General features: G+C 62.9%; 51 protein-coding genes and 2 tRNA genes (2 of these 53 cut by a window edge). 22 read left to right on the top strand and 31 right to left on the bottom strand.

Features of this window, described 5'->3' with window-relative positions:
• Positions 1–2,795, top strand: partial view of a cobaltochelatase subunit CobN gene (cobN, locus tag BRA49_RS08005; protein ID WP_292384999.1) — the 3' portion only. The gene continues 907 nt to the left of window position 1, outside the view; the window shows 2,795 of its 3,702 coding nt (coding positions 908–3,702); the start codon falls outside the window, past its left edge; its stop codon occupies positions 2,793–2,795.
• Positions 2,796–2,930: 135 nt separating this feature from the next.
• On the opposite strand, the gene BRA49_RS08000 is transcribed toward cobN, so the two are convergent.
• From BRA49_RS08000 to BRA49_RS07975, 6 genes are all read right to left on the bottom strand, one after another.
• Positions 2,931–4,103, bottom strand: a complete 1,173-nt coding sequence (locus BRA49_RS08000) for a PGF-CTERM sorting domain-containing protein (RefSeq protein WP_292384997.1) — start codon at positions 4,101–4,103, stop codon at positions 2,931–2,933.
• A 2-nt stretch (positions 4,104–4,105) separates the two neighbouring features.
• On the bottom strand, positions 4,106–4,744 hold the full coding sequence (locus BRA49_RS07995; RefSeq protein WP_292384996.1) for a Yip1 family protein: 639 nt from the start codon (positions 4,742–4,744) through the stop codon (positions 4,106–4,108).
• Between the two features lie 86 nt (positions 4,745–4,830).
• Positions 4,831–5,316, bottom strand: coding sequence for a hypothetical protein (locus tag BRA49_RS07990; RefSeq protein ID WP_292384994.1), 486 nt, complete (start codon positions 5,314–5,316; stop codon positions 4,831–4,833).
• Between the two features lie 2 nt (positions 5,317–5,318).
• Positions 5,319–6,359, bottom strand: a complete 1,041-nt coding sequence (locus tag BRA49_RS07985; RefSeq protein ID WP_292384993.1) for a hypothetical protein — start codon at positions 6,357–6,359, stop codon at positions 5,319–5,321.
• Positions 6,352–7,185: a radical SAM protein gene (locus BRA49_RS07980; RefSeq protein ID WP_292384991.1), complete on the bottom strand. Its 834-nt coding sequence runs from the start codon at positions 7,183–7,185 to the stop codon at positions 6,352–6,354. The genes BRA49_RS07985 and BRA49_RS07980 overlap by 8 nt, the downstream gene beginning before the upstream one ends.
• 406 nt (positions 7,186–7,591) lie before the next feature.
• A complete protein-coding gene (locus BRA49_RS07975) occupies positions 7,592–7,810 on the bottom strand; it encodes a hypothetical protein (RefSeq protein ID WP_292384989.1) in 219 nt (72 codons plus the stop codon).
• An 848-nt stretch (positions 7,811–8,658) separates the two neighbouring features.
• On the opposite strand from BRA49_RS07975, the gene BRA49_RS07970 reads away from it, so the two are divergent.
• Entirely contained in the window at positions 8,659–8,991 is a 333-nt protein-coding gene (locus BRA49_RS07970) for a hypothetical protein (RefSeq protein WP_292384987.1), read from the top strand.
• Between the two features lie 106 nt (positions 8,992–9,097).
• The gene (locus BRA49_RS07965; protein ID WP_292384985.1) at positions 9,098–11,113 is read left to right on the top strand and encodes a magnesium chelatase subunit D family protein; all 2,016 of its coding nucleotides are present in this window, start codon (positions 9,098–9,100) and stop codon (positions 11,111–11,113) included.
• Positions 11,114–11,120: 7 nt separating this feature from the next.
• On the opposite strand, the gene purB is transcribed toward BRA49_RS07965, so the two are convergent.
• The gene (gene purB, locus BRA49_RS07960) at positions 11,121–12,461 is read right to left on the bottom strand and encodes an adenylosuccinate lyase (protein WP_292384983.1); all 1,341 of its coding nucleotides are present in this window, start codon (positions 12,459–12,461) and stop codon (positions 11,121–11,123) included.
• Positions 12,462–12,742: 281 nt separating this feature from the next.
• On the opposite strand from purB, the gene BRA49_RS07955 reads away from it, so the two are divergent.
• From BRA49_RS07955 to BRA49_RS07945, 3 genes are all read left to right on the top strand, one after another.
• Positions 12,743–14,149: a PAS domain-containing protein gene (locus BRA49_RS07955; RefSeq protein ID WP_221058089.1), complete on the top strand. Its 1,407-nt coding sequence runs from the start codon at positions 12,743–12,745 to the stop codon at positions 14,147–14,149.
• A gap of 455 nt (positions 14,150–14,604) precedes the next feature.
• Entirely contained in the window at positions 14,605–15,597 is a 993-nt protein-coding gene (locus tag BRA49_RS07950) for a TIGR03557 family F420-dependent LLM class oxidoreductase (protein WP_221058090.1), read from the top strand.
• 40 nt (positions 15,598–15,637) lie between these two features.
• Positions 15,638–16,027 carry a cupin domain-containing protein gene (locus tag BRA49_RS07945; RefSeq protein ID WP_221058091.1) on the top strand — a complete coding sequence of 130 codons (390 nt, stop codon included), beginning with the start codon at positions 15,638–15,640 and terminating at the stop codon, positions 16,025–16,027.
• A 522-nt stretch (positions 16,028–16,549) separates the two neighbouring features.
• Here BRA49_RS07945 and BRA49_RS07940 read toward each other — a convergent pair.
• The 9 genes from BRA49_RS07940 to BRA49_RS07900 all read right to left on the bottom strand — a co-directional run bounded on the left by BRA49_RS07940 (position 16,550) and on the right by BRA49_RS07900 (position 27,283).
• The gene (locus tag BRA49_RS07940) at positions 16,550–17,305 is read right to left on the bottom strand and encodes an AAA family ATPase (RefSeq protein WP_292384978.1); all 756 of its coding nucleotides are present in this window, start codon (positions 17,303–17,305) and stop codon (positions 16,550–16,552) included.
• Positions 17,302–18,336 (bottom strand): hypothetical protein, encoded by a 1,035-nt coding sequence (locus tag BRA49_RS07935; protein WP_292384976.1) that lies wholly within the window; start codon positions 18,334–18,336, stop codon positions 17,302–17,304. The genes BRA49_RS07940 and BRA49_RS07935 overlap by 4 nt, the downstream gene beginning before the upstream one ends.
• Complete coding sequence (locus BRA49_RS07930) at positions 18,324–20,258, bottom strand: ASKHA domain-containing protein (RefSeq protein ID WP_292384974.1); 1,935 nt, start codon at positions 20,256–20,258, stop codon at positions 18,324–18,326. Before BRA49_RS07930 ends, BRA49_RS07935 begins: the two co-directional genes overlap by 13 nt.
• Positions 20,246–21,580 carry an acetyl-CoA decarbonylase/synthase complex subunit gamma gene (acsC, locus tag BRA49_RS07925; RefSeq protein ID WP_292384972.1) on the bottom strand — a complete coding sequence of 445 codons (1,335 nt, stop codon included), beginning with the start codon at positions 21,578–21,580 and terminating at the stop codon, positions 20,246–20,248. The genes BRA49_RS07930 and acsC overlap by 13 nt, the downstream gene beginning before the upstream one ends.
• A 3-nt stretch (positions 21,581–21,583) precedes the next feature.
• Positions 21,584–22,495, bottom strand: a complete 912-nt coding sequence (locus tag BRA49_RS07920; RefSeq protein WP_292384971.1) for an acetyl-CoA decarbonylase/synthase complex subunit delta — start codon at positions 22,493–22,495, stop codon at positions 21,584–21,586.
• A gap of 12 nt (positions 22,496–22,507) precedes the next feature.
• Entirely contained in the window at positions 22,508–24,544 is a 2,037-nt protein-coding gene (gene acsB, locus BRA49_RS07915; RefSeq protein ID WP_292384969.1) for an acetyl-CoA decarbonylase/synthase complex subunit alpha/beta, read from the bottom strand.
• Positions 24,545–24,676: 132 nt separating this feature from the next.
• Positions 24,677–25,900 carry a magnesium/cobalt transporter CorA gene (gene corA, locus BRA49_RS07910; protein WP_292384968.1) on the bottom strand — a complete coding sequence of 408 codons (1,224 nt, stop codon included), beginning with the start codon at positions 25,898–25,900 and terminating at the stop codon, positions 24,677–24,679.
• Positions 25,901–25,929: 29 nt separating this feature from the next.
• Positions 25,930–26,970 (bottom strand): magnesium/cobalt transporter CorA, encoded by a 1,041-nt coding sequence (gene corA, locus BRA49_RS07905; protein WP_292384966.1) that lies wholly within the window; start codon positions 26,968–26,970, stop codon positions 25,930–25,932.
• A gap of 61 nt (positions 26,971–27,031) precedes the next feature.
• Entirely contained in the window at positions 27,032–27,283 is a 252-nt protein-coding gene (locus BRA49_RS07900; protein WP_292384964.1) for a DUF5654 family protein, read from the bottom strand.
• Positions 27,284–27,558: 275 nt separating this feature from the next.
• Between BRA49_RS07900 and BRA49_RS07895 the strand changes: the two genes are divergently transcribed.
• The 5 genes from BRA49_RS07895 to BRA49_RS07875 all read left to right on the top strand — a co-directional run bounded on the left by BRA49_RS07895 (position 27,559) and on the right by BRA49_RS07875 (position 33,047).
• Positions 27,559–29,571 carry an ATP-dependent DNA helicase gene (locus tag BRA49_RS07895; RefSeq protein WP_292385258.1) on the top strand — a complete coding sequence of 671 codons (2,013 nt, stop codon included), beginning with the start codon at positions 27,559–27,561 and terminating at the stop codon, positions 29,569–29,571.
• Positions 29,559–30,029 (top strand): methylated-DNA--[protein]-cysteine S-methyltransferase, encoded by a 471-nt coding sequence (locus tag BRA49_RS07890; RefSeq protein ID WP_292384962.1) that lies wholly within the window; start codon positions 29,559–29,561, stop codon positions 30,027–30,029. The genes BRA49_RS07895 and BRA49_RS07890 overlap by 13 nt, the downstream gene beginning before the upstream one ends.
• A 21-nt stretch (positions 30,030–30,050) precedes the next feature.
• Positions 30,051–30,962 carry a ketopantoate reductase family protein gene (locus BRA49_RS07885; RefSeq protein WP_292384961.1) on the top strand — a complete coding sequence of 304 codons (912 nt, stop codon included), beginning with the start codon at positions 30,051–30,053 and terminating at the stop codon, positions 30,960–30,962.
• A 16-nt stretch (positions 30,963–30,978) separates the two neighbouring features.
• Positions 30,979–31,614: a molybdenum cofactor guanylyltransferase gene (mobA, locus tag BRA49_RS07880; protein WP_292384959.1), complete on the top strand. Its 636-nt coding sequence runs from the start codon at positions 30,979–30,981 to the stop codon at positions 31,612–31,614.
• A 416-nt stretch (positions 31,615–32,030) separates the two neighbouring features.
• Positions 32,031–33,047, top strand: coding sequence for a WD40 repeat domain-containing protein (locus tag BRA49_RS07875; RefSeq protein WP_394339113.1), 1,017 nt, complete (start codon positions 32,031–32,033; stop codon positions 33,045–33,047).
• 18 nt (positions 33,048–33,065) lie between these two features.
• Here BRA49_RS07875 and BRA49_RS07870 read toward each other — a convergent pair whose 3' ends face one another.
• Both BRA49_RS07870 and BRA49_RS07865 read right to left on the bottom strand, forming a co-directional pair.
• Positions 33,066–33,830 carry a dihydroorotate dehydrogenase electron transfer subunit gene (locus BRA49_RS07870; protein ID WP_292384955.1) on the bottom strand — a complete coding sequence of 255 codons (765 nt, stop codon included), beginning with the start codon at positions 33,828–33,830 and terminating at the stop codon, positions 33,066–33,068.
• Positions 33,823–34,710, bottom strand: coding sequence for a dihydroorotate dehydrogenase (locus BRA49_RS07865; RefSeq protein ID WP_292384953.1), 888 nt, complete (start codon positions 34,708–34,710; stop codon positions 33,823–33,825). Before BRA49_RS07865 ends, BRA49_RS07870 begins: the two co-directional genes overlap by 8 nt.
• Before the next feature lie 204 nt (positions 34,711–34,914).
• On the opposite strand from BRA49_RS07865, the gene BRA49_RS07860 reads away from it, so the two are divergent.
• Positions 34,915–35,781: a malate dehydrogenase gene (locus BRA49_RS07860; RefSeq protein ID WP_292384951.1), complete on the top strand. Its 867-nt coding sequence runs from the start codon at positions 34,915–34,917 to the stop codon at positions 35,779–35,781.
• Positions 35,782–35,800: 19 nt separating this feature from the next.
• Positions 35,801–38,224, top strand: coding sequence for a DNA-directed DNA polymerase (locus BRA49_RS07855; RefSeq protein WP_292385256.1), 2,424 nt, complete (start codon positions 35,801–35,803; stop codon positions 38,222–38,224).
• A gap of 22 nt (positions 38,225–38,246) precedes the next feature.
• Here the strand turns inward: BRA49_RS07855 and BRA49_RS07850 are convergent, their stop codons facing one another.
• Positions 38,247–38,660: a hypothetical protein gene (locus BRA49_RS07850; RefSeq protein ID WP_292384949.1), complete on the bottom strand. Its 414-nt coding sequence runs from the start codon at positions 38,658–38,660 to the stop codon at positions 38,247–38,249.
• 230 nt (positions 38,661–38,890) lie between these two features.
• Here BRA49_RS07850 and BRA49_RS07845 point away from each other — a divergent pair, with 230 nt between their 5' ends.
• On the top strand, positions 38,891–39,523 hold the full coding sequence (locus BRA49_RS07845; RefSeq protein WP_292384948.1) for a hypothetical protein: 633 nt from the start codon (positions 38,891–38,893) through the stop codon (positions 39,521–39,523).
• Between the two features lie 170 nt (positions 39,524–39,693).
• Positions 39,694–40,677, top strand: a complete 984-nt coding sequence (locus BRA49_RS07840; RefSeq protein ID WP_292384946.1) for a hypothetical protein — start codon at positions 39,694–39,696, stop codon at positions 40,675–40,677.
• A gap of 37 nt (positions 40,678–40,714) precedes the next feature.
• Here the strand turns inward: BRA49_RS07840 and BRA49_RS07835 are convergent, their stop codons facing one another.
• From BRA49_RS07835 to iorA, 3 genes are all read right to left on the bottom strand, one after another.
• Complete coding sequence (locus BRA49_RS07835; RefSeq protein WP_292384944.1) at positions 40,715–42,235, bottom strand: methyltransferase domain-containing protein; 1,521 nt, start codon at positions 42,233–42,235, stop codon at positions 40,715–40,717.
• A gap of 73 nt (positions 42,236–42,308) precedes the next feature.
• Positions 42,309–42,905 carry an indolepyruvate oxidoreductase subunit beta gene (locus BRA49_RS07830; protein ID WP_292384942.1) on the bottom strand — a complete coding sequence of 199 codons (597 nt, stop codon included), beginning with the start codon at positions 42,903–42,905 and terminating at the stop codon, positions 42,309–42,311.
• Complete coding sequence (iorA, locus tag BRA49_RS07825; RefSeq protein ID WP_292384939.1) at positions 42,902–44,671, bottom strand: indolepyruvate ferredoxin oxidoreductase subunit alpha; 1,770 nt, start codon at positions 44,669–44,671, stop codon at positions 42,902–42,904. The genes BRA49_RS07830 and iorA overlap by 4 nt, the downstream gene beginning before the upstream one ends.
• A 105-nt stretch (positions 44,672–44,776) precedes the next feature.
• Between iorA and BRA49_RS07820 the strand changes: the two genes are divergently transcribed.
• Positions 44,777–44,849 (top strand) — tRNA-Ile (locus tag BRA49_RS07820).
• Between the two features lie 231 nt (positions 44,850–45,080).
• Positions 45,081–45,153, top strand: a tRNA-Ile gene (locus BRA49_RS07815).
• Between the two features lie 40 nt (positions 45,154–45,193).
• On the opposite strand, the gene BRA49_RS07810 is transcribed toward BRA49_RS07815, so the two are convergent.
• A complete protein-coding gene (locus BRA49_RS07810) occupies positions 45,194–46,477 on the bottom strand; it encodes a uracil-xanthine permease family protein (protein ID WP_292384938.1) in 1,284 nt (427 codons plus the stop codon).
• A 245-nt stretch (positions 46,478–46,722) separates the two neighbouring features.
• Here BRA49_RS07810 and BRA49_RS07805 point away from each other — a divergent pair, with 245 nt between their 5' ends.
• Complete coding sequence (locus tag BRA49_RS07805; RefSeq protein WP_292384936.1) at positions 46,723–47,655, top strand: ABC transporter ATP-binding protein; 933 nt, start codon at positions 46,723–46,725, stop codon at positions 47,653–47,655.
• The gene (locus BRA49_RS07800; protein WP_292384934.1) at positions 47,652–48,353 is read left to right on the top strand and encodes an ABC transporter permease subunit; all 702 of its coding nucleotides are present in this window, start codon (positions 47,652–47,654) and stop codon (positions 48,351–48,353) included. The genes BRA49_RS07805 and BRA49_RS07800 overlap by 4 nt, the downstream gene beginning before the upstream one ends.
• A gap of 462 nt (positions 48,354–48,815) precedes the next feature.
• On the opposite strand, the gene BRA49_RS07795 is transcribed toward BRA49_RS07800, so the two are convergent.
• Together BRA49_RS07795 and serS are read right to left on the bottom strand one after the other, a co-directional pair.
• The gene (locus BRA49_RS07795; RefSeq protein ID WP_292384932.1) at positions 48,816–49,031 is read right to left on the bottom strand and encodes a hypothetical protein; all 216 of its coding nucleotides are present in this window, start codon (positions 49,029–49,031) and stop codon (positions 48,816–48,818) included.
• A 144-nt stretch (positions 49,032–49,175) separates the two neighbouring features.
• Positions 49,176–50,453, bottom strand: coding sequence for a serine--tRNA ligase (serS, locus tag BRA49_RS07790; RefSeq protein WP_292384930.1), 1,278 nt, complete (start codon positions 50,451–50,453; stop codon positions 49,176–49,178).
• A 158-nt stretch (positions 50,454–50,611) separates the two neighbouring features.
• Between serS and BRA49_RS07785 the strand changes: the two genes are divergently transcribed.
• Positions 50,612–51,064 (top strand): hypothetical protein, encoded by a 453-nt coding sequence (locus tag BRA49_RS07785; protein WP_292384929.1) that lies wholly within the window; start codon positions 50,612–50,614, stop codon positions 51,062–51,064.
• Positions 51,065–51,190: 126 nt separating this feature from the next.
• Here BRA49_RS07785 and BRA49_RS07780 read toward each other — a convergent pair whose 3' ends face one another.
• The 6 genes from BRA49_RS07780 to BRA49_RS07755 all read right to left on the bottom strand — a co-directional run bounded on the left by BRA49_RS07780 (position 51,191) and on the right by BRA49_RS07755 (position 56,035).
• Complete coding sequence (locus BRA49_RS07780) at positions 51,191–51,715, bottom strand: hypothetical protein (protein ID WP_292384927.1); 525 nt, start codon at positions 51,713–51,715, stop codon at positions 51,191–51,193.
• Positions 51,716–51,765: 50 nt separating this feature from the next.
• Positions 51,766–52,575, bottom strand: coding sequence for a metal ABC transporter permease (locus BRA49_RS07775; RefSeq protein WP_292384925.1), 810 nt, complete (start codon positions 52,573–52,575; stop codon positions 51,766–51,768).
• Between the two features lie 4 nt (positions 52,576–52,579).
• Positions 52,580–53,347: a metal ABC transporter ATP-binding protein gene (locus BRA49_RS07770; RefSeq protein ID WP_292384923.1), complete on the bottom strand. Its 768-nt coding sequence runs from the start codon at positions 53,345–53,347 to the stop codon at positions 52,580–52,582.
• A complete protein-coding gene (locus tag BRA49_RS07765; protein ID WP_292384921.1) occupies positions 53,344–54,246 on the bottom strand; it encodes a metal ABC transporter solute-binding protein, Zn/Mn family in 903 nt (300 codons plus the stop codon). Before BRA49_RS07765 ends, BRA49_RS07770 begins: the two co-directional genes overlap by 4 nt.
• 66 nt (positions 54,247–54,312) lie before the next feature.
• Complete coding sequence (locus BRA49_RS07760) at positions 54,313–54,753, bottom strand: metal-dependent transcriptional regulator (protein ID WP_292384919.1); 441 nt, start codon at positions 54,751–54,753, stop codon at positions 54,313–54,315.
• Positions 54,754–54,796: 43 nt separating this feature from the next.
• Positions 54,797–56,035, bottom strand: coding sequence for a MiaB/RimO family radical SAM methylthiotransferase (locus tag BRA49_RS07755; RefSeq protein WP_292384917.1), 1,239 nt, complete (start codon positions 56,033–56,035; stop codon positions 54,797–54,799).
• A gap of 147 nt (positions 56,036–56,182) precedes the next feature.
• On the opposite strand from BRA49_RS07755, the gene nadX reads away from it, so the two are divergent.
• Together nadX and nadA are read left to right on the top strand one after the other, a co-directional pair.
• On the top strand, positions 56,183–56,941 hold the full coding sequence (nadX, locus tag BRA49_RS07750) for an aspartate dehydrogenase (protein ID WP_292384915.1): 759 nt from the start codon (positions 56,183–56,185) through the stop codon (positions 56,939–56,941).
• Positions 56,942–56,943: 2 nt separating this feature from the next.
• A protein-coding gene (gene nadA, locus BRA49_RS07745; protein WP_292384913.1) for a quinolinate synthase NadA crosses the window boundary here: on the top strand, positions 56,944–57,111 show its 5' portion. Its footprint extends 729 nt past the window's final position; the window shows 168 of its 897 coding nt (coding positions 1–168); the start codon lies at positions 56,944–56,946; its stop codon lies beyond the right edge, outside the window.

The raw sequence follows: 57,111 nt of genomic DNA, 5'->3' as shown, positions 1-57,111 counted from the left end.
CCGCGGAGAGCCGCGACCAGGCGGGCACGGAGGGCGAGCGGCACGTTCCCATCGCCGAGCGGGTGGAGAAGTTCGTAGGCAGGGTCAAGAAGTGGGTCGATCTTGCGTCCAGACCCGCCGCAGAGAGGCGGGTGGCTTTTATCCTCCACAACAAGCCCTGTGCCTCGGTCGAGGCGTCGGTCGGGGCCGGGGCGCACCTCGACACGCTGGAGAGCGTCGCAAGAATCCTCGAAGCGATGCGCGACCGGGGATATGCGGTCGAATGCCCGGAGAGTGGAAAAGCCCTGATCGAGACTATCATGGATCGGAAAGCCATCAGCGACTTCCGCTGGACGTCGGTTGCGGAGATCGTCTCCCGTGGCGGCGCCCTTGCGCTGGTGGAACCCGGGGAGTATGCCGCCTGGTTCGAGACGCTCCCTCCCGATGTCCGGACCCGTATCTGTGAGGCGTGGGGCCGGCCGCCGGGCGAGGAGATGGACGGTGTCCCGCCGGCGATGGTTCACGAGGGAAGGATCGTCGTCACCGGGGTGCGTTACGGGAACGCGATCGTCTGCGTCCAGCCCAAGCGCGGGTGCGCCGGCCCGCGGTGCGACGGAGAGGTCTGTCGGATCCTCCACGACCCGGGCGTTCCGCCGACCCACCAATACCTTGCGACCTACCGCTACATCGAGGAGACGTTCGGTGCGGACGTGATCGTCCATGTCGGCACGCACGGGAATTTCGAATTCCTGCCCGGCAAATCGGTCGCCCCTTCGGATGCCTGTTTTCCCGATATCGCCATCGGGACCGTGCCCCACCTCTACATCTACAATGCCGACAACCCGCCGGAGGGAACGCTCGCCAAGCGGCGGAGCTATGCGACCCTCGTCGACCACATGCAGACGGTGATGGTCGCGAGCGACCTCTATGCGGGGTTGAAGGAACTCGAAGAGCAGATCGCGGACTATCGCCGGGCAAAAGACGTCGACCGGGCAAGGGCGCACGCGCTCGAACACACCATCGCCGAACTCCTGGAGCAGACCGGCATCGCCGACGAGATCGGGCTTCGCGCCCTGCGCGAACACGGATCTTCGTTCGAGGATGTGGTCGATGCCGCCCATACCGCTGTAACCCGGATCGCCGATACCCGGATCCCCGAGGGGATGCACATCTTCGGGGAGGTGCCGGAGGGCGAGCGCCGGGTGGAGTTCGTCCATGCCATCATGCGGTATACCGGCGAGGTGAGGGGCGCGGTGCTCCGGATGATGGGGCACGACGCTTCCGTTACGGACGATGCCCTGCTGCGGGACGCCGAAGCCGCGGCAAAGAGCCTGATTGCCGCGTTCCTGGAGGGAGATCTCCCCGACCGGGCGGTGGAACGGGCGCTCTCCGGCCTTCTCGTCCGGCGCGATCCGGAAGCACTCGAAACGATCCGGGCCGGCGTCCTCGATCTTGCAGCGCGGATAGACGACTCCGACGAGATCGGGAGCCTGCTCTCGGGTTGCGCGGGGGGCTATATCGCGCCGGGTCCCTCCGGGCTGATCACGCGAGGTAAACCCGAGGTGCTCCCCACCGGGCGGAACTTCTACTCGCTTGACCCCTTCCGGGTTCCCACCCACGCCGCGTGGCGGATCGGGATGCGGCTTGCGGATAGCGTCGTTGCGAAGTACGTCGGCGAGCACGGGCGGATCCCTGAGAATATCGGTATGTACTGGATGGCATCCGATGTTATGTGGGCCGACGGCGAGCAGCTTGCGCAGATCTTCTCCCTCATCGGGGTCGAGCCAATCTGGACGGACGGCAGGGTCAGGTCCTACCACGTGATTCCGCTTGAACAACTCGGACGCCCGAGGATCGACGTCACCGTCAGGATGAGCGGGATCCTTCGTGACTGCTTCTACACCTGTATCGAACTCCTGGACGACGCTATCCGGGAGGTCGCCATACTGGACGAGCCGCCCGAGATGAACTTCGTGCGGAAGCACGCCCTCCAGGGGAGCGGGACGGCCCGTATCTTCGGGAGCGGGCCGGGCACCTATGGCAACGGCGTCAGCCTGGCGGTTTATGCATCGGCCTGGAAGGAGGATGCGGACCTTGCGGAGGTCTTTGTCCGGTGGAACAGTTATGCCTACGGACGGAGCAACTTCGGTGAAGTGTCCCGTGAGACCTTCTCCGCACAACTTGCCACCATCGACCTCACCTTCAACAAGACGGTGACCGACGAGTACGACCTTCTTGGGTGCTGCTGCTACTTCGGGGCGCACGGCGGGCTGACCGGAGCCGCGAGGGCTCTCTCGAAGCAGGACGTGTCCGCCTATTACGGCGATACGCGCGACCGGGATCGCGTGGAGGTCAGGACGCTTGCCGAGGAGGTACGGCGGGTCGTCAGGGCGAAACTCCTCAACCCGAAGTGGATCGAGGGGATGAAGCGGCACGGCTACAAGGGTGCCGGGGACATCTCCCGGCAGGTGGGCACTGTCTATGGGTGGGAGGCGACGACGCAGGAGGTGGACGACCGTATCTTCGACGATATCACCCGCACGTTTGTCCTCGACCCGGAGATGAGGCAGTTCTTCGCGGACGAGAACCCCTGGGCGCTCGAGGAGATCGGGAGGCGGCTGCTTGAGGGGCACAAACGCGGCCTCTGGGATGCCGACCCGGACGTCCTCAAGGGGCTGCAGGCGGCGTATCTGGAGATTGAAGGCTGGATCGAAGATCGGATGGGCGATGCCGGCGGCGACGTCCAGGGCGGCGCGGTCCGCGTGGTGACTGTGAATGATGCAAAGGCGCTGCAGGGAGCGCGGAGGAAGGGGTGAGCGGCGTGAAGATGGCGGATGGCGATAAGCGACGTTTCGGCAGAAACGGAGCTCGAGCGTCGTCAGATGCGCAGCCCGTTAACGCGTCGCGCTCCGCCGGTAAATCGTCTTCATGCGGCACGTTCCCGCTCCCCCTCATTCCTGTTTTCGCAGTCCGAGCAGACGTACCACGAGGAGCAGTGCCACAGCCGCAAAAATCGCCTCAAATCCCGGAGACGCAGGTGCCGCCGGATCTTCGAGCCGGATTGCATACAGGTCGTTTAGGTCGCTCACGACGATCGTCGTGCCGTCGGGAGACCACTGCTGCATCATGTATGCCGAATTGTCAGTATCGAGGGGTGCGAGGCCGGAGCCGTCGCTCTCCATCACCCAGAGCGTCTGGTTCCGCGATTCCGACCGGAAGGCGATCCTGGCACCGTCCGGAGACCAGACCGGTGATCTGTCCCAGTTTCCGGTTGTCAATTGCTCCGAACCCGATCCGTCGCTATTGATAACCCAGAGAGAGAACTCCGGCCACGTCTCCGGCGGTGCCGCGACGACGTAGGCGATCCTGGTACTGTCCGGGGACCAGGCATATTCGGACACATTCCCCTCGCTGAACGTCACCTGTGCCTTGCCCGTTCCGTCGCTCTGCATGACCCAGATCTCCCGGTTTCCCGACCCGTCCGAGAGGTATGCAATCCTGTCCCCGTGCGGCTGCCACAGGGGCAGGCGCGCATCTCCATCGGTCATCAGCGGTTTTTTGTTGCCGCCGTCCGCGTCCATGATCCAGATATTCGCTTCCGTGCGGATGGCCGAGAGGTTCACCGCAGGCGACCCTTCCTGGATGGCCGCATTCTCAAAGAGGCAGGAGGTATAGACTATCCGCCTCCCATCGCTGCTCCAGTCCGCCCCGTAGCCGGAGAGCCCCGGACTGGGGGTGATGCGGCCGCCTTCGGTCAGGCGCACCCTCCCGGTCCCGTCAGGGTTCATCGTCCAGAGGTCGAGCCCTCCTCCGTCATCGGAGAGGAAGAGGAGTTTCTTCCCGTCCGGCGACCAGGGATCGAATTCGGTGAAGAGATTCCACGAACGGTCGTCCGTCACCGATACCGGGTTTTGGCCGTCGCGCTCCATCACCCGGATGCCGGCATGGACTCCGTCGGATGAGACGAAGGCGATCCTGGCACCGTCCGGCGACCAGAAAGGATACGCATCGAATGCCGAATCGTTTGTCAGTTGAACAACGGGTGCAGCCGCTGCCGGGAGAATGCACGCGATCAGCAGCAGGACGATACAGATCGTTTTCAGGGTCATACTGGATTTTGTCATATTCACAATCCTGTATACAGTCCGGCTACTGATGCCAGTTTCCATAGAAGCCATACGATCTTCGCACCGATCGTCAGCCCCACGGGAACGAAGACCGTCACCAGTGCCTGACGAGCAGAGAGACTTCGTGCGTGACGCATACCTGCGGTCCAGAGGAATCCGCACCAGAGGAGAACAGGAATCGCAATTCCTGCATCGATCAGCGCTACGGTGGTTGCATGCGCTGCCACGCGAGCGGGAATGAAATGGTCCTGCACCGGCAGGGAGACGAACTGGAAGAGGACCAGGTGGAGGAGGCCGCCGATGATCAGGGGCGCGCATCCGTATCCCACATAGACCAGCGTCCGGAGAAACGTGCCCCGGCCTCTATACAGGTATGATACCCCGTAGAAGACTGCCGAGTAAGATATCCATGCCAGGAACGGTGAGAGAGCCGTTGCAGCCAGGCCCACGTATACGATCGGGTACGCGGACGGGTCGGCGAGCTCCAGCGTTCGGGTGTACGCGGTGATTGTATCGTAATTGCCGCCGATCTCAACCAGGAATAGGCCGCAGACGATCAGGAACGGAGTTTTCAGGTTGACGGGCCTGGTTGAACGTTCTGCAAAAAATTTATCAGGAGAAAGGCAGAGCAGTTTCAACTGTCGGAAAAATGAGGTTATCCGGGGGGAAGCGATTTCCTGCAGAGGGGGCATATATTCACCGGTTTTTATAATTTTGGAGTGTTTCAAGGGTAGATCCTACAATAACAGGTCACCTGGTCCGTAATGCGCTGGGGGAGGAGAATCGGGGGGAACTCCAGTACTTGTATGTAGTCGCATGTTGTGTCCAGTGTTACTGAAACATCATAGTAACTTGCAGTGTCACTGATGTCGTCAAAAGCATCTGTTTGGGATTTGCTACACTGGTTATCGAAAGTATGTGATATATGCGGATAATCGAATGGAGGAATCCCTATTAACGGCCAGCTCACTGTAATGTTTATTTCTATATTACACGAAGTAAGGATTTGATTAGGATCGCTAGAGATGCCAATGCATGCCCCGGCATTCCAGTACACTTCAATATAACGTCTTCCACTCAGTCTTTCAAATAATGTTGCCTCAATCATTAATACAGCATTTTTATGCTCGATTGGATTTGAATTTTCACTACATTCTCCAATTGGCACATTCGCCCAGTCACCCCAATTGCTCCAACCACCGCCTCCCATATTCACACCTCCAATAGTCCGTCCCGCATCAGGTATTGGGGGAGTACCCATCCGTTGCAGTAAACAACGCTATCCTCATGCCGGACAATATCCGCCCCCGGATATGCCTGATAGAGCCAGAACCTATTCTGATTATTTCTGTAAGAGAATCCATTGCCCGCTAGAGGCGCACCAACAGGTTTTTTCCGTATGTTTTCGTAAACTCGTCTGAAGTTTCTGCCGGATTGAAACTCAGTTTCAGGCTGATTATAGGGAGGATAAACTGATGGCTGGTAACAGATGACAGATGCACCTTTCGGTTTAATGGGCAACCTTAAGGATCTGTTGCTGCATTCCCCGATGATCGCCAGATCGTAATTCTCTTCCTCAAGTCTTTGGATGAATCGAACATAGTCATACCCGTACCACCTGAGAGCTGGGAAAACATCCCAGAACTCTCCGGGAAAAGCGCCCACGGCAATCGCATTCCTATTACTCTGCGGAAGCGTCATCCTCGGTTCAAACGTATCGAATACCAACGCTTCCGGAAGATGTAAAACACGTTTTTCGTCCAGACAGGGGCTGTCCAGAGGCTCGGGTACACCGGTAACCACTTCCAGGACATTCTTCTCCTGAAGATTTCTGTTACGAGCCTCTTCCCAGAACGTAATAATGTCGGGATCAGGAGCATAAGATCTAATGAGATTGCTGACGCACTCCGTCCATTTGCCAAGCCAATCGTAGGGAATGATCTCGTTATAATTTGAGAAAAGATCGAGGTATGCTGCCCCGATGGGAGAATAAGCCGTTGAAATCCCAATGATATAAACATCGAACCCTCTTGGCAACCATCGTTCAAGTGCACTTCGACTTTTTACCGCTTCAAGCGGGAGGCTATACTGGTAGCATCCCTCCTTCAAGTACAACCCGACATCCGATTGGCCTTTGATTCTTTGTAAACATGCCACCTTTTTGCCCTGCGCTCTATAATAGCGTTCAAGTGCCAGCAAAAGCGCAATTTTTCCCTGATCGCAATACGAAGCCATTACATACACTTCACTCATACTTCAACCTCCGGCAACAGGTTTCAAACTGGTTTCTGCACCTCTCGCGCCCGATGGCATCCCGGAGCAGCACATCATCGATTTTTTGTGGGAATCGCCCGAGAACACGCTGATTTCGTGAACAGTCCCAATACGTACCATCCGGAAGGACGGAAAGCCCCAGTATCCCTGCAATACAGCCCTTTTCCAGGCAGGTCATGGGACAGAGGACCCCCTTCTGCTCCACCCGTTCCTTGACCCGCTGCCTCTCCGACAGCCAGTCTGAATACGACAAGGGATCTAACCCATTTTCGTGAATCGGGTGATAGAGATTGAAGTTGAGCAGGTAAGACCCTGTTTCGATACAGAGATTTATGATATGATCGATGCACTTCAGGTTCTGTTTGTTGGCGGTAAATGAGATGCTGTGGCGAATGTTGTTCTCGTCCAGTAGCCGCAGCGCTCTCACCGCTTTCTCATAACTTCCTTCACCACGGATGAAATCGTGAACGCGATTGTCTCCGTCGATGCTGATCTGAATTCCGTCATTTCTTCGGAACAGACCAATGTATTGTGGGACAAGGATCCCGTTTGAACTCAGGGCAACATACCCATTCAAACCTCGTACAATGCTGCAGACTTCCCCAAACTGCGGATGCAGAAGAGGCTCCCCGCCGCTCAAAATGATCGTACTCTGCGGAAGAGGAAGATCTGCCTGCAAGAAGTCGGTACTTACCGCTCTTATCATCTCCAGCGGCATCGAGGTATTTCCTTTGTGAAGATAGCAATGCCTGCACGCCAGCTGGCAGTGATCGACGATATGGAGATCAAGGAAGTTCGCCGGCATTCATACCACTATCCTGTTCGGCACATTTTTTCCATTGCAATATCGCATCACGCGAGATTTCGTAATACTTAACTTGATAATCTTAATCATGTTTGTGATTATTTTGAAATTACTTAACATTTTCCCTTTGAGAATACGTTCAAAGCCCATCAGATTATGCGCACCTCCGGTTTGATGGCCCCCTACTCCAGCGCACAACGCTCTGCCCCTCTCATCGACCTCCACCCCGCCCCGCAGGGGGCGGGGGCAGGCATGGCGATATGCGGGGGTTCGTTACGCGACTGGTCAGAGGGCGGGAGCGTGAGCACCGTGAGGTGAGAAGAACCGGTAGTGCTCCAGCATAGAACTGATAGTCGATCTCGGCGAATTCGACCGAAAATTTCCATTATCGGGCCCTGATAAAGCCCTATTCCGGCTTTCGTTCTTTCCTGACGAGATTGGTGCCGGACCCGGCCTGTCCCTGAGTTCGACCTTTTCTCGCAAGCATGTCCTCATGCCGTGGACCGTGGTAGCCAGCGCATCTGACGATGCTCGAACTCCCGCCGTCCCGCCGGTCGTTTATCGCCATGGGGGTGGGGCTGACGGGGAGTGCGATGCTCCGGAGGAGCGGAGCATGAGAAGCCATCAGGCTTTGAGGGGGTCTTCCCCTCCCCTGTCTCGCGCAACCATCCGCACCTCCCATCAACCCCACCCCACCCGCGCTTCGCGCTCCTCCCCCGCCCCTTAAGGGGCGGGGGCAGTCATGGCGATATGCGACTGGCCGAAGGGTGCGACGGACGGAACGTCAGGAGCTTGAGCACCGAAGGTGCGGGGCAGGAGCAGGAGAAGACCGAAGGTCTTGGACTAGCGACGTTCCGGTAGGAACGACTGTCCGCAGGACAGGAGTTTGAGAAGCCATCAGGCTTCGAGGAACGGAGCTCGAGCACTGGAGGTACGTAGCCCAATGGAAAGCCGTGCCCCGATTGCATGCAAGCGGGAACACCCGAATGGGATCTCAGATGACCAGTTGTTTCGTAGGGCACTACCGAAGAACAGGAGCAGGAGCATCGTCAGGTGCGCAGTAGGATGCTCCTCTGGAAGTGTCCTTCGAGCACCGTCAGGTGCGCGTCCGGTGAACCGTCGTGTCCGGGAGTTGCTATCGCCAGGAACAGGCGGGGAAGGGGTTTGACAAATCCGGTTTTTTCGTATCGGTTGGTTCCCGGGGCACCACCCGGCATCGGGGAAGCCGGGATCGGCCGGACAGAGAAAATCAGGGACGGTGACATCGCTGGGGACCTAAGTATTACAAATATTTAATATTATATTACTTAATCTTAAGAATAGTAAATTATATATCACTCGCCGTTCTATCTCTGCCTGGCGGGCGGTGGCAGAATCGCCGAAAAGCCATGGCCACCTCACCGGGCTTCCGGGGTTCATCGTCACCGCCTGCCGAATCGCCCTGCACGGCCGGCGGGGCAGAGGTGACTGACTATGAAGAAATGCATTCGATCCGAGAAAGGCGAGATCTTCCTTGACACCGACCGTGATGCCTGGCTCTACCTCGCCCCGCGGGGCGGTGACGCAGGCGGGGCGTTCGCGCGCGGAAAGGACCTCTATCTGCACGAGCAGGAGGGGCTGCCCGATGCCTACTACATCCACTCCTGGTCGATGGATCCCGGCGAGGAAGAACTGCTTCAGACCATCACACTCCTCTCCGCCGAAGAGTTCCTGGAACTGCGGGGGCTCGTGCTGAACGTGTATCCGGAGCAGAGGGGGAGCCAGGTGCTGCGGTCCTACGGCTACGGCATCGCGGAAGAGTTCTGAGACCTCACGTTACCGGGCGGGGGCAGGGCCGCCCACGCCCGGACTGTGCCCGTATTTTGTTACAAAATAGGAATTCTTTAACATTAATTGCATCATATTCTAAAATATGTCATATTCAGCACGGAGGAACGTACTTCCGTTCACCGCCATCGTCGGCCAGGAGACGATGAAGCGTGCACTCCTTCTCAACGCCGTCAACCCGGGCATCGGCGGCGTGCTCATCCGCGGCGAGAAAGGGACCGCAAAGTCCACTGCGGTCAGGGCGCTTGCCGACGTGCTTCCCGAGATCGATGCGGTCCGGGGCTGCCCGTATAACTGTGATCCCAACGGCGGCCTGTGTACTGCCTGCGCCGGGAAGAAGGCCGCAGGCGAGGACCTGGACGTCGAGCGGCGCCGGGTCCGCGTCGTCGATCTCCCGATTGGAGCGACCGAAGACCGGGTGGTGGGCACCGTCGACGTGGAGCGGGCGATCCGTGAAGGGAGGGTAGCCATCGATCCGGGTATCCTCGCGGCGGTCAACCGCGGGATCCTCTACATCGACGAGGTCAACCTGCTCGACGACCACGTTGCCGATGTCCTCCTCGATGCTGCCGCCATGGGCGTCAACGTGGTGGAGCGGGAAGGCATATCGTTCTCCCATCCTGCCCGGTTCATCCTGGTCGGCACCATGAACCCGGAAGAGGGGGAACTGCGGCCGCAGTTGCTCGACCGGTTCGGGCTGCAGGTGACCGTGGAAGGGATCGAGGACCCTGCCCAGCGTGTGGCGGTCATCAGGGCCGCCGAGACGTTCGAGCGCGATCCCGGAGGGTGCCGGCAGGAATACGGCGCGGCGCAGGAAGAGTTGCGCGAGGAGATCGTCGCTGCACGGATGCTGCTCCCCTCCGTCACGGTCGACGACGCCCTCCTGGATGCGGTGGTGAAGGCATGCATCCGGCTCGGGGTCAGGACCCACCGCGCCGACATCGCCGTCGTCCGCACGGCAAAGACGATCGCCGCTCTCGAAAAGCGGACGGTCGTCACCCGTGACGACGTCCGGGAAGCCATGGAGCTCGCGCTTCCGCACCGGATGCGCCGGAAACCGTTCGAGGAGCCGAAGATCGACCCGGAGGAGCTCGACAGATCCCTGGAGAACGCCGGGGAGGGGCACGACCACGCTCCCCGGGACGACGGGGGCGGCGCGGCCGGTGACGGACCCTCCGGTGGGCATGATGGAGAGCCGCCCCCCTCCGGCGGGAGTGCAGCGCACGAAACTGTCCTTCCTGTCGGAGACCCGGTCGACGTCGAAAAGCTAAGCCTGCCGGGGCGGCGGGAAACCCGGGAGCGGCAGAGGGCTTCCGGGAGGCGGTTCAAGACGGTTTCAGCGGGAAACGCGGGAAAATATGTTTCTGCGCGGTATCCTGCCGGCACCGGTGATGTCGCGCTCGATGCCACACTCCGGGCCGCCGCCCCGCACCAGGCAGTGCGCGACCGGAAGGGGATGGCGGTCGCTGTCAGCGAGCAGGATCTCCGCGAGCGGGTCCGGGTGGGGAAGGTTTCCGTCGCGTGCGTCTTCGTGGTCGATGCCAGTGGTTCGATGGGAGCCATGATGCGGATGGAATCGGCCAAGGGCGCGGTCCTTTCGATGCTGGTGGACTCCTACCGGCACCGCGACCGGATCGGCCTTGTGGCGTTCCGGGGAACCAGCGCCGAGATCCTCCTCCCGCTCTGCTCGAGCGTCGATCTCGCGCAGAAACAGCTGGAGGATCTCCCGACCGGCGGAAAGACGCCGCTTTGTGCCGGCCTGATGAAAGGCATGGAGGTCCTCCTGCAGGAGCGACGGAAGAACGGCGAGGTGATCCCGATGATGGTCGTCGTATCCGACGGTCGGGCGAACGTTCCTCTCGCGGGAGATGTACGTCAGGAGATTGTCGGTATCGCCGAGGAAATCCGGTCGTACGGCATCCGTACGGTGGTCATCGATACCGAGGAGATGGGGAACTCTTTCCTGGAGTTCCGGCTCGGCTACTGCAGGGCCATTGCGGAACATGCCGACGGCGGCTACTACCCGATTGGCGATCTCTCTGCCGGGCTCCTGCACGGAATCACAGCGACCGAGCGGGATGCGGCGGCGCACCCTGCCTGAGATCCCTTTACCGGCAGAGCGGCGCGAGTTTCTCGATCAGCCGCTCCACCTGCCGGACCGCCGTCCCGATGTAGGCGTCCGGGTCGAGGAGGGCGTCGAGCTCCTCGCGGGTGACGAACGCCGTGACCTCCGGCCGCCCGGCGAGCACCTCAGCGAGGTCGCGGTCTTCGTCGAGGGCCTGCATGCTCGCCGTCCGCATCACTTCGTGGGCCTCCTGCCGGCTCATGCCCCGCTTCGTCAGTTCGATCATCACCGACTCGGCGAGGTTCACGCCGCGGAGCATCATCAGGTTCTTTCGGATGTTCTTCTTGTTGAACTCGAGGCCATCCATCACGCCGATCATCACCTTGAGGATATGGTCGGTCAGCACCGACGCCTCGGGGAAGAGCACCCGCTCGGGGGATGAGTTCGTCAGGTCGCGCTCGTCCCAGAGGACGTTGTTCTGCAAGGCGGGTTCGACCGCGGACCGGACGATCCGGGCAAGCCCGCAGACCTGCTCGCTCTTGATCGGGTTCCGCTTGTGGGGCATCGTGCTTGAGCCCACCTGCTTCTTCCCGAACGCCTCGGCGAGTTCCCCGATCTCCGAGCGCTGCATCAGCCGGATCTCAAGCCCGATCTTATCGAGTGTTGTCGCGACGTTTGCGAGGAACATGAAGTACTCCGCGTAGCGGTCCCGCGATACGATCTGGTTTGAGACGTCCACGGACCGGATCCCGAGAAACTCCATCATCGTCGCCTGGATTTCGATGCCGTTATCCCCGAGCGCTGCCTGGGTCCCCACCGCTCCCGTGAGCTGCCCGACGACGACCCGTGAGCGCATCTGGCGGAGCCGCTCGATGTGGCGGGAGACTTCGCTCGCCCAGATCGCGAACCGGAGGCCGTAAGTGGTCGGGACGCCGATCTGCCCGTGAGTGCGGCCGGCACAGACCAGGGTCTTCGTCTCGGCGCTCCGGGTGAGGAGCACGCAGAGGAGTTTGCCCAGTTTCTCCTCGATGAGCGCGAGGCTGTCGCGGAGCTGCAGGGCCGTCGCGGTATCCAGGATATCGTTTGAGGTCGCGCCATAGTGGATCCATCTGCCCGCGTCGCCGCAGACCTCGGTGACGGCCTTGACGATCGCCATCATGTCGTGGTTGATCTCGGCCTCGATCTCCTTCGCCCGCTCAAGGCGTGCCTTCGGTGCAGAAGCCGCGATAGTCTCCGCATCCTCGCGGGGGATCATCCCGTGCGCCGCCTCGGCACGGGCCAGCGCCACTTCGGCCATGACGATCGCCCGGAAGCGGTTCTCCTCGTTCCAGACGGCACGCATCTCCGGGGTGCCGTACCGGTAGTCGATGGGATGGATTGCCATAGTAGAGAAGTGTTGGCATTCTCGCTACAAAAAAGGGTTGCCGGAAGGCTGCTCTCCACTCCCCGGGAAGCAGACTGTCGCCCCGGTTCTATCGCTATGGAGGCCTATTCCGTAGCGATAGTGGGAGTTGTCCGGTGGAGAGTCTCCGGACCGCCGGCAATGGGGGGCTCTCCCGGAAGCCCGAAAGATACTAGTCACGATCTCCCTAATGATCTTGTCGGGAGATCTCCCGACCGACAACCGATCCCGGTGAACTCCGTGAGGTCCGGAGGATAGCATTCATGAGCGAGTATCAGGATATATTCGGTAGAATTGTCAGCCTTCTTGAGAAGCGATCGCCGCAGGGCCTCTCCATCTCCGCAATCTCCCGCGAACTCGGGATGAACCGGGCTACCGTCGCCAAGTACCTCGAGATGCTCCAGTCGAGCGGGGACGTGAGCATGCAGCGGTTCGGAAGATCGAAGCTGTACACCCCGGCGCAGCGGGTCCCGCTCTCGGAACTCTTTGACCGCCTCTCAAACGCGATCGTCATCCTGGACGCCGACCTCCAGATCCTCATGGTGAATACGAGTTTCATCAGGACTCTCGGCATCCACCGCGGGAGAAACATCCTCGGCGCCTCCCTCTTCGACCTGAACCTCCGTATCTTCTCGGACCCGACCATCATGCGGAATATCGAGAGGGTCCGGCAGTCCGGCACCTACCTCTCCGAGATGCAGTACATCGAGGACAGCACGAACCACATCTATCACATCGAGTTTGCCCCGACGGTCTCCCATGTGGGGAAGCCGGGGATCCTGATCAGCCTGCAGGATATCACGGCGTGGAAGAACACCGAAGCCGCCCTGAAGTACTCGGAGAAGATGATCCGGACGATCTTCGAGAGGGTTCCCAGCGGGATCATCCTTTTTACGGCCGATGGGACCGTTCTCAACGCAAATCGTGCGTCCCTGGGGATCCTCGGCCTGAACGGGGTTCAGGAACTGGCGGAAGGAAATATCTTCGATATCTCCTGCTATAAAGGGAAGATCCTCGAGTTGATCCGGCAGGGAAAAGTCGCCGAGACGGAACTCGCCTGCGATTTCGACCGCCTGAAACGGGATCAGCGGATTCCGAGCACCCGGTCGGGCGTCGCTTACTTCGACGTGGTCTTCACCCCGATCACTCCAGACGGCGGGGTGACCTCACACGAGTTCGCCATCCTCTTCAGGGATATCACCACTGAGCGGCTGGCCCGGAAGGAGCTGGCCTTCAAGGAGACGCGCTACCGGTCGTTCTTCGAGAAGGCCTGCAACGGCGTCCTGATCTACGAGCCGATTGAGGGAGGAAACGAGTACATCATCAAAGACGTTAACGGGGTAACAGCAGCCCTCCTGCGGATGAACAAAGAAGACCTCGTCGGGAGGAAACTCTTCGAGGAATTCCCCGATCTCCCGAACCCGTACGTGCACGATCTCCTGTATCGCGTTCTGACCACCGAAAAGCCGGAGTTTGTTACACCGCTCAAATACCGGAACCGCGAGGACTTTCCCTGGATCTCCCATTATGTCTTCAAACTACCTTCCGGAGAGATCGCGTCTTTTATGATCGACGTATCGGATGCTGTCCGTAAGGAGGCTGAAGCGCCGTTCCAGGCGTGCAATGCTCGTGTAACGCGAGAGAATGACTTTTCTGGAATTAGTATATAAAACATTCTCTTATTGTTGAACACAGCCCCCCTCCTGCCCTCCGGGTGTAACCCCCCGCTCCCCGCGTGTCCTGGGGATTGTCGGGCTATTCGTGCTGGAATCCCAACGATTCTCCTGATAATTTGACGATCCCCCGGTGGTATGATCCAAGATGAATCGCGGGGCAGGCCAATATCTCCGATCGCCGTCCGGGCATTGTTGAACATTAAACGATATCTATATAGTCAGTCGCAAACATTATTCTTTCTGCGGAGAACTAGTCCGCACACCACAACAGGATCGGAAGAGAACCTTCAATGGGGTAGGATGGCCGTGATCCACCACAGATAAGTGGGATTAGATGTGTGGACCTCAGCTGCCGTACCAGTGCTCTCGTTGGAACTGGTAGCGTATCAAGATTTGGGTAGGCCTGCCCCTGGATAGGTGACTTTGCCGATCATCAGGAGACCAGTACCATGAAGACACAGATGGGTTACTTTGCATCTATTGAGCAGTACCGCCCCATGGATGCGCTTGAACAGGCAGTCAGAGCAGAAAATGTCGGTTTCGATTCTATCTGGGTAGACGACCACTTCCACCCCTGGTATCACACCAATGCACAGACGGGGCAGGCCTGGGCCTGGATGGGTGCAGCACTCCAGGCCACCAAGAAGGCGTTCTTCTCGACGTGCATCACCTGCCCGATCATGCGGTACAACCCGGGAGTCGTCGCACAGACGTTCGCCACCCTCCGGCAGATGTACCCCGGTCGTGTGGGCATTGCCGTGGGCGCCGGCGAGGCGTTGAACGAGGTGCCGGTCACCGGCGAGTGGCCGAGCGTACCGGTGCGGCAGGACATGACCGTCGAGGCCGTCGAAGTGATGCAGAAACTCTGGGAGAGCAAGGAGCCCGTCTCCTTCAAGGGCAAGTATTACACCTTCGACAAGGCGTTTCTGTACACCAAGCCCGACGACAAGGTTCCGCTCTACTTCAGCGGAATGGGTCCGAAGGGAGCACAGCTGGCAGGGAAGCACGCCGACCACCTCATGACGGTGTCTGCGCCGCCCTCCGTGCTGAAGAATGTCACCATCCCGAACTTCGAGAAAGGCGCCCGCGAGGCCGGGAAGGACCCGAGCAAGATGGAGCACGCCATGCTCGTCTGGTACTCGGTCGACGCCGACTATGACAAAGCCATTGAGGCACTGCGCTTCTGGGCCGGCTGCCTGGTTCCCGCCATGTTCAAATACAAGGTCTCCGATGCAAAGGAGGTCGAACTCCATGCAAACCTTGTCGGACATGACATGATGAAGGACAACTTCATGGTCGCAACCGACGCCGAAGGGATGATCAAGGAGATCGAGCGGTTCAAGGCTGCAGGCATCAACCACTTCTGTCTCGGCAACTCGAGCCCGAACGTGAACCTCGGCATCGATATCTTCAAGGAGATCATCCCCGCCGTCACGGAATGAACCGGGCTTGCCCGGTCCATCCCGATCTATGGGAGAAACGATGGAAAACCAGAACATTGCCCGGCTCATGGAGGAGGGTGCCGCCTTCTTCCCTGCAGAGAAAGCGGGCAGGCGACCCGTGTGGTACTCGAACCCGGCATGGACCGGTGTCGCCCTGGCGGATCTCGCGCCGGGAGCGGACACGAAGGGGTCGTTCTCTTCCCATCTCGTCAGGGTGCGTAAGGACTGTGAGGTTCCTGACCACCTTCACGAGAGCCAGTGGGAGTGGAACGCCATCCTCGCCGGGCACGGGAAGATGATCCTCGATGGGAGAGAGATACTCTTCAAGCCCGGGGACACCTTCACCACGCCGCCCGGCGTCCGTCACACCGTCATCGCCGACAAGGAGGATCTCGCACTGCTGGCAGTATTTGTTACCGGCCCGAAGTGATGGCAGGGGTTTCCCGGCCTCATTCTTCCCGATATCACACCTCCGTGTCCGGTGCCCCCGGGTACGGGGATTTCCGCCCCGTTATCACACATCTCCCTGCTGAAAAAATCGGCATCTCCACCTTATAAGCCGATGGAACCCACCCGGGGGCACCTTCAATATCCGCCTCATCTTTTTTAAGTAAAGGAGCATTACCCCCCGCGACGGCGTTCATCGAGACGATCGTTGTCGGATAGTCGGGAATGTCGGAGTTTGAGTATATACTGAACTTTGCGCAGAATCATGAACGGGCGGATGCCTGCCTGCCGGGCACCACGACGACGTCGATCCGGGTGGCCGTCTGTCGGCGTATCCATGGCCCGGCCCCGGTGAGTTCGACGCACTCATGCTCCTTCGTGCAGTCGACGACCCGGATCGAGAGTTCTCCACAGGTTTTCCTGTTGCGCCTTCACCGTCCCGGGCAATGCGGGTCCGGACAGTATGATTGCGCCGGAACCGTTGCGTTGTCCCGGCGCGGCGCCGTCACTCCCCTCGCCGGGCGCACTCCTCAACGAGCCGGGCGGCAAGATCGCGCACCGCCGCCCGCGCCGGGCTGTTCTGCGGGATCCCGACGATCGGCGTCCCGGCAAGATCCGCCTCCCCTATGCCCGGGTCCTCCGGGATACGGGCGATGAGGGGGAGATCGCTCTCGATAGTGTCGTCGCCCCGGTCACGGTTGACGACGAGGAAGATCCTCTCCCGCGAGAGGCCGAGCGACTCCGCGAGGTCCCGGATGCGGCCGGCGGTCCGCATCCCGCGGGCCCCGGGATCGCTCACGATCAGGAGGACCTTCGGGCTCTGGATCGTCCCCCGGGCGATATGCTCCATCCCGGCCTCGGAATCCACGACGACGAGCCGGTAACCACGCTCAAGCGTCTCGATGCACTCGGTGAGGAGGGCGTTCGGGAAACAGTAGCACCCCGACCCCTCCGGCCGGCCCATGGCAAGGAGGTCGTAGCCCTCCGCCTCCGCGAGCGCCCGGCGGAACCGGTATCTGACATATCCAGTCCGGTCCATGCCCGGGGGGATGGACCGGGTGAAGGCCTCCTCCCGCATGCTCCCGAGCGTCTCGGTGAGGGCGATCCCGAGAGCCTCGTGGAGGTTCGCGTTCGGGTCGGCGTCCACGGCGAGGATCGGCCGCTCTCCGGCCGCGATCAGCGCGTCGATCAGGAGCGACGCGATCGTCGTCTTCCCGGTCCCGCCCTTGCCGGATATGACGACGGTGCAGGGCCGGATCATGGTTCCTCACCCCGCAGGCGGCGGGAGAGCGACGCGGTCGCCGCCATGATCGCGACGGCCTCTCTCTCGGAGGCGTTCCGGATCCCGCAGGTCGGCGTGATGAGGGACTGGCGATCGAAGAGGTCGGGGTCGATCGTCTCCGTCGCACGGGCGCGGATATCCTGGAACCGGGAGAAGAACGAATTGGGATTCTCCGCCGCAAAGACGCTGTAATCCGCGGGAACGATCCCCCAGGCCACCACGCCTCCCCTCTCCATATAGCGGGCGATATCGTCGGCGTAGAGGAGAAACTCGCGGGCGTAGGTCCAGGCGTCGATCGAGACCACGGCCGGCGCAAGGCCGAGGACGAACCCCCAGTCGGTGTTGGCGCAGCAGTGGATCCCGATCCCCCCGTCGAGGAGGGCGGCGATATCCTCGATGGCGGAGGCCGCCACCCCGGCGTCCACCGGGACGACCGACGAGCCGAGCGACGCAAGGTAGGGCTCGCTCAGCACGACGAGGGTCGCGCGTGCGCCCATCCGCTCCCGCATCGCCGTCTCGCACCACCGGGCCCGCAGGCCGAGGAGTTTCCCGAGCAGGTCGGCGTACTCCGGGTCGTAGAGGATGGGCCGGCGCGTTTCGTCCACCACCTGCATCCCGAAGGTCACCGGGCCGGTCACCTGGCACTTGACGAGGAGTGCGTCCGAGAGGTCGCGGGTCATCATCGCGTGGAACCCCGACCCGTATGCCTCGCCGACCCGGTAGGGCTCTGCGTTCCGTTCAAGGTAGTCGAGCAGGACCCGCTCCATCGCCTCCGAGGGATCGGCGCTCCGATCGACCACGAGTCTCGCGTCCCGGACCACCCCGCCGGGGAGGTGTTCGGCGTCGGCAAAGACGATCGCCTCGAGAAGTCCCCGGTTCGGCAGGGTGGGGACGTAGGGGATCCGGGGGAAGGCCGCGAGCACCGCCCGGCACGCCGCGTCGGGATCGCGGTGAGGGAGGGCCCCCACGCCGGTCGCGAGGAGATCCGGGGACGGGATCATGCCTGCCATGACCTCACCCCCTGCCTCGCCCGGCACGCCTCAAGCGTCTGCTGCACGTGCGGGAAGAGCGCAAAGTCGGTGTGCGGCAGGAAACAGCTCGACGTATACCGGTCCATGAACGACGGGTCCGCGTTCAGTTCGATGTAGGTGATCCGCCGGGCGAGCCCGTCGAGCTCCTTCCTTCGCCTGCGGTCGACGAGGGCGATGTTCGCGCCGGTGATCGCCCCGTTCCCGATGTTTCCGACACGTTCCGGTGGGGTTTCCGGAATCAGACCGATGGTGACGGCGTTCTCCTTGTTGAGGTAGTTCCCGAACGCTCCCGAGAAGCAGACCCTGCCGATATCGGTGGGCGCAAGGCCTGCTGCGTCGAGGAGCGTCATGCAGGCGGCGTGGATTGCCGCCTTGCTCATGATCAGGTTCTTGATGTCGTTCTCGGTGATGACGATATCCTTCCCGATCGACGTTTCCTCTTTCCAGGCCACGACGAACTCCGGGTAATACTGCCCCTTCCGGACCCGGGGATGGTCAAGCTCCAGGTTGATCCCTCCCGTCCGGTCGATGACGCAGGCGCGGAAGAGCTCCGCGAGCAGGTCGATGAGGCCCGAGCCGCAGATTCCCCGCGGCCGGACGCCGTTGATCGTCGAGAACGACGGCGCGAGGGTATCGGGGTCGATCCGGACCCGCTCGATCGCGCCCGGGTTTGCCCGCATCCCGAAGAGCACTTCCCCGCCCTCCAGGGCCGGCCCGGCCGCGCCCGCGCAGGAGAGCATCCAGTCGCTGTTGCCGAGCACGGCCTCGAAGTTCGTGCCGATGTCCACCATGAGCGTGGCCTCCTCGCGCTCGGCCATCCCGGTGGCCAGGATATCGGCGATGATGTCGCCGCCGATGAAGTTCGAGACCGCCGGGAAGGTGTAGACCCCGGCGTTTGGGTGGGCCGCGATGCCGATCCGCCCGGCGGCCGTCGAGAGCATCCGGCGCACGACCGGGACGTAGGGTTCCGCGATCATGTAGCCGGGGTCGATCCCGAGGAGGAGGTGGGTCATCACCGTGTTCCCGGCGATCATCACCTCAAAGATCTCCTCGCGGTCGATCCCCGCGGCATCGGCGGCGGTCGTCAGGGCCTCGTTGATGCTCTCCGCCGCAAGTTGCTGCAGTCGGGTAAGGCCGCTTCTGCGGGAGAAGTTCACCCGCGAGAGGATATCCTCGCCGCAGGAGATCTGGCGGTTGTAGTTCGATGCCGTAGCAAGGATCCGCCCGTCGACGAGACTCCAGAGGTAGGCCACGATCGTGGTCGTCCCGAGATCCACCGCCACCCCGTAGAGCCTCCCCGTGGTGTCGCCCTCGTCCACGCTGCTCAGGCGGTAGCCGCCGGGGACCAGGGCGACCGTGGCGGTCACGTGCCACCCGCTCCGGCGGAGCACCTGCGGGAGGTAGCAGAGGACGCCGAGCGGCGCGTAGACCCTGTTCGGGGGCGGCCCGCTCTGCCGTTCGACCCCTTCGAGCAGGCGGGCGAGGTCGGGGGTCGTGTCCTCAAGGGACGGCGGTTCGAGGCGGACCTCATACTTCCTGACGGTGGGGTTGAGCGGGATCTCCTTCATGCCCGGGACCTCGACGAGGATCTTTTGCTCCTCGATGAGCGACCCGGCCGGGACCTCGACCTGGACGTCGCCGGCGACGGTCGCCTGGCAGGCAAGGCATGCCCCACGGGCGATCTCCTCGTCCGAGAAGAACCGGCGGTACTTCTCGCGGTCGAACGATACCGTGCCGTCTTTTACGTAGACCTGGCACTTCCCGCACTTACCCTCTCCGCCGCAGACCACGTTCATGGAGAGGCCGGCAGCGCGGGCCGCGTCGAGGAGGGTTGCCCCCTCCGGCACGGTCGCCTTCCGGTAGCCGGGGAGGAACGTCACGGTCGGCATCAGGCCTTCCACTCCTTCTCCAGGTATCCGGGAAGATCGGCCGCATCCCGGGGGCCGACCAGCACCTTCCAGCCGGTCGCGTCCTCGATCTTCCCGGAGAGCGGGGCTGCGTAACCGGGGATGACGAGCAGCCGGTGGTCCACCAGGTCCGCGACGCCGAACTTCTTAAGCGAGTCGGCGACGAGGGTCTCGGTCAGTTTCCCGCCGGCGACGGCCGTGAGGACCGAGAGCCCTTCCGTGTCCGCGATGAAGAGGTAGCAGGGTATCCGGGACGCTTCGAGATAGCCGAGCAGCGTGAAGTAGGTGAGCGAGAAGTTCACCGTGAGGAGGATCGGGGCGTCCGGTCCGGGCTCATTGATCGGGTAGATGCCCGGCGTCACCTGGATGGGCTTCTGCGGGTCGGTGTAGATGTTCTGCCGCAGGGTGAGCGCCGCCTCGCGCGAGGCGGAGGCGAGCGGGGGGGTGACGATGATCCCCGCGTACTTCAGGATACCCGCCGCAAGGGCCGCATCGGTCTTTCCGAAGGCTCCGGCGTCGAGGTAGAGGGGATACCCGAGCGCCGGTTCGGTCCGCCCGATAGCGGATCTCCGGATCTCCGTTGCAGTGGCGATGAAGCCGGCGAGCGACGACGGTGCGGGGTCGAGCACGAGGTCCGGGGTCCCTGCCTCCGCGCACTTCCCGGCGAGGCTGGCGAGTTCGGCGGGACCGGCGGCCCGGACGGCGAGAGGACACCCGTAGCGCTTCGTGAGGGCAGCGAGGCCCTCCCAATTCTCTTCGGTCGCGGCGTGGACCAGCGGCCGGTAGTGTCCCGCGACCGCGAGGCCCGCCTCAAAGGCTGCGGGGTCGCTGGCGATCAGCACCAGGGGGAGGGTGCTCCCGCCCCCGGCGAGCGCCACGGTCGCTGCGAACCGTTCGGGACGGTTGCTCTCGTACTTCACCGCCACCCCATTCACGACGAGGTCCTGCCCCACCCGCTGGACGACGGTCTCTTTCACCGTCTCCACGACGGAGCGCACCTCGTCCTCCGGCCAGGTATCGGAGACCTGCACCATGATGCCGGGCGGGTGGTAGAAGGTCTTCTCGTGCCGGAAGAGAACAAACTCCTCGCCGACCGCGATCGACCGCTCGCCTGCGCCGATGGTGACGAGCCGGACCGGCGGCCGGGTCACCCCGCCGAGGAGGCTCTTCGTGTCGGGGTCGAGGTCCGGGCAGGCCTCGACCTCCGCCTTTCCGACGGCGAGTTTCATGGCGAAGGCAAGGCAGGTGGGGTACCCGCACTTCTTGCAGTTCGTCTTCGGGAGGTGCTTGTAGATGTCGAGCGCTTTCATCGCCATGCTTCAGCCCTCCAGGGCCGCCTTCAGCCTCTCCACGGTCAGCGGGTGGCGGACGCAGACGATCGACGCGCCGGCGACAATGGCGGCGTAGGCGGTGTAGAACTCCCAGGCAACCGCCATCGCCTCCTGATCCGCCGGTGCGGCCTCTCGCACCTCCCGGACCGAGAGGGTGTCGGTGGGGGCGCAGATCATCGGCATCGCGAGGTCCGCATCGCCGGAGAGGGCGGCGAGCCTGATCCGCTCCATCACCGAGTAGGAGTACTCGAACCCGTAGCCGAGCGCCCCCGCGTAGGGGTCGATCACGATCCGGTCCTGCGGCACGCCGGTCTCGCGGAGGAGGATGTTCAGTTGCTTCGCCAGGTTGACGTCGATCGGCGACTGGGCGATCACCGCGTGACCGTATGCCAGCGCCGCCGCCGCGACGCTCCGGTAGCGGTCGGCCTCTGCGGTTCCGAGGAGGAGCCGCTCGCCCTCACCCGCCTCCCCGCAGCGGCGGAAGACCTCGCTGTCGAGTTCCGGTTCGTTGCTCCCCTCGACAATCAGGGGCCGGGCCGTCGCCGCGAGCACCTCCTCCGTCGTCGCGGCGATCGCGTCGAACGCATCGAATCCGCGCTGTTTCGTGCTCGTGAAGTTCAGCCGCACCAGGTCTGCGCCGTAGGTGCGCTCTGCGGCCCGCGCCCACTCAGCGGTGTCGTTCGCGAGGTCGCCCACGTAGTCGCGGACGACCGGCGGCCAGAACCGGGGGTCGTCGCAGATCTCAAGCGCCACCAGAGGCCGTCCGGCCCCGTCTCCGGAGAACGGGAGATCCCGCTCGCCCCCGATCACGTAGGAGACCTCCCTGGTTCCCCCTTCCTCCCGCGTGGCGCCGAGACGCACCTCGCGGATCGTCAATCCCTCGTCACTCTGCTCTGTCACGCACCATCCCTCCTAGATCAGCGACCTCATCGCGAGTGCGGGATGATCGACGCGCTCGAGAAACGCGACGAGGTCCTCGATCGTCGGCGCCGAGACCTCGTCCGCGATCTTCGCAAAGAGGTCCGGCATCCCCAGTGCAGCAAGTTTCTCCCGCAGCCGGTCTCCGAGTTCCTCTTTTAAGGAGGCCGGCATCCAGACCACCCGCGTAATACCGTTCTCGGCCTGGAGGAACCTGTCGCTCAGGATATAGTTCTTTGAGATGCCGATGAACCCCGGCGTCTGCGCGCCGCCCCCGATCGTCCCCGCGAGCGTCGAGAAGGTCATCCCGAGCGGGGTCTCCCCCGTGAAGTCGCGGCTGACGACGAGAATCCCGTTCACCTCCGGCACGATGGCCGCGATGCACTCGAAGCACCCGCAGGCGGTCATCGGGTTCTCGATCATGCTGTAGAGGGAGATCCGGTCGACCTCACCGTGGGATGCCTTCTTTACGAACCGGTTCACCCCCGCAAACTCACCGCAGACGGCATCGACCGTCTCCCCCTTCGGGACCGGCTGGTTCGCCCCGGCGGGAGCGATCTCGTGGGCAACCCGGGCGTCGAGCCAGGTGATTGCCCCGCAGAGCGCCGGCCGTTCCGGCGTGATGACGCAGACATGGTTCGGGGCGAACGTCTGGCAGAGGGTGCAGGAGTAGAAGGTCTCCACATCCTCATCCTTCATGCCGCTAATCCGCTCGTCGCGCCGTGCGTAGGCCTCCCGCGCCTCCGAAAGCATCCCCTCGACCTTCTGCCTGTCGGTGACCAGCGTCACCTGGACCGCGTCGATGTGGTCCGGAAACTCCGCCTTGAGTTTGTGGGCAAGCAACGTCCCGATGTCCCGGATCCTGACGCCTTTCGCCACTGCCTCTTTCGAGAGCCTGACCCAGATGAGGTCCCGCTGCGCAACGTGCCAGGACCCCTCGCCGTAGTTGACGAAGGTATGGATCCGCCGCTCGAGCACCGGTTCGTAGTCCGCTCTCATCCTCGCGCCGGCGACGTCCACCAGGATCGCGAGCGGGAGGGCGGCGCCTGCCGGGACGGCGTCGACCTCCGGTCCGACGACGGTGACCTTCCCGTCCTTCACCTCCTCGCGGGGCCGCATCCGGAGGAGCTCGAAGGCAGGGGTCCTCCCGCCGCCGAACTCCACGTACATCTCCTCTTTGCGGATGCTCTTCCCCTCGAACGCGGGGGAGCAGGCCATGGGTATCGGGATCGCCGTGACCGTGACCCGGATCCCCCGGAGGTCCATGCCGGTCCGGACCGCCGTTGCGGGAGCGACCGGTATCCACTCCCCTCCCTCGTAGCCCTTGCCGGCCGCGAGGATCGGTATCCCGAGCACCCGCAGGGCGTCGACGAACGCGGCCTCTTCGTCGGTGAGGCCCGGAAATGCGATCACGAACGCCTTCGCCCGTTCGGCGGCGTAGCCGAGCAGGGAGTGAACGTCTCCCGGCTGCACCCCCCCAAACATCATCGCGACCCGGGCGAGGATGTCGGCGAAGTGGATGCCCCGGGCGCTCTCCGGACCGAGCGGCACCAGGCGGTAATCCAGCCCCAGGCGGACGCCGGCGCCGGAGAGCGCCTCCACGACCCCGCCGGCAAGGAAGGTGAGCAGGTACTTCTCCTGCATCTCCCGGCAGATCGCCGCGGCGGCGTCGGGGCTCTCCGGCGTCCCGACCAGGAGGCCGAGGCCCGTGACGCTCCCGTCGACCAGGGTGTAACCGAGCCTCCGGAGGACTGCGTCCGGGATGAAACCTGTGTAGGGGATCTCCACGCCGCCTTCGCCGGCCATCAGGCACTCGCAGGCGACGAGGAGGTTGCTGCCGGACTGCCGGTATGCCTCGCGCGCTCCGTCCGCGTCCCGCACGGCGATGCCGGTGACGGCGTAGGTCACGGGGAGGGCATATGCCGTGTCCGCGTAGGCGAGCTTCCCGGAGAGTGCCTGCATCCTCGCATCGAGGCCGGTGCGGCCGTGCTCTATCGCCGTAGCAAGAGAGTCCGTGAGTCTATCCTTCATGATGCTATCAGCAGGTGATACTCTGCGCACGGTCATAAATGATTGTTTCCGTGCAAAGCGGCGGCCACCGCGGTCCTGGGGTTTCTCCGGCAACACGCGCTGCCGGTTGCCGGGAACCGTCCGGGATCAGCGTCAGATCCACTCTTTCTTCCTGAAGTAGAGGAGCATCGCGAACGCGACACCCAGCATGAGGAGGAGGACGAGAGGATACCCCAGGGGCGAGTCTTCGAGCGGTATGTTCCTGAGATTCATCCCATAAAACCCGGTGATGAAACTTAAAGGGATGAAGATGCTCGCGACGATGGTGAGGATCGTCGTGATCTCGGCGAGCCGGTTGTTCTGGTTCGAGGTGTGGAGATCCATCACGCCGGAGAGGGTATCTCTGGTATACTCCGCAACTTCTGCCGCCTGGATGCACCGGTCGTATGTGTCCCTGAAGTACGGGATCGTCTCCCTCCGGACAAGGCTCAACTCCCGGCTTGCGAGCGACCCAAGAACCTCGCGTGCCGGAACGGCCGCTCTCCGGATGGTCAGGAGGTCTTCCTTGAGTTCGTAGATCTGTTTTAAGGCAAGCGGGTCCGCGGAAGCCAGAACCCTGCCCTGGAGGTCTTCCACCCGGTCGTCGACTGTGTCGAGGATGGCGAGGTAAACACTCACGATGGCGTCAAGGAGCGCGTAGGTGAGATAATCCGGTCCCATGCCCCGGAGGACGCTCAGTTCGTTCCTGAGCCGTCCCCTGACCAGTTCGAAGACCTGGAAGGGCTGCTCGCGGAACGTTATGACGTAGTTCTCCCCGAAGATCAGGCTGACCTGCTCGCTTGCGACCCTGCCGTCTCTCTCCGAGAGCATCCTCGCGATGACGGCGACGTAGGTTCCGAACTCTTCTACCTTCGGCCGCTGGTCAGGGACTGTGATATCCTCCATCGTGAGCGGGTGGATGCCTGCCTGTTCTCCCAGCACCACGAGTTCGTCATGCTCCGGCACCCCGACGACGTCGATCCAGGTGACCGTCTCCCGGCTGATCCACGACCAGGCCTTCGTGAGTTCGATGCATTCGTGCTCCTCAATACGGTCCTCCGTGTAGTCCATCACCCGGATCGGTAGTATCTGACAGGATTCTTCCGGCTGCATCTTCACCTCCGGACTGTTTGCCCCGGAGATGGGGGCCACCCGGGGCTGATCCGCCCTCTCGCATTCGATCGGGATATCCCGATACGCGAGCGCCTGCTCCGCCGGATCCGGGGTGACTTCCGGGAGGGAGCATTCGCCCCATGGTATAAAACGCCACCGCCGGGCCGATCCCCCCGCTCTCCCCCGATGAACGAGACAGGAGGGGAAGAGAGGCTCCCGTCTCACCGGGAGCCCCTCCCCGAGGCCTCTGCGGATCAGATCCAGCCTCTCTTCCTGAAGTAGAGGAGCATCACCCCCGCGACGGCCGCCATCGAGGCGAGGGCTAGAGGGTAGCCCCAGGGATGGCTGATCTCCGGCATGTACGCGAAGTTCATGCCGTAGACCCCGGCGATGAAGGTGAGCGGGATGAAGATGGTGGCGATGATAGTGAGGACCTTCATGATCTCGTTCATCCGGCTGCTCTGGCTTGAGAGGTAGACGTCGAGGGTCCCGGACATCATCTCACGGTAAGTCTCCACGGTCTCGGCGACCTCTATGGTGTGGTCGTAGACGTCTCGGAAGTAGACGAGTGTCGGTTCCCGGATCTGAGGGGACTCTCCCCGTTCGAGTTCTGCCACCATGTCGCGGAGCGGCCAGACCGCCCTCCGGAGAGCAACCAGAGACCGCTTTAAGGCGTAGATCACCTGCAGGGTCTCGTGGTCGGGATCTGCCACCACCTCTTCCTCTACCGCCTCGATGCGTTCCCCGAATGCCTCGATCACGGAAAAATACCCGTCGACGATCGTGTCCAGCAGGACGTAGAAGAGGTAATCCGCCCCCTCGCTCCTGAGCCGTCCCGCCCCGGCACGCAGGCGCTCCCGGATGCGCTCAAATGCATCCCCCGGCTGCTCCTGGAACGATGCGACGTACCCTTTCCCGAGCACAAGGCTGACCTGTTCGCTCCAGAACTCACCGTCGCCGTCGGGAGCGAGCATCCGGACTGCAACGTAGAGATACTCGCTGTAGTCCTCGACCTTCGGGCGTTGGCGGGTGTTTGTGATGTCTTCCAGGGTCAGCGGGTGGATCCCGGCAGCCTCCCCGATTGCCTGGATCATCCCGGTCTCGTGGACGCCGTCGATGTTGATCCAGGTAACCGCCGTCGGGCGGAGGGTGAGGGCCCGGAGGTCCCCGGGCCGGGTGCAGGTCCGCTCGTCGAGATGGGATTCGTCGTAGTCGATGACCGTGACGGTGACCGGTCGCGCACGAGTAGTGCCGGTGTAGATGAGCCCCTCTGGTCGGTCGTCAAGCCGGTTCATCGGAGATCAGGTCGGTTTTCGGGTCGGAGATGGTTGCCAAAAAGGGGGAAATTTCCGGGTTTCACCGCCTTGCCGCCGCCTCATCTTCTGCTTTTGCCTTCCCTGCGGCGCGGCCGATCAGGATGACCGCGATCACCGCGATGATCGTCACGACGACGGCATACACAAACATTGCAACGAGCGTGCTCTGATCACCGAAGATCAGCGCGAAAAGTTCCTGAATGGCGCCGTTCCATGCGAGAGCGGCGACCAGGCCGAATGCGGCCGTGAGAAGAGCCGATATTTTGTCGATGACCTCAGCCTTGAGTGACATAGAGTCTCACCAGTGAGCGATATGTTGGCCGATATATAATAGTTTCTGAAATTGACTCCTGTGGATCCTATTGGAAGAACGCCCCTTCCGGGAGGGCGGCCGGCTGCCAGGGTGTTGCAGGTACGGTTGTTGTCGAGGGGGAGGGTTTTCGGGTGAGTGCCGTCCAATGACGTGTTGCGCCTGGCGTTGCGTGGCCATATGAGAACTTTCCGGTCCCCTTCACTTTCACCCCGGGAACCCAAACTACATTGATGTCAGCCGTCGACCTGTATGCAATGGATACTCTCGACGACTGGTTCCCCTACCGGGAGTACCGATCTGGCCAGCGGGGGATGCTTGAACTGGCCGCATCTGTCGCACGCGACGGCGGTATCGCCATGATCGATGCGCCGACCGGGAGCGGTAAGTCGAGCGTGGTCTCCGCGCTCCTCGCAGAGAGTCGGGGACGCAAGGTGCTCGTCGCTGTCCGCACCATCAGCCAGCTTGCCACGTTCATGCGCGAGCTCGATCTCATCCGGAAGAAGCGCGGCGGCCTGAAGTTCGCCTACCTCATCGGCAAGTCCAGCATGTGCCCGCTCGGCGGCGAGGGGGACGTCTACCGGCGGTGCGAGGGTGTCAAGGCCTTTTCAACGGCGCTAATGCGCGAACGGGCGCAGAAGGGAGCGCTCGTCCCGGCAAACGATCGCCAGATCCGGCAGCAGATCCGGAAGATGGACCCGGATCATCCGCTCATCTGCCCCTACTTCATCCACGGCAAGTCCTTTGTGGAGCCCGAGGACGCGGGGCTGAAGATGATCCCGTCGGCGGCCCTGCGCGTCAGGGCGGAGCGGGTGAGCACCGAGTTGATCTGGCCCGACCAGCTCGCCGGGTTCTGCGGCGACATCTGTCCCTACGATACGATGATGCACGCCGCCCGAGACGCCGACGTGGTGCTCGTGAACTTCTACCATCTCTTCGACGACGTCATCCGCGAGCAGCTCTACCAGTCGCTCGGGATCGAGGGGCACGACACTCTGCTGCTCATCGACGAGGCCCACAACTGCGGCGACGTCGTCCAGAGCATTGAGAGCGTGACGATCGAGGAGCGCGATATCATCCAGGCCGGGCACGAACTCGCCGGACGCCGGCGGTCGCAGCAGCAGGCGGACGCCATCACCCAGATCCTGCCGCAGATCACCCGGTTCATGGAGGCGCTCAAGGCCTCGCATGAGGTTGAGGACTGGTTCGACCCCACCATCTTCCAGCGAATGATCCTCTCGGGCACGCTCTACCAGAACCTGGAAGGGGTCGTGGACGATCTCCTCAAGATCAGCGAGGGGATCCGCGAGAAGAACATGCAGGCGGGCGAGTTCAGGGAGAGCGCGATCGAACGGCTGACCGAGTTCTTCTACCGGATCTTCCGGTCCGCAGCAGACCCGGCCTACCTGACGATTTACCGGAAGGGAGACGACGGCACGGTGGCGCTCGAGGTGAGGAACATCGACCCGAGCACCAAACTCCAGGATATCGCCCGGGCGCACGCCTGCGCTGTCCTGATCTCCGGGACGCTCTCCCCCATAGAGAGTTACCGCCGCTACTACTTCGGCGATCTTGACGTCACCACGGTATCGCTCCCGAACTCCTTCCCCCCGGAGAACCGTCGACTCTTCTGCGCAAACGACATCACCACCGCCTACTCGATGCGCCGGGACCCCGGGAACCTTGCGCGAACGGAGGACTACATCACCACATTTGCAGCCCTCCCCGGGAACCTTGCTATCTACTTCCCCTCCTACGACCTCTTGAACACCTTCGCGGAACGATGCGCTCCTCGTATCCGGAAGAAACAGATCTATATCGAGTCCAAGGATACCTCGGCGTCAGCCACGATGCTCCGAGAGTTCATGGCCCTCCCCGGGACGGGCCGCTCCGGCATCCTCTTTGCGGTCTGCGGCGGCAAGTGGAGCGAGGGTCTCGACTACCGGGGCGAGATGCTCTCGGGAGCGCTCGTCATCGGTCTCCCGCTCGCGCCGTTCAACCGCGTCCGCAAGATGGTGATCGATTACTTCAGGATGAAGTTCGGCGAGGAGGGGGAGTTCATCAGTTACACTCTTCCGGCGATCAACCGCGCCCTGCAGGCATTAGGGAGGGTGCTCCGGACACCTGAAGACCGGGGGATGCTCGTCCTCGGCGAGAAAAGGTTCCTCGAGTCCCGGGTCCATGCCGGGCTGCCGCCGTGGATGCAGGAGGAGATGACCGTCTCTACCGTCGAAGAGTTCCGGAAGGAGGCCGGACGATGGCGATCGTGAACGGGTCGTGTCGGTTCGGCCTCTGGCATGTCCACGTGGCATGGCAGGACGACCTCGTCTACCGGGTGCGGTTCGCCCGGGAGGGCCTCGACGGTCCGGTCCCGGAAGAGATCCTGCGCTACTGTGCCGGCCGCCCGGCTGATCTCTCCTCCCTCCGGAGTGTCGCGACCGAGGGTGAATCGACCAGCGCCCGGATCTACCGCGCGGTCCATGGGGTTCCCTGCGGGGAGACCGTCACCTACGGCGAGGTCGCCCGGATGGTCGGAACCGTGCCCAGGGCGGTCGGTTCGGCGATGGCGAGGAACCCCACCCCGCTCGTGGTGCCCTGCCACCGGGTCGTCGCGAAGACCGGTATCGGCGGGTTCACCCCGGATCCGGCGATCAAGGAGGCCCTCCTCGCCATGGAAGGCCGCACGTCCGGGCCCTGCACGCCGGAAAAGGGAGGAGTTAACAGGTAACTTCACCATACTATAGTTGAGATGAAGATCGTCGTCCTGGGTGCGGGAGCGGTCGGCCTGACCGTCGCCGCAAAGTTATCCCGCGTCGCGGATGTTCATGCCGTCGCGAGGAAGAGGCATGCGGACGCGGTGCGGGAACGGGGTTTCCTGATGACCGGTATATGGGGGCAAGGAGCGTATCGTTTCAGTTGCTCCGAAGATCTCCCGCGCGCGTGGCGAGAAGCCGACTACTACATCATCACCGCAAAGTCCACTGATACGGAGGCCGTCTGCCGCCAGTTCGCCGAATATATCCCGGGGCGCGAGGTGGTGAGTCTCCAGAACGGCATCGGAAACGAGGAGATCATCGGGCGGTTCACCGACCGGGTCATCGGCGCCATGATCATCACCGGGTTCGAGTGGCGGGGCGATGCAGCGGTCCACGTCTCGGTGGAGGCGTCGCCCATGAGAGTGGGGCGGTTCCCATCCGGTGCGGACGATGCAGTCGAAGTTCTCGTGAACCTTCTCCGAACTGCCGGTATCCAGGCGGAGGCGACCGATGCGATCCAGACCTCCCTCTGGGGAAAGACCCTCTATAACTGTGCGTTAAACCCGCTCGGCACCCTCATGAACGTCCCCTACGGCGCCCTCACCGACCCGCATGCCTGGGCGGTCGTCACCACGATCGTCCGGGAGGCCTACCGGGTGGCGGAGGCCGAGCACATCGCCCTCTCCTGGAAGACGCCGGCGGCGTATCTGGAGTATCTCCGAACCGATCAACTCCCGGCAACGGCGGCCCATCACTCGTCGATGCTCCAGGACCTCACTCTCGGACGGAAGACCGAGATCGACTTCATGAACGGTGCTGTCGTGGCGCTCGCCCAAAAGCACGGTATCGACGCACCCTGCAATGCCTGCATCACCGAACTGATCCGCTTCCGGGAGCGGCTCTGACGGTCGGGAGAGAAGTATGCGGTCGGCAGTAATCCTTGTAGGTGGGGCGGCGCGGCGTGCCGGCGGGCGGGAGAAGTACTTCTTCACTTTCCGGGGAAAGACCTTCATAGACCGTCTCATCGATACCCTCCGGGGGGTGGCGGACGAGATTGTGGTGGTCGCACGGGACCCGGGACAGTGCGAACGGTTCAATCACCTCGGGGAGATCCGATGTATACCGGACATCAGGAGGGACCTCGGGCCCATTGGCGGCTTGCACGCGGGAGCGCTCGCGGTGCGTGGCGAATATCTCTTCGTTGCCGCCTGCGATATGCCCTGCATCCACCCCGGAGTGGTCCGGCTGCTCTTTGACGCCGCCGTCGGGTATGATGCCGCCATCCCCTGCTGGAACGCCGATATGCTCGAGCCGCTCCACGCGGTCTACCGGCGGGGGGCGTTACTCGACTATCTAGAGGAGCACGAGTCGCTCTCGCTCCGCCCGATGGTGAGAAGCCTCAACACCCGATATGTTCGTGTGGAGAAGATCCGGGAGATCGATCCTGGCCTGCTGACGTTTACGAATATCAATAATTTAAAAGACCTTGAGTTGATCGACCCGCCGGCAGAGCCCGACTGGGATGATGCGCGCGGACCCGGCCAGGAGTCGTCGTAGCCCGGCAGAAGAGGGACCCCGGGCTTTCCGGCCCCCTAAAGGTTTTACAGGGTATCTCCGGGGCCAGGCAGTCCCGTGTTGCCCCGGAGGGGGAGAGGAGGGGAACCGGCGAGCCGTGCAGGGGACTGGGTCGGTGTGACCTCCGCAAACGTTATATATCTTCTCCGAGAAGTCAGGGCCTGATGCCATCGGGGGAAATGACTTCTACCAGTTCTACCGCTGCAAGTCCGGGCGATCCCGGAATTGTGGGAGCACTGCATTCCTGTTGCAGGCGTCGCCGCTCTCGGACCGGCCGGTTCTCACTATCGCTCATTCTGTTCTGCTGTCTTGCTGCCCTCCTGTGTGGGGTTGCTTCCGCTGATGGGGGGGCATACCTTCCCCTCTGGGAGGTGGGAGCAAATGACGCCGTCAGTTCTGTGGCAATCTCGCAGGACGGCTCTACGATCGTTGCAGGTGCAGGGTCGGTGGTATCCCTCCTGGACCAGCAGGGCACCACTCTCTGGAAGGCCGCTGCCGGCTCCAGCGTGAACGGCGTCGGGATATCGCCCGAAGGATCGTACGTCGGCGTCGCTGCAGACAAACTCTACCTTTTTGACAGAGATGGGAATCTGCTCTGGACCGAGAAGACGACCTTTATCTACCGCGATGTGGCGCTCTCGTCAGACGGCGAGTATATCGCTGCCACATGCGACAACGGTGCGATCTTCATCTTCGATCGGAACCAGGAGCAGCTCTGGGACTATGATATGGGAACCGACAGTTACGGAATCGCGATATCGGAGAACGGCCGTAAGATCGCGATCGGCTGTGACAACGGCGGGGTCTACTACCTTAACAGCAGGGAAGGGGAGTCCTGGAGTTACGGCACCGGCAAGCGCGTTGAAGGCATTGCCCTCACCCCCGATGCGTGGTTCGTGGCAGCCGGGTCACTTGACCGATGCGTCTACCTCTCGACGGGGGAGGGCGAGCACCTCTGGAAATATCCCACGGGAGACGCCGTCCGCTCGACGGCCCTGACAAACGAGGCAAGCGAGATCTTCGCCGCCTCCGGCAGGACTGTCTTCGTTCTCGACCGAGCGGGGATCGAGCTCCAGCAGATCGCCCTCGACGGCCGTGTGGAGTCCGTTGCTGTGACCCCTGACGGTTCGTTCCTCACTATCGGAGGCGGCGACGACGATCGGTTCATCCGCCTCTTCACGAACGATGCGACCTTCATCGAGAATGGGAATTCGACGGAGACTGCAGTAAACGAGACCGACCCGCTGGACGGGGTATCAGGCGATGTGACCGCTCCCCCGTACTCTGCAGACGACAGGATGGGTGCAGCGGCGGAACCGGACACGCAGGACAACTCGATACCCTCGCTCGTGCTTGGGTGGGTGGAGAACGTCCTGGCCCTCCTCTTTAAGCCCCAGGAAGGCTTCCTCGCCTGAATCCCTTTTTTTTGGGCCCTAGACCCCGTGCCTGCTCCCGCTCGCGTCGCGCATGTAATGCCCGAACTCGCTATCGAGCAGGACGTCGCCTGAGAAGACAGGCCCGTCCCTGCAGACCCGCAGGCCGTGCGGGTCGGTGCAGCACGAACCGCAGACGCCGACACCGCACTTCATGTAACGGTGGAGGGAGAACTGTCCCCGCTCGGCGCACCCCTCCCGGTCGAGGACGGCGAGCACCGCTGCCATCATGACCTCAGGCCCGCAGACGCAGATGTGGGCGAAATCGGTGAGGTCAACCCTTGAGATCAGCTGGGTCACGAACCCGTGGTGACCGGCGGTGCCGTCGTCGGTCGCGATCATCAGCGTCGCGGCCTCCCGGATCCGATCGGCGAAGAGAAGTTCGGAAGCCGTCCGGGCGCCGAGGAGGAAGGTGTCCACCTGGCCGGCCGTGACAAGCGGCAGCAGCGGGGAGGCCCCGACGCCGCCGCCGATGGCAAGTGTCCTCCCTGAGACGGTAAACCCGTTGCCGTAGGGACCGCGGATCCCGATCCGGTCCCCCTCGTGCATTGCACAGAGGGCGGCGGTCGCGTCCCCGACTTCGAGAACGGTGATCGAGGACGGGGAGGAGAGGGCCATCGGGATCTCGTCCACACCCGGCACCCAGACCATCACGAACTGCCCCGGCCGGGCAGCGATCTCGCGGTCGAAGACAAACGTCCTGATCGACGGCGTCTCCTCCACGATCTCTGTTATCGTCACCCCGACGGGCATCTGCTCATGCATGGCCACACCCCACGATCTCGCCCGCGTCGAGGCCGTCCGGGCTGTAGAGGTCTTTTGCGATCGCAGCGAAGATGCCGATGTCGTCGATGACCGCACTCCCGATCTCGACGGCGCTTGCTCCTGCCATCATCATCTCGACGACGTTGTCGGCGGTGGAGACCCCGCCGCACCCGATAACCGGGATGGAACACGCCTCGTAGAGGTCATAGACACATCGGACGGCGATGGGAAAGATCGCCTTCCCCGAGAGCCCGCCGAAACGGTTCCCGAGCACCGGGCGGCGGAGGGCCGTTGAGATCCGCATCGCTTTCACCGTGTTGATGGCGACGACCGCCGACGCTCCGCCGCGTTCCGCGGCGGCCCCGATATCACCGATATTGGCGACGTTCGGGGTGAGCTTCACCCAGGTGGGGATCCCGAGGGAGGCTGCCGCCCTCGTGCACTCCTCCACGAGAGCCGGATCGCTCCCGATCGCCGCCCCGTAGCCCTCTGCGTGGGGGCAGGAGAGGTTCAGCTCGAGCCCGGATGCCGTCCCGGCAAACCACCCGGCGACGGTCCGGAACTCCTCGGGCGTCCCCCCGAAGATGCTCACGACAACCGGTTCGTCCTGCAGGACAGCCAGTTCCTCCACGAATGCGGCCGAGGGGTTCGGCAGGCCCATGGCGTTGATGATACCGCCGTCGACGACGATCAGGCAGGGGCCCGGATGCCCCTCTTTCGGGCTCGGCCCGATGGATTTCGTGACCACTCCGCCTGCACCGCTTGCGAGGACGCGGGCGAGCGATGCCCCGGTGGTTCCGAGGATGCCGGCTGCCAGGAGAAGATGATTCTTCAACTGGATGCCACCGACCTCAATGGGGCCTGGATAAAGCGCAACCATTGAAAATAGGTGGGAGGAGGGTATTATTATACTCTCGCGCCAAGTGTACTAGCAAGGGACGATTGAGATTCGCTCTCCGGAGCCCGGATCCCGGTATGGAAGGCGGTAAGACGTCCCTTTCCCCTGCCGGATCGTTATTCTCCGTGAAGCGGGGCTTCTTTGCGCGCACAATCTCTGCCGATATAGAGAATCAGGACCGATACTATGACCTCGCTCGCAATCTTAGGTGTAGGAAAGGTGGGGGGCGAGACAGCGTTCCTCTCCGCCGCGCTCGGTCTCGCCGATGAGATCATCGTTTACGACGTCTACGAGCCCATTCTCCGGGCACAGGTGCTTGACCTGCAGCACACGGGTATTGATGTCACGATCTCTACCGATACGGCGGCGATACGGGAGGCTGACATCTTCGTCTTCGAAGCAGGCACCCCGAGGACGCCCGACATAAAGACCCGGGCCGACCTCATCGAGGCCAACATCCCCGTGGTGAAGCGCTGCAGCGAATTTCTGCGAGGATTTGACGGGATCGTCATCACTGTCACGAACCCCATGGACGCAAACAACTACGGCCTCTGGAAGATGATGGGCATCGACCGGCAACGGTGCATCGGGTTCGGTGGCCAGCTCGACAGCGCTCGCTTTACTCGCTTCCTCAAGGATGCGGGAATCCCCGGGCCTGGCTGGGTGCTTGGCGAGCACGGCGAGCACCAGGTGCCGCTCTTCTCTAAGACCGGTGAGGTTGTCGGCCAAAAACAGCGGGAAGCGATCCTTTCGCGGATGCAGGGGGCAAGCATGGAGGTGATCCGCGGCAAGGGGGGCACGGTCTTCGGTCCCGCGTACCACATAGCCATGCTGATACGCGCGGTTCTCGACGACCGGCGGGAGGTACTCCCCTGCTCATGCGTGCTTGACGGTGAATACGGTCTCTCGGGCTGCTCGCTCGGCGTCCCTGCCCGGATCGGCCGGGAAGGCATCCTCGGCATCGAGGAATGGGACCTCGATCCGTGGGAGGATGCGAGGATGGCGAAGGCGGGAGCGTTCGTGCAGGACCTCTGCAGGAGATTCGATGGCTGATCAGGTGCCGGGATCACGCATGAGCACCGCGGCTACCCTGGACGATTTCAGAAAGGCCCGGATCGGCATCCACCAGGTGGAGTATAGCGTCGGGGCCGAGATCCCGGTCATCCATATATTCGGCCGTGACGCCTCCGGGCGAGCGGTCCGGGTCGATGTGACCGGGTTCCGACCCTACTTCTACGTGCCGGCAAGCCTGGCGGACGCTGCCCCCCTCCCGCGTGAGGTCGATCTGGAGCCCGGCACGACCTACCGCTCCATCCGCGGCGAGCCGCTCCGGCGCCTTTACACCCGGCGCCCCGGCGATGTCCGTGACGTCCGCAATCTATTTAGCGAGCACTACGAGGCCGATATTCCGTTCGCCACCCGATTCATGATAGACTGCGGCCTCTCCGCCGGCGTGGAACTTCCCGCGGGGACCTCCGTGGTCGACTACCGCGAACTCGCACCGTCCAGCGTCGCGGCTCCCGCGCGCACCTGCATCATGGATATCGAGTGCGTGGACGAGCAGGGGTTCCCCGAGCCCGAACGCGACCCGATCATCTGCGTCACCTGCTGGGACTCGTTCGATGACGACTACACGACCCTCCTCTGGCAGCCTGGCGGGGTGCCGGGCGATGCGCCCGTCGACGACCCTGCGCTCCGCGTTCATGAGCAGCACCGGGTCGTCCGCTACCCCGATGAGGTCTCGATGCTCCGCGGGCTTGTTGCCTACATCAGGGAGCGCGACCCGGACATCCTCTCGGGCTGGAACTTTGTGGAGTTCGACATTCCGTATATCCTGAAACGGATGGCAGCGATCGGCCTCCGAACCGAGGACCTCGCGCGCCTCCCGGGGCAGACCGAACGAGACGCCATCCGTGGACGGGCACTCTTCGACCTTCTTTCCGCCTACCGGAAGATGCACCAGGCCCAGAAGGAGTCCTACCGGCTTGATGCGATCGCCGAGGAGGAACTCGGCGTGACGAAGGTCCGCTACAGCGGGACGATCACGGCGCTCTGGCGGTCCGACCCCGCACGGCTTGTGGAGTACAACTGCCGGGATGTCGAACTCTGCGTCGGGATCGATAAAAAGAACAACATTATCGAGTTCTACCGGGAGATCTCCCGGTACGTCGGGTGCCCGCTCGACCGGACGCTGAACTCGTCGAACGTCATCGATATCTATGTCCTTCGAAAAGCGTGGGGCACATTCGTCCTTCCCTCAAAGGGGCTCGCCGCCGGGGATGAGTTTGAGGGGGCGACCGTCTTTGAGCCAGCCACCGGCCTCCGGGAGAACGTGGTGGTCCTCGACCTGAAATCACTCTACCCGATGGCGATGATGACGATCAACGCCTCGCCCGAGACGAAGAACCCGGAAGGCGAACTCCGGGCGCCGAACGGCGTCCGGTTCTCCCGGGAGCCGGACGGACTGACCCGGAGCATCATTTCAGAACTCCTCGTGGAGCGCGACGAGCGCAAGCGCCTGCGCAACCAGTTCCCCTTCGGGTCGCCGGAGTACGTCCTCTACGACCTCCAGCAGAACGTTCTGAAGGTGATCATGAACTCCTACTACGGGGTATCGGGTTACACCCGGTTCAGGCTCTATGACCGCGAGATCGGGTCGGCCGTCACGTCGGTCGGGCGGGCAATCATCAGGCACACCCGCGACATCATCACCGACCTCGGCTACACGGTCCTCTACGGGGACACTGACTCGTGCATGGTGCAGGTTCCGCCGGGAGATCTCTCGGAGACGATCGCAAGGGCGAGGACGATCGAAGCCCGGTTGAACGCGAGTTACAGCGACTTCGCGAAGGCCGAGTTGAACGCCGATACCCACTACTTCTCCATCAAGTTCGAGAAGGTCTACCGCCGTTTCTTCCAGGCAGGCAAGAAAAAGCGCTACGCCGGGCATCTGGTCTGGAAGGAGGGCAAGGACGTCGATGAGATCGATGTCGTCGGGTTCGAGATCCGACGGAGCGATTCGCCGCAGATCACGCGGGAGGTGCAGCGCACCGTCATCGAGATGATACTCCGCGGGGACGCATTCAGCGACGTGCAGGCGTATCTCCGCGACGTCATCAGGAAGTACCGTCGAGGGGAGTACCCTCTCGATGAAGCCGGTATTCCCGGCGGGATCGGGAAGAACCTGGATAGTTACGAGAACGACGACGCCCATATCCGGGGCGCCAAGTACTCGAACAGATATCTCGGGACCGACTTCAAGCGGGGCAGCAAGCCCAAGCGCGTCTACATTAAGGCCGTCACGGCGAAGTACCCGAGGACGGACGTGATCTGCTTCGAGTACGCCGACCAGGTGCCGCCGGAGTTCGTCGTCGACTGGGAGACGATGCTTGAAAAGACACTCAAGAGTCCCCTCTCGCGGATCATCGAGCCGCTCGGGTGGGACTGGCACGACGTCGATCCGTCACGGACGACGCTCTTTGATTTCGGATTATAAGAAAAGGTTTTGAGGGGGTGCCTTACGCGAGACCCCTTTTTACACGCTCTTCCTCGAGGAAGGCGCTGCGTTCGATATTCTTTGACCAGGCAATGCGGCCGCTGACGACCTGCCAGGTACCCAGCTCGATAACATCAATCCCTGCCGGAACCCGGGAGACGTCTGCCCCGCCGGGTACGACCAGGACCGCCTTATCGACGCTGCCGGCGCTTGCAGCAGCCTGGAGCGCCTCGACGGCACCTGCCTGGACCACAGGGGCCATATTCACGTTCACGAGCACCCGCTCCGTCCTGCCGGCGACCCGGCGGGAGAGCACGCACTCCGGCTGAACACTCCCGGCGGGAGACGATGCACACTGCCACCCGTCCCGGGAAGAGAACCGCCGGGCAAGGGTCTTCTTGACATCCAGATACGTGGAATCCTTTATGCCACCCATATCAATATCCTCTGCTTTACTGTATGGTCATGGTCGAATATAAGTATTATAGTTCTCTCCCTCCCCGGTGCTGCAACAGGTGTCCTGTGGCGGTTATCAGTGGATTCTCTTAATTCTCTTCTCCCCGACTGATCACGAGGTGAAGGTGTGGTCGGTATGGACGGAGCACCGGAAGATCCGAAGGAACACTTTTATGCTACTACCGGTACTATGCGGCGGGGTTTGTTAGTATGGCAGAAATAATGCAGACAGATGCCGGGGTTGTAGAAGCGTACGAGAGGCTGGCGCGTGAGGTGCTGGAGCGGCCGGAGAGCATCCCGAGTGCTATCCACAATCTCCTCCTGAAACTGGCGGAGACACACCCGGGAGCAGTCTACTGGATCGTCCGGAAGTTCTACCAGGAGTATCTCCGGCTCTATGTCTCCGATACCGGGTATATCGGCATCGCAGACCGTTATGAACCTGACCTGATGTACCCGGGCGATATCGTCCTCTACATGGTGCCCGAGAGTCCGCAGCCGGGTGACGTGGTCCAGATCTCCTTCACCGATAAAAATGAAGTGAGTGTCTATGTCATCCACGGGCGGGTCATCGGGTGCAATGAGGACCGCTCGATACAGGTCGCAGATACCAGCACCGGCGAGGACTATAAGGTCGTCGATTGGAACATTCTCGGGAAACTGGTCAAGGTAATCCCGTTCGGTTCCGACGAGTGGCAGGAACTCTTTCCGGCATCCGGCGTCCCGAACGATTGGCTCGCCACGTCTATCGAGGAGAACATCAGTTCACTCCAGGAGTCAGATCTTCCCGGGAAAGACGAGGCGATCGCTGAACTCAAGCGCCGCCTTGAGATCCGGGTGTAGAAGCCGGAGGCCCGCTGCGCTTAAGTCGATCCGGGTTTTCACGCTGACAGGGTCCGGTCCGGCGTGATCCCCCTTCTCGCAGGCCCCCCTGGCGACTCCGGAGTGGCGCCTCTTCGTTGCCTCTCTCCACGGCCGCCAACCTTTTTCTCGGAGAAAAACATCGTCGCTATATGAAATTCCTGGGAGTCTTCATCCTTGCTCTGCTGCTCATCCCTTCCGGAGCACATGCACTCACCTTCCTCAGCGCCGACCAGCAGTTGATTGACACCCCCATCCCCGACGACGTGGTCGCCTCGGGTGGGTCCGTGACCGTCAGGGCCCCCGTCGACAGCCTGACCGTCGCCGGGGGCATGGTGACGGTGGATGCCCCGGTGGCCGGCGACGTCATCGCCGCGAGCGGCACCCTGGTAGTCAACGGTGATGTCGGTGGGAAGGTGCTCGCCGCTGGTGGCGAAATTGAACTGAACGGAAACGCGACGAACGCACTCGTCACCGGGGGCACGGTTCGGATCGGGGAAGATGCCGTCATAGAGCGTGACGCGGTGATCAGCGCGGGCGAGGTCGTGAACGAGGGATCGGTCCTCGGCAACCTTACCGTCTCGGCCGGGACATTCAACAACACCGGCACGGCCGGAAACGTGACGTTTGAGGAGCAGCAGGAACCCGGGCCGGCGCTGCCCGGCCTCTTTGCGGTACTCACCGCGATCGGGGCCCTCATCCTCGGCCTCCTCCTCATCAAATTCCTCCCCGGCCCGTTCGCGGCGATCGTCGGGGAGGTCGAGAAGAACCCGGTCGTCCTGACCGTTCTCGGGTTCCTCGCGATAATCGTGACGGCAATTCTCCTCCTGATCGTCGCCATCACCGTGATAGGCCTCCCGATCGCGCTCGTCGGGGGACTCCTCTTCATCGTCGCTCTCCTGCTCTCGTCGCTCTTTGTCGCATACGCCCTTGGGGACGTCATCGCTTCGCGGACGGGGTGGAGGCCGGGACCCATGGGTATCTTCATCCTGGGGTTTGTGATCCTGCAGATCCTCACCTTCATCCCGCTCCTCGGAGCGCTCGTCCAGGTCGTCGCGGTCAGCCTCGGCTACGGGGGGATCCTTTATGCACTCAGGGGTGTCAGCCAGCCCGGCGCGGGCGGAGGGGCGGCGTAGCCCCTTAGTCTCCGGTGGGCCTGCGGGAGCCGGGAACCTACGTGGCCCCGGTCCCGGCAGCCTCTCCCGACGGGGACCCGACCGGTTCCACCCGGGTTCCGGGAAGAATAACCAGGTTGTAGGAGTTGTGGTCCTTGTTGAACCTGACGAGGACACCGTAGAGCCGGACGATATCCCCGTAGGCGGGACCCTCGAGCGCGTCGCGGTTCGTGCCGCGGAGGGTCGCCGGGACCACGGCGTAGACCTGGTCCGCGGGCGTTCCGTCGCAGACCTTGTAGACCTTTGTCCGGGTATCGCCGAGGTTCCCCGACATCAGCGCGGCGACGACGTTGATCTTCTTGTCCCGGTGCTGGCGGAGGTGGGAGAGGCGGGCGAACTTTGCTCCCGGCGGGACCCGATAGGCGTGCTGCACCGAGGCATCCTTCCGCAGGAGTGTCGAGGCATACTTGATGTCGACGTTGATGAACCGGTAGCCGTCTTTCCCCTCTGCAAGGCGCTCCATCAGCCGGGTCGGCTGGATGTCGCCCTTCTGCTCGAAGGTCCAGCACCGCGCGGGGTTGCAGGTCGTGCCCCAGATGAACGAGCAGGGGCTGAAGACGGTGAGCCCTCGGTCTGCGATCGCGCGCACGGTCTGCCGCATCACGGTCGCGTTGGTGAGGTCGGCGGGCTCCACGATGACGATCGTCCCGTCGGGGGCGAGCCGTTCGGCGAGAGCGTCGACGAGGTCGGCACGCTGGTCGATGCTCATCTGGCGGAGCTCGCCAAGGACATTCGAGAAGACCATGAGGTCGATCCCCTCAGGCAGGTCCTTTGCCGCGAGCGTCCCGATATCCGCCCGGATGAGTTTTTCCACCCGCACCCTACCTCCCTGCGCCGCGGCTGCGGCCGGGACGAGGGCGTTGTAGGCCTCGAAGTGCTCTTCGGAGCGTTCGACGGCGTAGATGTCCGCCGCTCCCGTTCCGATTCTTCCGAGGAGGTCGATGACGGCGAGTGGGACGACCCCCGGCCCGGTGCCGAGGTCAAGGATGCGCATCTCGGGCTTTGCGAGCCCCCGGCTGATGATCTGCCAGAGGATGTGCTCGAACTGCACCAGGTAGACCGGCGCGTGGTAGGCGAGATACCCGAGGACCGGGTAGGCTTTCCGGTAACTCACCTGCTTCTCCTTCCAGTACTGGCTCTTCTGGGCGAGGATGGCGTTCCGCATCCGGTCGAGGACGGCAGTGTCGTCCCAGGACTTGCTGGTCTTCTTTTCGATGTAGGACTCGACCAGCTCCTGGATGTAGCCGGGCACACCGGGGTTCCGGAAGAACGCGAGCTGGCGCTCTCGCCCGGCGTCGTCGACCGCGAGGATCCCGCCGTCCGGGCGGCGGCCGATGACGTAGTCATCCCCGGCCGGCCTGATGGCGAGGCCGAGGCTGTCGAGGTGCGGGCGGATCTCCCCGGCAAGGCGCTCGAGCGATTGCCCGGTTCCCAGGTCTTTCTGCAGTTCGGAGAGCCGGAACTCCCCTTCTGCGCCTGCACGGCTCGTGAGTGCTGCAACGATATCCCGCTCGCTCATGGCGTATCAGGTCGGCAGGATGGGTAATACAGTTTGCGGGGAGAGAAAAACGGTGATGGGTGGAGAGCGGGGATCAGGGCGTGTCCGCGCCCCGTTCTCCCGCTTCCCGGCCGAGCCGGAAGGCCGCGGCGTTGACCTCGACGGTCTTTTTCGGGACGCACCGCCGCACCGCCTCGTCGAGGGTCTCGGGCCGGAGCGGGATGAACCGGGACGCGGCGCCGAGCATCACGATGTTCTGCGAGAGGATGCTCCCCGCCTCCTCCGCGAGGGCTGCGGCGTCGATGCAGGTGACGTCGAGATCGGCGAGCGCGGCGAGGATGCTCTCTTCGTCGGGCACGTCCAGGTTCTGCTGGTAGACCGATGTGGGGACGACCTGGTTCCGGTTCACGATGAGCCTTCCCGCGGCCGGCAGGTAGTGGCGGTAGCGGAGGGCCTCGAGCAGGTCGAAGGCGATGAGGAGATCAGCCGTCCCCGGCGCGATCAGGGACCCGAACTTCCCGTCGATCCGGATGTGGCTCTCGACCGACCCGCCGCGCTGCGCCATGCCGTGGGTCTCAGCGCTCCGGACGGTCCGGTTCTCGAGGATGCACGCCTCGCCGAGGACGTTCGAGGCGAGGACGGTTCCCTGCCCGCCGATACCGACGATCAGGATATCGAACGAGGGTTTCATCGCCGTCCCTCCATACCGATGGCCCCTGACGGACAGATGTCCGCGCAGACGCCGCACCCGGCGCAGAGCTCGGTGATCGTCGCGTTCTTCCCGGCAAACGCTATCGCCGGGCAGCCGAACGACCGGCAGACCCCGCAGCCCGTACACTGCTCCAGGTCGACCGCGTAGACCTTGCGTTTGATCCCGCTCCGCCGTGCGGTGATGACGCAGGGCTGCTTCGCGATGATGACCCGGACGCCTTTGCGCTCCTTTGCCTTCCGGAACGTGTCGAGGAGGACCGGGAGATCGTAGGGGTCGACCGTCTCGACCCACGAGACCCCGCACGACCGGCAGATCGCGTCGAGCGATATCGGGGTGCTCTCGACGCCTGCGGCCGTCAGCCCGGTGTTGGGGTTTGGCTGGTGGCCGGTCATGGCGGTGATCCGGTTGTCGAGGATGACGACGACCATATCGGCGCCGTTGTAAACGGCGTTTAAGAGCCCCGGCATTCCCGTGTGGAGGAACGTCGAGTCGCCGATGGTGCAGACCACCGGGTGCTCCTCGCCCGACCGGGCGATGCCGCTCCCGACGGTGATCGAGGCGCCCATGCAGATGGTGGTGTCCACCGCGCCGAGCTGGAGGCCGAGGGTGTAGCACCCGATGTCGCTCGGGAAGATGCCGTCGCGGAAGACCTTCCGCATCGCGTAGAACGTCGGCCGGTGCATGCACCCTGCACAGAGGATCGGCGGGCGGGGCGGCACCCCCTGGACCGGGGCGGGTGTGGGGAAGGTTACCGTGGGGGCGATGCCTGCTCTCTCGAGGATGGCAGCGACGGTCGCCGGGGTGAACTCCCCTTCGTACGGGACCGTTCCGGTCATCTTGCCGAGGACCTCCGTTTTCGTCGCCACCTGGCGGACAGCCTCCTCGACGACCGGGGCGAGCTCCTCGACGACCAGGACCTTCTCGTGCCGGTCGACGAAGGATTTGAGCCACTCCTCGTCGATGGGGTAGGCGCCGATGATCGCGAGCGAGACGTCGTCGGGGAGGACCTCCTGGACGTATGCGGCCGCGACGCCGCTCGTGACGACGGCGGTCGTGCCCCGGATTGTGTGGCGGTTGTAGCCGAGCTCGACCAGCCGTTCTTTCAGCGCCTGCTGCTTCTCGTTCAGCTTCCTGTGCAGCACCCTCGTGTGCGCGGGGATGACCACGTACTGCTTCGGGTCGCGGTTGAAGACGGCGGTCCGGTGCTCGGTGCCGACTACGCCTATGTCGACGTCGCCCTTTGAGTGGCAGATCCGGGTCGTGGGCCGGAAGATGACGGGGAGGCCGAACTCCTCGGAGAGGGCGAAGGCGTCCCGCAGCATATCGTGCGCCTCCTGGACCGATGAGGGATCAAGGCATGGGAGTCGGGCGAAATGCGCATAACGCCGGGTATCCTGCTCGTTCTGGGAACTGTGCGCGAAGGGGTCGTCGGCCGAGAGGATAACGAGCCCGCCGGTCACCCCGGTGTATGCGCTCGTCATCAGGGGGTCGGCCGCCACGTTCAGCCCGACGTGCTTCATGGTGCAGAGTGCGCGCACCCCGCACCAGGCGGCGGCGAGGGCGTTCTCGAAGGCGACCTTCTCGTTCGTGGACCACTCCACGGTGAAGGGCCGCTCTTCCTGCACCCGGAGGATATCGATCACTTCAGAGGACGGCGTTCCCGGGTAGCCGCTGGCAAAATCGATGTTTGCCTCCAGGCATGCGTGAGCGATGCCCTCATTTCCGAGTAGGTATCGTACAGCCATTGTTCAACTCAACTGTACTTTTATCATCGGGTTTTAACATAGCGCTTTGGATGCCTGACCAAAACAATTATGTATTTATATCCCGGATGTTGGAGGGAAATCTTAGGGCCCGTAGCATAGCCGGTGGTGCACCCGGCTGATAACCGGGAGGTCGTGCGTTCGAATCGCACCGGGCCCATGTCCTTTTTGATCAGTCTCTTCCGGGGAGCCCCACGGGTCGACACCGCCGGGACTGCTGACTTCTTCGTCCTTTCCCGTAGATTAACCGGGCAGACCCCGGCACCGGCGGCCACGGAGGCGGCGCTTCCAGGAAACCGCCTCGCGTAGCGAAATGGGCGAAGCAAGGTCTTTGCACAACCTTTAAATCGAAGATTATACAACAATTATAGGCACTAGTATGAGTGCATCCGGGCCCGTAGCATAGCCGGTGGTGCACCCGGCTGATAACCGGGAGGTCGTGCGTTCGAATCGCACCGGGCCCATCATCTTCTCAGAACCCTGCTTTCTCGTTGTCTCTTGATCTCACCTCTCACCCCGTGCCCGACGGTAGACAATGTGCTCGAGCGCGAGGACCGTTACGATACCGACCACAAATCCGTTTGCGATGAGGGGGCGAACCGCCGCCGGGAACCCCGCCGCGATCTCCGGGGGCAGAAACGCCACCAGGGTCCCGAGAAGGAGGGGGATGCCGATGATCAGGCCGTCTTCGAATCTCCCGACCGCTTTGCTCTCCTGCGCGAGCATGAGCCCTGCCGCGATCTGGGAGGCCATGACGTAGGTGAGGACGACACCGATGACGGGGGCGGGGATGCTCTCCAGGTATCCGATGGCAAGCGGCGATGCGGCTATGAGGCCGAGCCCAATCGCTGCCGGGACCAGGGCGAGGCGGGACGCGCACCCGGTGGCGGCGATGACCCCGGGGGAGAGGGAGAAGTTCACCGGGCCGATGACGCCGGTGAGCCCCGCGAGAACGTTCGCAAGGCCGGTTACGGTCACCCCGCGGCTCACCCGCTCCTCCATCGCCCCGGCGCCGAGAAGGCCGCCCACCGACTGGATTGAGCCGAGGTCGTTTATCGCGAGCGCGAGGTAGCAGATCAGGAACGCCGCAATGATCCCGGTGTCAGGAACGGCGAGCGGTGCGATCAGGTCTCCAGGCAGCGCGAAGAGGGGGGTATCCGCCGGAGGCAGGGGGACCTCCCCGAAGAGAGCGATGTAGACCGGGGTGCCGATGAGGATCGCCCAGAGCGCCAGGATCGACTTCCACATTCCCGCGAGATAACCGCCGGCGATGAAGAGGGCGAGCGCAAACGTGATTGAGAAGAGGAAAGCCTGCGCCGGGGGGACCGTGCCGCCTCCGTCCGTGACCAGGTTGAGGATGGTGGGGGCGAGGGTGAACGCGATGAGCACGAGGACGACCGTGATCACCCGGGGCGTGAAGAGGCTTTTCAGGCGCCCGATAAGGCCGGTTGCCGCTATTCCGGCAATGAGGAGCCCCCCGGCGAGGAGCGACGCGTTGACCGCTCCGATGCCCGCATCGGTGCTTGCGAGGATGCCGACCAGGAGCACCGTCGCCGGGCCGAGGACCAGGGGAAGCCGGTGGCCGAGGTAGACCTGCACGAGGAGGACGAGGCCGACGAGGAGGAAGAGTCTCTGCAGGTAGGGAACGGCCGCCGCCTCCGCCTGAGCGCCGGCCGCCACCCTCCCGATGATCAGGACGAGAGGAACACTCACCGCCAGCCACTGCAGGCCGAAGATGAGAAGGTGTGCCGGCCCGGGCCGGTTGTCGATACCGCAGGTGAACTCCATTTGCAAAGGCTCCCGGTTGAGGTGCCGGAACGGGCAGCAGGGCGTCCGGCGTGATGATGGAGGATCTCTCGTTGCGGTGAAATAGCGTTTCCCCCTCCTTGGCTGGATCCTGTTATCCCGGCCCGCCCGTCACACAAGATCCGCTCCTTTTACAATTTCGCGCGGAGATCTATCACTATGCACTCTGCAGATTCCGCAGCCCGGGAATCCCGGATAATCGTTACCCGGTGCCGGAGGCGGCCGGCGTGAGCGCCGTCGAGGTCCGGGGCCTCTCGCGGTCCTTCGATGGCCGGGAGATCCTCCGCGACGTTTCGTTCACCGTCGGTCACGGTGAGGTCTTCGGCTATCTCGGCCCGAACGGCGCCGGGAAGACCACGACCATCCGGATCCTGCTCGGCCTCCTTGCCCCCGGCGCAGGCGAGGTCCGGGTCCTCGGCCGCGACCTCGCCTCCGACGACGATGCGCGCCGGAGGGTCGGGGTGCTCTTTGAGAACAACGGTCTTGCCGACCGGATGAGCGCAGCCGGCAACCTGGCCTACTACGCCGGGCTCTACGGCGTTGACGACCCTGCAGAGAGGATCGACGAACTCCTCACGCTCGTCGATCTTGCCGACCGGCGGGACGACCTGGTCGGGACGTTCTCGACCGGCATGAAGCGGAAACTCGGGATCGCCCGGGCCATCCTCCACCGCCCTGAGGTCGTCTTCCTCGACGAACCGTCCTCCGGCCTCGACCCCGGCGCGCAGCGGATGGTCCGTGACCTCATCCTCGAACTCTCGCGGCGGGAAGAGATGACCGTCTTTTTAAATTCCCATCACCTCGACGAAGTCCAGCGGATCTGCTCGACGGTCGCGATCCTCGCCGGCGGCAGGATCCGTGCCTTCGATACGGTGGCAAACCTCACCGCGGCCTCAGACCGCCTTGCCGTGACGGTCTCCCTCGCCGACCCGGGCGACCGCGCCCACGCGTGCGAGACTGCCATGGGGCTGCCGTTCGTCGCCGGGTGCGACGTGGACGGCGACGTTCTCCTCTGCACCCTTGCCGATCCCGGCGCGACCCCGGATCTCGTCGCTGCACTCGTCGGGGCAGGGTTCCGGATCGAGGAGGTCCGCCGGTCATCCAGATCGCTTGAGGAGATCTACCTCGAACACGTCGACCTGGCGGAGGGCGGAGCATGAGCACGCTCGGCATCATCGCCGGCCGCGAGATGCGGGTCGCCCTCCGGAACCGGAGTATCCTCATATCCGGGCTCATCTTTGCCATCTGGCTCCCTGTTATGTCCGCCATGGGGATCGCTGCGGGTGCCGGCGAAGAGGTTACGACCCTTGCCGGCAGCATCGCCGCGGTCACCCTCCCTGTCGGGGTCTTCATGGGCTACATCTTCTGCGCCGATGCCTTCCTCCGCGAGAAGCGGGACGGCACCATTGAGACGCTCCTCTGCACTCCGGTCTCCCTCCGCTGCCTCTGGGAAGGGAAGGCCGTCGGGGTCGCCGTGCCGGCGTACCTGACGACCCTCCTCTCGGCCGCAGTGACCGCCGCGGCGGTCACCGGCCTCACCGGCGCTCCCGTCGCCGCCGAACCGCTGCTTCTCGCCCATCTCGCGGTCGTCGTCCCTGTCTGGATCGCTGCCGCGGCCGGGCTCATCGGCGCGGCCCAGCTCGCGCTCGGGATGCGTGAGAACCAGATCCTCGGATTCGTCCTCATCTTCGGGTTCGTCTTCCTGATCATCGGGCTCCAGCAGGTCGTACCGGGCGGGCCCGGCATCTCGGCGACGACTGAGGCGGTTCTCGCGGCGGCCGGGGTAGCGCTCCTCGCCCTCGCCCGTGTCATCGCCGGTAAGGTGACGAAGGAACGGATCGTCAGGACGATCCCGTGAGGTGGGGGAGTTCTTCCGGGGAAGAGGGTCGAACACGGCGGTATCCTGCGCCGCACCCGGGGGCAACGTCCGCTTCGTGACAGCGCCGTCCAGGAAAGGAGATTCCGGAGGTATGCTCGATACTGCATATCCCGCGGGCATCCCATAACCTGTCGCCGGTAATGATGCACGTGCCATGCAGGAGGAGCACGATCTCCCTGCCCGCATCCCCCGTGCCCTCCGGTTCAGGCCGAAGGGCATGGCCATCACCGGGGTGGCAATACAGTTCGGCGTCACGGAATACGGTCTCAAAGCACCTCGAGATCCTCCGGATCGCGGGAAAGGTCGACGTCCGGAGCCTCGGCAATGCAAAGCCTATTCCCTTGTCCGGCATGTCCCGATCTCCGCCTTTCTCTGCTTCACGAAGAAATTCCTCGCCCGGATCGCGATGGAGCTTGCCGACCTGTCGCCGGAGGCGGATATCTACCGGTATGACTTGTTCCCGATGTCCGGGTCTTCGTCGACTCGTATGACGAAGTCGACCGGCAGTTTCTCATGAGAGCGATCGTCGGCCGGGATTTCCGGCAGGGACCGGAGCGACTGGCAGGCCGGGATATCATTGGTATGGCCTTCCGTATCGATGATCTCGTCGGTGCCCAACCATCCCGTTGAACTCTGCGACGGGACGCGGTACGTCACCTACGAGGACGTCACCGAAGAGCGCCGGGTCTGTGCGGTGCTGGTGGGCGAGATAGCACGGTTGCGAAAAAAAGTGGACTGCTTTCCAGCGGGTAGTGCCCGCTGGAAGAAGTATTGTCGGCGCCTCACGGGCCCTGGGGCTCTTTACAGCGTCTCGCTGCCGTAGAGGTAGGGCCTGAGGGCCTCCGGGACCGTGACCGACCCATCCTCGTTCTGGTAGTTCTCCAGGATTGCCCGTATCGCGCGGGAGGTCGCGATCGCGGTGCTGTTCAAGGTGTGCAGGTAGCGCTTCTCGGTGAACTCGGTCGGGTCGCGCACCTTGATGTTCAGCCTGACCGCCTGGTAGGCCGTGCAGTTCGAGCAGGAGACCGCCTCGCGGTAGCACTCCTCCCGCGGCATCCAGACCTCGAGGTCGTACTTCTTCGCGGCGACGGTCCCGATATCCCCCGTGCAGATCAAAACGACCCGGTAGGGGAGGCCGAGCTGCTGGAAGACCATCTCGGCGTTCGCGAGCAGCTCCTCATGGAGGTCCCAGGACTGCTCCGGCGTCGCGTAGATGAACTGCTCCACCTTGTGGAACTGGTGGACGCGGAAGAGCCCTTTCGTATCGAGCCCATGCGCCCCGATCTCGCGCCGGAAGCACGGGCTCAAGCCCGCGAGCCTGAGCGGCAGGTCCTTCCCCTCGAAGATCTCGTTGCTGTACATCGCGGCCATCGGGTGCTCGCTCGTCGCGATCAGGTACTCGTCCTCGCCGTCGATCTTGTACATGACGTTCTCGAAGTCGGCAAGGTCGGTCACGCCCTCGTATGCGGCCCGGTTCATCATATAGGGAGGGATGATCGGGGTGTATCCCCGCTCGACGAGAAGGTCCATCACAAACCGCTGGAGCGCCATATCGAGCAGGGCAAGCCTGCCCTTCAGGAAGTAGAACCCGGCCCCGGAGATCTTTGCCGCGCGCTCGAAGTCCGCCCAGTCGTGCTCGACGGCGAGCGCCCCGTGGTTCTTCAGGTCGAATGCGGGGGTCTTAGGGTCACCCCAGCGCCGGATCTCGACGTTCTCGGTGTCGTCTTTCCCTATCGGAACGCTCTCGTGGAGGATGTTCGGGAGCCGCATCAGGCGGTACTTCACCGCCTCGGTGAGCGTATCGCGCTCCGTCTCCGCCTGCTTGATCCGTCCGGGAAGACCTGCAGTCTCGGCGATGAGATCTGCGGCATCCCTCCCTGCCTTCCTCGCCTGGCTGATCTCGCGGGATATGACGTTCCTCCGGTTGCGCAGGTTGCCGATCGCCACGGTGAGTTCCCGTGCCCTCCGGTCCATCTCCAGCACCTCGTCGATCCAGGCCAGCTTCTCGGTATCTCCTCTCTTGATGAGGTCTGCCCTGACGATATCGGGGTGTGCACGAACGAACTTCAACTCAAGCATGCTGTCTCTGTACATACTTTGCCATGACGGTATATGGTCATGTTGCCCTTCCTGCATGGTGAGTGCCGGCAACTCCCCGGGCAGAACGCGATCCGATCGTCCTGCCGCTCCCGCCTAAAACCTACTCTTATAATTTCCGGCGAACCAACTCATGTAGCATGGAAAAGAACCAGAAGATCATCCTGGTCGTGGGCTGTCTCATCACGCTCGGGCTCTTCTACATCGAGCCCTTCTTCGCCCTCATCGCTCTGGTCGGTGTACTGGCCCTCCTGATGAGTATTCACATCATGAGGGATACCGCTGAATACCCGCTCGTCACCGCAGAACTCTCGGAGAACGCCCGGGAGATCATCGTCACCAATGCGGGAACCACGAGAGCGCAGAATATCCATGTCGCCCTCGTTCCGCTCAACATCGAGTTCGATCTCGCCTCGCTCGATCCGGACGAGGAATCCGGGTTCAGTCTTGGTTCCATGATCTCCGAGGCAAAAGCGGTCATAACCTATGAAAACCCTGTCGGTCGGGAGTTCTCGCGCTCGTACGCTCTCACGGCGCTCGGGCCGGGGCGCGACCCCACCGAGCCGATGTTTCCGATATTCGGGCACCGGTGAGAGGAGACGGCGCGCGAGAACTCTCTCCCGCCAGGGTTTTTTGCGGGTGCTTCCGGCAGACCAGAGTGGAAAGCCCCCGGGGGTTCGCGTCGGCGGTTCATCAGCATCCGGGAGTATAGATAGATCTTATGGGGCGAGGTACTCGAGCGTCCGTGCGAGTGCGGCCGTCAGTTCCTCTTCTTTCTGTGCGTACTCAAACATCGCCCGGTAAAGCATGCAGACAAGGTCGTAGCCGTAGACGTCGAACGCCTCCTCCGGCGCAAGCGTCGCGAGGTAGGAGTCGATCCGGATCTCGGTGTGGGTGTACATCACCTCGTAAAAGACCCCATCCTCACCGAGGACGCATATCTGAGCGTCGACGGGCAGGGTCGGGTCGTCGGGTCGGTACGGAAGCGGGTCGGTCTTTCCGAGAACGATCATCTTCTTCTCGTAGAACTCCTGGTCGTAGAGTTCCCCGGACGCCTCCCTCTTTGCGCGCCGGAGCATCTCCAGGCCGATCTCGCCGACGACCGGCGCCGTATCGGCGGCCATCCGCGCAAGGAGTGCTCCTATGTTGTCCCGGAGTCCGGATGCCGACTCTTCCTTCTTCGCCTGCAGGTCCCCGAGGGTCTCGAGGAGCCGGGTATATCCCTCTTCGATGATCGGATCCATTGCTCACCTAACTCTCGCGTGCGCCGGCATAAGCGCACCGGTTTGTCCCGTTAGTCGCCCTGTCTGAGGCGTTCGATGCCGAGGGAGCCTGCATACGCGAGGGTGCTCACCAGGATGATCGTCGCCCCGGATGGGACGTTCAAGAGGTAGGAGAGCCATATTCCCGTCAGAGTGAAGACGATGCCGAGGACGACGGCAAGGAGCATCATACTCCAGATGCGGGTGGTGTAGAGGCGGCTGATCGCCGCCGGAAGGGTCAGGAGCGCGATCACAAGGATGATCCCCACCACCCGGATCAGCATCACCACCGTGAGCGCGATCAGCACAAGGAGAAGGAGCGAGAGCCGCTCGACGGGCAGGTTCATGACCGTCGCGTAGTCCGGGTCGAAGGTGACCGCCTGGAGCTCCCGGTAGAGGAAGGCCACGACGGCGACGATGATGGCCACGAGGGTCGCCATCAACAGGATGTCCTCCCACGGCACGAGGAGGATGTTCCCGAAGAGGTAGGAGAAGAGATCGGGGGCAAATCCCGGTGTCAGGTAGACAAAGAGGATCCCGATGGCCATCCCGGCCGCCCAGACCGCGCCGATGAGCGTATCCATCTGTTGTCGGGCGCGGATCTCGAGCGCGCCCATCCCGAGCGCCGTTGCCACGGTGAACCCGGCGGCGCCGATGAGCGGGTCGATGTGGAGGAAGTAGCCGAGGCCGATCCCCCCGAAGGCCGCGTGGGAGATGCCGCCGCTGACCGAGACCATCCGCCGGACCACGACGTAGGTGCCGATGATGCCGCAGGCGACGCTCGCGAGCACTCCGGCGGCGAGCGCGTTTCTGAAGAACTCAAACCCGAGCACCTCGAGCATCTTCTCACTCCTTCCTTGAGTGTTCCGGGAGAACCCGGTGCGGGATGCCGTGGGCGATCAGGTCCACCGGACAGCGGTATGCGGCCTCGAGCATATCCGGCGTGATCTCGTTCGTGTCGTGTGTGTAGAGACGCCGGTTTAAGCAGGCGACCCGGGTCACGCGGGCCGGGAGCACCCCGATGTCGTGTGTCACGAGGACGATTGCCATCCGGTCGCGGAGCCCATCAAGGATCTCGTAGAACTGCGCCTCGGTCGGGGCGTCCACGTAGACCGTCGGTTCGTCGAGGAGGAGCACCTTCGGGTCGCCGACGAGCGCCCGGGCGATGATCACCCGCTGCTGCTCCCCACCCGAGAGATTCCGGATCTGTCGGTCCGCAAGATGGGCGATCTGCATCGTATCGAGCGCCTCCTCGGTCCGGGCACGGTCTTCTTCGCCGTAGCGCCTTGGAAGGCGGGTGATGTGGCCGAGGCGGCCGGAGAGGACCATCTCCCGCACGGTGATAGGATACTCAAAATCAAACGTCCTGAACTGGGGGACGTAGCCGAGGTACCTGCGCATCTCCATCTCCGTACCGCCGAGGATCCGGATGACGCCGCGGGAGGGAGTGAGGAGGCCGAGGATCACCCGGAGGAGCGTCGTTTTTCCGCCACCGTTCGGTCCGATGATTGCGTAGACATCGTCCGGGTAGACGGCAAGACTCACTCCCTCAAGTATGTTCTGACCGCGCAGCCTGACCCAGACGTCGTCTACCTCAATCACGGGCGCGCTCATGGCCTGCCGCTCCCTGCGAATGCCGAGGCTACGTACCGCATGTTCTCCAGGTACTCTTTTTCAAGCGGGCTTACCGTCACCACGGTGCCGCAGATTTCGTCCGCGATAACCTCGGCGCTCCGGGTGGAATGCTCGGGCGAGGCGAATATAACCCCGATTCTCTCCTCCTTTGCCTGTGTGATGAGGTGCTCCAGCCTCTGCGGGGAGGGCTCTTTTCCCTCGTCCTCGATCGAGATCTCGGTAAGACCGTAGTCCCGGGCGAGGTAGGCCCATGCCGAGTGGTCGACCATGACGGTCGTCACCCCTGACCCGGCGAGCGTTCCGGCGATCTCCGCGTCCAGGGTATCGAGTTCTTCCAGGTAGGCGTCGGCGTTCCGGCGGTAGTCGCCGGCGTTCTCCGGGTCGACCTCCGCGAGACCCTGGTAGATGTTCTCGACCATGACCTTCGCGTTCCGCGGGGAGACCCAGATGTGCGGGTCGATCCCCGCATGGCCGTCCTCGCCGGTCGAGATCAGGTCGACGCCGCGCGAGCAGTCGACGACCAGCATGTCGGGATTCAGGGCGGCGATCTTCTCCTTCCAGGCGAGTTCAAACTCGATCCCCGAGCCCACCACGGCATACATCTCCGCCTCCGCGACATCGGCGATGACCCCCGGGGGCGGTTCGTAGGTGTGCGGGTCGGCTCCCGCCGGCACCAGCAGGACCACCCGGACATTATCGCCTCCCACCCGCTCGACGAACTCCTGCTCGGGAGGGATGGTGACTGCGACGACGATCCGTTCATCCTGCTGCCGGTCGGCTCCGGTGCATCCCGCCGTGGCTGCTGCCAGCAGCAGGACTAAAAGCGCTGCCAGAATTCGTGCTAGCGGGGTTTTTCGGCCCCTTTTTTGTGATTCCATGTACCTCACCCGGAATTTGGTATGGGTCTAAACATTCATCCCTGGAGGCAGAAGAACGTGCTGACGTCACCCCTGGTGCCCGCAGGAGGGGCAGCAGCAGTGATCGTGCTCAATCTCTCCGCAGCCGCTCATCATCGGGTGTCCGAGCGAGGAGCATATCCTGTTCGTCAGGTCCTTTGAGAAGCACTGCTCGATCTTCGCTGCTTCCCTGCAGGCCTCGTCGGGTTCAAGGCCGTGGCGGCTGAGAACCAGGGCGACGATCCGGTGACGCCGGAGCAGGAACCGGGCGTACTCGGTGCCTGCAGACGTGAGCCGCACCCCGTGATAGGGCCTATGCTCGATGTATCCCGCTTTTGCTATCTCCGTGAGCGCCTTTGTCACCGTCGAGGGTGCGACCGAGAACCGGGCGGCGATCTCGGTCGTCTTCACGACGTCGCCCTGCATGTGGATGTACTTGAGGTATTCTGCCTTTCGTGAGGAGAGTTCGTGCCCGGTGATCCCCTGCATGGTAGGAGAGTATGCTCTTCCTGGAGAAAAAGTTTCGGTGGGGCTAAATCCTGTCGCCGGTCCCTTTCGGGACAAGGTTGCCGGTGACGTAGTGCCGCCGGCTCCCGGTGATCACCGCCCGCCCCGAGAACCCGAGCGGCAGGTCTTCTTCGATGACGACGTTGAGGTAGCAGGGGTTGCGGCAGACGGTTGACCCGGGCGTGTTCTTCTCGGTCGCGACGACCGGTGTCTCCCTCCCGATCCAGCGTTCGTTGTAACGGTCATAGATCCGGTTCGCCTCGGCGAGCAGCGCCCGGGATCTAACTTTGCGTATCCGCTCCGGGAGGTCTTTTAAGGCTGCGGCGGCCGTGCCGGGCCGCCGGGAGTAGCGGGTGATGTTCACCTTCACGAATGCCGCGCGCTCGATGAGTTCGAGTGTCTGCCGAAACTCCTCCTCCGTCTCCCCGGGAAACCCGGTGATGAAGTCGGAGGAGACCATCATCTCCGGGTAGCGTTCCCGGAACGCATCGACGATCCGGAGAACGTCGACCGCGCGGTAGCCGCGCTGCATTCTCCCAAGGACGGAGTCCGAGCCCGACTGGACGGGGAGGTGGAGGAACCGGAAGATCTTATCGCTCTCGTAGGCATCGACGAGGGGCTCGAGGATCCCGAGCACCGAAGCAGGGCTCATCATCCCCAACCGGACGGCGAACCGCCCGGGGATCTCTCTGATCGCCAGCAGGAGGTCGGGGAGCGATTCGCCCCGGTCAAACCCCCAGGCGGCCACGTCCTGCCCGGTCAACTGGATCTCGTATGCACCCGACGCGACAAGGCACCGGACGGCATCGAGGATCTCCCCGGGCGACGCGCTATCGAGCCTTCCGCGCGCGAGCCGGGTGATACAGTAACTGCACCGGCCGAGGCACCCGCTTGCGACCTGCACCACGCCGACCGCTCCTGAACTGCGGGTGCCGATGCCGCAGGACTGCTCGTGGATCTCGTCCGGGTGGATGACGTGCGGCGTGCAGACCGCGCGAATCCTCTCTATCTGGACGAGCGGCATGCACCCGGTCACGTAGAGGTCCCGATCGGCGAAGGCCGCGAGACGCCGGATCATCTTCCGTTCGGTTGCGTCGATCACCGTACAGGTGTTGACGATCACGGCGTCTGCCTCGTCGGGCCCGGTCAGCGTACAGCCGAGACCTTCCAGTATCTCTTTCAGCCTCTGGGTGTCGGCGTGGTTGTAGGTACACCCGTAACTCTCGATGTAGATCGGTCTTCCACGCAGCTCTTCCAGCGTCATGGCCCTTAACTCCTTGCGCGTAGCCGGTGACCGGTTCGACCTCTCGCGGTGAACATCCCTGCCGTTTTGAGGGTATTCTATCCCGCTTCCGACCGATATTGTGCCAAGCACAATACTTAACCGCTGATATTACAATCTCTTTATTCGATGATTAAAATTGGGTTGCTGGGATGCGGCAACGTCGGGCGGATCATCGCCACGCACGCCGAGAGCATCCAGGTTGTCGCTGTCTTCGATATTATTCCCGGGCGGGCAGAGGAACTGGCAGAGCGCTGCGGTGCCCGGCCATACACGGACTTCGACGCCTTCATGCAGGAAGATTTCTCGATCGTCGTGGAAGCCGCTTCGGTCGACGCAGTCAGATGCTATGCAGAGGCGGTCCTCCGCTCGGGGAGAGATATCATCGTCCTCTCCGGGGGGGCTCTCGCGGATGAGGAGTTCCGCGAGCGCCTTGTCAACACCGCACATGAATTCGGGAAGAAGATCCGTATTCCGAGCGGTGCCATCGTTGGCCTCGATAACCTCAAGATCGGTCAGGTCTCGCCGCCGAGGAAACTGCTCCTGCGGACAACAAAACCCCCCGCGTCGCTGGGGCTCCCCATCACGGCCCGGACGGAGATATTCAAAGGGCTGGCAAACGACTGTATTAAGCAATACCCGAAGAACATCAACGTCGCGATAGCGCTGGAACTCGCTGCCGGCAGGGACGCCGATGTGGAACTCTGGGTTGACCCTGCAACAGAGAGGAACATCCACGAGTTATTCGTCGAGGGCGACTTCGGGGACATTTACGTCAGGGTCAGGAACGTCCCGAGCCCCGATAACCCCGCCACGAGTTATATGGCGGCTCTCTCCATCCTGACGCTCTTAAAGAACCTTGAAAACCCTCTGGTGGTGGGGACGTAACGATGGAAGAGAGGATCCGTGCGCTTAAAGCCAGGAAGAATGCAGTTGTCATGGCGCATAACTACCAGCCCCTGGAGATCCAGAGGCTTGCCGACGTTGTGGGTGACAGCCTTGAGATCGCGGTGAAGGCAAAGGAAGCCAGGGCTGACCTGATTGTCATCTGTGGTGTC

It is taken from the genome of Methanoculleus sp. UBA430, from assembly GCF_002506585.1.
Classification (GTDB): Archaea; Halobacteriota; Methanomicrobia; order Methanomicrobiales; family Methanoculleaceae; genus Methanoculleus.
This window is presented reverse-complemented; position numbering and strand designations above follow the sequence as displayed.

Coding starts and splice junctions, on each gene's coding strand:
- BRA49_RS08000 (WP_292384997.1), bottom strand. CDS start 4,103: ATGACAAAATCCAGTATGACCCTGAAAACGATCTGTATCGTCCTGCTG.
- BRA49_RS07990 (WP_292384994.1), bottom strand. CDS start 5,316: ATGGGAGGCGGTGGTTGGAGCAATTGGGGTGACTGGGCGAATGTGCCA.
- BRA49_RS07985 (WP_292384993.1), bottom strand. CDS start 6,359: ATGAGTGAAGTGTATGTAATGGCTTCGTATTGCGATCAGGGAAAAATT.
- BRA49_RS07980 (WP_292384991.1), bottom strand. CDS start 7,185: ATGCCGGCGAACTTCCTTGATCTCCATATCGTCGATCACTGCCAGCTG.
- BRA49_RS07975 (WP_292384989.1), bottom strand. CDS start 7,810: ATGGCTTCTCATGCTCCGCTCCTCCGGAGCATCGCACTCCCCGTCAGC.
- BRA49_RS07970 (WP_292384987.1), top strand. CDS start 8,659: ATGAAGAAATGCATTCGATCCGAGAAAGGCGAGATCTTCCTTGACACC.
- BRA49_RS07965 (WP_292384985.1), top strand. CDS start 9,098: ATGTCATATTCAGCACGGAGGAACGTACTTCCGTTCACCGCCATCGTC.
- purB (WP_292384983.1), bottom strand. CDS start 12,461: ATGGCAATCCATCCCATCGACTACCGGTACGGCACCCCGGAGATGCGT.
- BRA49_RS07955 (WP_221058089.1), top strand. CDS start 12,743: ATGAGCGAGTATCAGGATATATTCGGTAGAATTGTCAGCCTTCTTGAG.
- BRA49_RS07950 (WP_221058090.1), top strand. CDS start 14,605: ATGAAGACACAGATGGGTTACTTTGCATCTATTGAGCAGTACCGCCCC.
- BRA49_RS07945 (WP_221058091.1), top strand. CDS start 15,638: ATGGAAAACCAGAACATTGCCCGGCTCATGGAGGAGGGTGCCGCCTTC.
- BRA49_RS07940 (WP_292384978.1), bottom strand. CDS start 17,305: ATGATCCGGCCCTGCACCGTCGTCATATCCGGCAAGGGCGGGACCGGG.
- BRA49_RS07935 (WP_292384976.1), bottom strand. CDS start 18,336: ATGGCAGGCATGATCCCGTCCCCGGATCTCCTCGCGACCGGCGTGGGG.
- acsC (WP_292384972.1), bottom strand. CDS start 21,580: ATGGCGATGAAAGCGCTCGACATCTACAAGCACCTCCCGAAGACGAAC.
- acsB (WP_292384969.1), bottom strand. CDS start 24,544: ATGAAGGATAGACTCACGGACTCTCTTGCTACGGCGATAGAGCACGGC.
- corA (WP_292384966.1), bottom strand. CDS start 26,970: ATGAACCGGCTTGACGACCGACCAGAGGGGCTCATCTACACCGGCACT.
- BRA49_RS07900 (WP_292384964.1), bottom strand. CDS start 27,283: ATGTCACTCAAGGCTGAGGTCATCGACAAAATATCGGCTCTTCTCACG.
- BRA49_RS07895 (WP_292385258.1), top strand. CDS start 27,559: ATGGATACTCTCGACGACTGGTTCCCCTACCGGGAGTACCGATCTGGC.
- BRA49_RS07890 (WP_292384962.1), top strand. CDS start 29,559: ATGGCGATCGTGAACGGGTCGTGTCGGTTCGGCCTCTGGCATGTCCAC.
- BRA49_RS07885 (WP_292384961.1), top strand. CDS start 30,051: ATGAAGATCGTCGTCCTGGGTGCGGGAGCGGTCGGCCTGACCGTCGCC.
- mobA (WP_292384959.1), top strand. CDS start 30,979: ATGCGGTCGGCAGTAATCCTTGTAGGTGGGGCGGCGCGGCGTGCCGGC.
- BRA49_RS07870 (WP_292384955.1), bottom strand. CDS start 33,830: ATGCATGAGCAGATGCCCGTCGGGGTGACGATAACAGAGATCGTGGAG.
- BRA49_RS07865 (WP_292384953.1), bottom strand. CDS start 34,710: ATGGTTGCGCTTTATCCAGGCCCCATTGAGGTCGGTGGCATCCAGTTG.
- BRA49_RS07860 (WP_292384951.1), top strand. CDS start 34,915: ATGACCTCGCTCGCAATCTTAGGTGTAGGAAAGGTGGGGGGCGAGACA.
- BRA49_RS07855 (WP_292385256.1), top strand. CDS start 35,801: ATGAGCACCGCGGCTACCCTGGACGATTTCAGAAAGGCCCGGATCGGC.
- BRA49_RS07850 (WP_292384949.1), bottom strand. CDS start 38,660: ATGGGTGGCATAAAGGATTCCACGTATCTGGATGTCAAGAAGACCCTT.
- BRA49_RS07845 (WP_292384948.1), top strand. CDS start 38,891: ATGGCAGAAATAATGCAGACAGATGCCGGGGTTGTAGAAGCGTACGAG.
- BRA49_RS07840 (WP_292384946.1), top strand. CDS start 39,694: ATGAAATTCCTGGGAGTCTTCATCCTTGCTCTGCTGCTCATCCCTTCC.
- BRA49_RS07835 (WP_292384944.1), bottom strand. CDS start 42,235: ATGAGCGAGCGGGATATCGTTGCAGCACTCACGAGCCGTGCAGGCGCA.
- BRA49_RS07830 (WP_292384942.1), bottom strand. CDS start 42,905: ATGAAACCCTCGTTCGATATCCTGATCGTCGGTATCGGCGGGCAGGGA.
- iorA (WP_292384939.1), bottom strand. CDS start 44,671: ATGGCTGTACGATACCTACTCGGAAATGAGGGCATCGCTCACGCATGC.
- BRA49_RS07810 (WP_292384938.1), bottom strand. CDS start 46,477: ATGGAGTTCACCTGCGGTATCGACAACCGGCCCGGGCCGGCACACCTT.
- BRA49_RS07800 (WP_292384934.1), top strand. CDS start 47,652: ATGAGCACGCTCGGCATCATCGCCGGCCGCGAGATGCGGGTCGCCCTC.
- serS (WP_292384930.1), bottom strand. CDS start 50,453: ATGCTTGAGTTGAAGTTCGTTCGTGCACACCCCGATATCGTCAGGGCA.
- BRA49_RS07785 (WP_292384929.1), top strand. CDS start 50,612: ATGGAAAAGAACCAGAAGATCATCCTGGTCGTGGGCTGTCTCATCACG.
- BRA49_RS07780 (WP_292384927.1), bottom strand. CDS start 51,715: ATGGATCCGATCATCGAAGAGGGATATACCCGGCTCCTCGAGACCCTC.
- BRA49_RS07775 (WP_292384925.1), bottom strand. CDS start 52,575: ATGCTCGAGGTGCTCGGGTTTGAGTTCTTCAGAAACGCGCTCGCCGCC.
- BRA49_RS07770 (WP_292384923.1), bottom strand. CDS start 53,347: ATGAGCGCGCCCGTGATTGAGGTAGACGACGTCTGGGTCAGGCTGCGC.
- BRA49_RS07765 (WP_292384921.1), bottom strand. CDS start 54,246: ATGGAATCACAAAAAAGGGGCCGAAAAACCCCGCTAGCACGAATTCTG.
- BRA49_RS07760 (WP_292384919.1), bottom strand. CDS start 54,753: ATGCAGGGGATCACCGGGCACGAACTCTCCTCACGAAAGGCAGAATAC.
- BRA49_RS07755 (WP_292384917.1), bottom strand. CDS start 56,035: ATGACGCTGGAAGAGCTGCGTGGAAGACCGATCTACATCGAGAGTTAC.
- nadX (WP_292384915.1), top strand. CDS start 56,183: ATGATTAAAATTGGGTTGCTGGGATGCGGCAACGTCGGGCGGATCATC.